The 41,704-nt window shown below is 70.5% G+C and carries 37 protein-coding genes and 1 pseudogene; 24 read left to right on the forward strand and 14 right to left on the reverse strand.

What is annotated here, in order from left to right:
- The 3 genes from HNQ01_RS07960 to HNQ01_RS07970 form a co-directional block, all read right to left on the reverse strand.
- Window positions 1–266 (reverse strand): Flp family type IVb pilin (locus HNQ01_RS07960; protein WP_173804827.1); only part of this gene is annotated, 266 nt, incomplete at its 3' end.
- 111 nt (window positions 267–377) lie between these two features.
- A complete protein-coding gene (locus tag HNQ01_RS07965; protein ID WP_173804828.1) occupies window positions 378–1,130 on the reverse strand; it encodes a response regulator in 753 nt (250 codons plus the stop codon).
- Window positions 1,108–2,808 carry a sensor histidine kinase gene (locus tag HNQ01_RS07970; RefSeq protein ID WP_173804829.1) on the reverse strand — a complete coding sequence of 567 codons (1,701 nt, stop codon included), beginning with the start codon at window positions 2,806–2,808 and terminating at the stop codon, window positions 1,108–1,110. The genes HNQ01_RS07965 and HNQ01_RS07970 overlap by 23 nt, the downstream gene beginning before the upstream one ends.
- Window positions 2,809–3,262: 454 nt before the next feature.
- On the opposite strand from HNQ01_RS07970, the gene urtA reads away from it, so the two are divergent.
- The 7 genes from urtA (at window position 3,263) to HNQ01_RS08005 (ending at window position 10,684) form a co-directional block, all read left to right on the forward strand.
- Window positions 3,263–4,540 (forward strand): urea ABC transporter substrate-binding protein, encoded by a 1,278-nt coding sequence (gene urtA / locus HNQ01_RS07975; protein WP_173804830.1) that lies wholly within the window; start codon window positions 3,263–3,265, stop codon window positions 4,538–4,540.
- A 94-nt stretch (window positions 4,541–4,634) separates the two neighbouring features.
- Complete coding sequence (gene urtB, locus HNQ01_RS07980) at window positions 4,635–6,218, forward strand: urea ABC transporter permease subunit UrtB (RefSeq protein ID WP_173804831.1); 1,584 nt, start codon at window positions 4,635–4,637, stop codon at window positions 6,216–6,218.
- A gap of 11 nt (window positions 6,219–6,229) precedes the next feature.
- A complete protein-coding gene (urtC, locus tag HNQ01_RS07985) occupies window positions 6,230–7,366 on the forward strand; it encodes an urea ABC transporter permease subunit UrtC (protein ID WP_286180581.1) in 1,137 nt (378 codons plus the stop codon).
- Window positions 7,363–8,241 (forward strand): urea ABC transporter ATP-binding protein UrtD, encoded by an 879-nt coding sequence (urtD, locus tag HNQ01_RS07990; RefSeq protein WP_173804833.1) that lies wholly within the window; start codon window positions 7,363–7,365, stop codon window positions 8,239–8,241. Before urtC ends, urtD begins: the two co-directional genes overlap by 4 nt.
- A gap of 31 nt (window positions 8,242–8,272) precedes the next feature.
- Entirely contained in the window at window positions 8,273–8,965 is a 693-nt protein-coding gene (urtE, locus tag HNQ01_RS07995; protein ID WP_173804834.1) for an urea ABC transporter ATP-binding subunit UrtE, read from the forward strand.
- A gap of 72 nt (window positions 8,966–9,037) precedes the next feature.
- Window positions 9,038–9,385: a hypothetical protein gene (locus tag HNQ01_RS08000; RefSeq protein ID WP_173804835.1), complete on the forward strand. Its 348-nt coding sequence runs from the start codon at window positions 9,038–9,040 to the stop codon at window positions 9,383–9,385.
- Between the two features lie 21 nt (window positions 9,386–9,406).
- On the forward strand, window positions 9,407–10,684 hold the full coding sequence (locus HNQ01_RS08005) for a BaiN/RdsA family NAD(P)/FAD-dependent oxidoreductase (RefSeq protein ID WP_173804836.1): 1,278 nt from the start codon (window positions 9,407–9,409) through the stop codon (window positions 10,682–10,684).
- A gap of 272 nt (window positions 10,685–10,956) precedes the next feature.
- Here the strand turns inward: HNQ01_RS08005 and dnaE are convergent, their stop codons facing one another.
- A complete protein-coding gene (gene dnaE, locus HNQ01_RS08010; RefSeq protein ID WP_173804837.1) occupies window positions 10,957–14,550 on the reverse strand; it encodes a DNA polymerase III subunit alpha in 3,594 nt (1,197 codons plus the stop codon).
- 237 nt (window positions 14,551–14,787) lie between these two features.
- On the opposite strand from dnaE, the gene HNQ01_RS08015 reads away from it, so the two are divergent.
- From HNQ01_RS08015 to HNQ01_RS08030, 4 genes are all read left to right on the forward strand, one after another.
- Complete coding sequence (locus tag HNQ01_RS08015; protein ID WP_173804838.1) at window positions 14,788–17,724, forward strand: tubulin-like doman-containing protein; 2,937 nt, start codon at window positions 14,788–14,790, stop codon at window positions 17,722–17,724.
- Window positions 17,721–19,379, forward strand: coding sequence for an OmpA family protein (locus HNQ01_RS08020; protein WP_173804839.1), 1,659 nt, complete (start codon window positions 17,721–17,723; stop codon window positions 19,377–19,379). The genes HNQ01_RS08015 and HNQ01_RS08020 overlap by 4 nt, the downstream gene beginning before the upstream one ends.
- 210 nt (window positions 19,380–19,589) lie before the next feature.
- Window positions 19,590–21,035, forward strand: coding sequence for an MBOAT family O-acyltransferase (locus HNQ01_RS08025; protein ID WP_173804840.1), 1,446 nt, complete (start codon window positions 19,590–19,592; stop codon window positions 21,033–21,035).
- A gap of 18 nt (window positions 21,036–21,053) precedes the next feature.
- Window positions 21,054–22,220, forward strand: a complete 1,167-nt coding sequence (locus HNQ01_RS08030) for an SGNH/GDSL hydrolase family protein (RefSeq protein WP_173804841.1) — start codon at window positions 21,054–21,056, stop codon at window positions 22,218–22,220.
- On the opposite strand, the gene HNQ01_RS08035 is transcribed toward HNQ01_RS08030, so the two are convergent.
- From HNQ01_RS08035 to HNQ01_RS08045, 3 genes are all read right to left on the reverse strand, one after another.
- Entirely contained in the window at window positions 22,204–22,923 is a 720-nt protein-coding gene (locus HNQ01_RS08035) for a DUF599 domain-containing protein (RefSeq protein ID WP_173804842.1), read from the reverse strand. The two genes, HNQ01_RS08030 and HNQ01_RS08035, sit on opposite strands and share 17 nt — an antisense overlap.
- 53 nt (window positions 22,924–22,976) lie before the next feature.
- Entirely contained in the window at window positions 22,977–23,537 is a 561-nt protein-coding gene (locus HNQ01_RS08040; protein WP_173804843.1) for a flavodoxin family protein, read from the reverse strand.
- A gap of 73 nt (window positions 23,538–23,610) precedes the next feature.
- Complete coding sequence (locus HNQ01_RS08045) at window positions 23,611–24,324, reverse strand: pirin family protein (RefSeq protein WP_173804844.1); 714 nt, start codon at window positions 24,322–24,324, stop codon at window positions 23,611–23,613.
- 112 nt (window positions 24,325–24,436) lie between these two features.
- On the opposite strand from HNQ01_RS08045, the gene HNQ01_RS08050 reads away from it, so the two are divergent.
- The 3 genes from HNQ01_RS08050 (at window position 24,437) to HNQ01_RS08060 (ending at window position 26,763) form a co-directional block, all read left to right on the forward strand.
- Complete coding sequence (locus HNQ01_RS08050; RefSeq protein WP_173804845.1) at window positions 24,437–25,405, forward strand: LysR substrate-binding domain-containing protein; 969 nt, start codon at window positions 24,437–24,439, stop codon at window positions 25,403–25,405.
- The gene (gene gluQRS / locus HNQ01_RS08055; protein ID WP_173804846.1) at window positions 25,402–26,322 is read left to right on the forward strand and encodes a tRNA glutamyl-Q(34) synthetase GluQRS; all 921 of its coding nucleotides are present in this window, start codon (window positions 25,402–25,404) and stop codon (window positions 26,320–26,322) included. The genes HNQ01_RS08050 and gluQRS overlap by 4 nt, the downstream gene beginning before the upstream one ends.
- 84 nt (window positions 26,323–26,406) lie before the next feature.
- On the forward strand, window positions 26,407–26,763 hold the full coding sequence (locus tag HNQ01_RS08060) for an FKBP-type peptidyl-prolyl cis-trans isomerase (protein ID WP_173804847.1): 357 nt from the start codon (window positions 26,407–26,409) through the stop codon (window positions 26,761–26,763).
- 96 nt (window positions 26,764–26,859) lie between these two features.
- On the opposite strand, the gene HNQ01_RS08065 is transcribed toward HNQ01_RS08060, so the two are convergent.
- The 5 genes from HNQ01_RS08065 to HNQ01_RS08085 form a co-directional block, all read right to left on the reverse strand.
- Window positions 26,860–27,201, reverse strand: a complete 342-nt coding sequence (locus tag HNQ01_RS08065) for a hypothetical protein (protein WP_173804848.1) — start codon at window positions 27,199–27,201, stop codon at window positions 26,860–26,862.
- Complete coding sequence (locus HNQ01_RS08070; RefSeq protein WP_173804849.1) at window positions 27,191–27,655, reverse strand: type II toxin-antitoxin system HicB family antitoxin; 465 nt, start codon at window positions 27,653–27,655, stop codon at window positions 27,191–27,193. The genes HNQ01_RS08065 and HNQ01_RS08070 overlap by 11 nt, the downstream gene beginning before the upstream one ends.
- 30 nt (window positions 27,656–27,685) lie before the next feature.
- Entirely contained in the window at window positions 27,686–27,940 is a 255-nt protein-coding gene (locus HNQ01_RS08075; protein ID WP_173804850.1) for a type II toxin-antitoxin system HicA family toxin, read from the reverse strand.
- Between the two features lie 60 nt (window positions 27,941–28,000).
- Complete coding sequence (locus HNQ01_RS08080; RefSeq protein WP_173804851.1) at window positions 28,001–31,618, reverse strand: class I SAM-dependent DNA methyltransferase; 3,618 nt, start codon at window positions 31,616–31,618, stop codon at window positions 28,001–28,003.
- A gap of 232 nt (window positions 31,619–31,850) precedes the next feature.
- Window positions 31,851–32,408 carry a protein phosphatase CheZ gene (locus HNQ01_RS08085; RefSeq protein ID WP_173804852.1) on the reverse strand — a complete coding sequence of 186 codons (558 nt, stop codon included), beginning with the start codon at window positions 32,406–32,408 and terminating at the stop codon, window positions 31,851–31,853.
- 312 nt (window positions 32,409–32,720) lie between these two features.
- Between HNQ01_RS08085 and HNQ01_RS08090 the strand changes: the two genes are divergently transcribed.
- On the forward strand, window positions 32,721–33,956 hold the full coding sequence (locus HNQ01_RS08090; RefSeq protein ID WP_173804853.1) for a glycosyltransferase: 1,236 nt from the start codon (window positions 32,721–32,723) through the stop codon (window positions 33,954–33,956).
- Between the two features lie 38 nt (window positions 33,957–33,994).
- On the opposite strand, the gene HNQ01_RS08095 is transcribed toward HNQ01_RS08090, so the two are convergent.
- Both HNQ01_RS08095 and HNQ01_RS08100 read right to left on the reverse strand, forming a co-directional pair.
- Window positions 33,995–34,213, reverse strand: a complete 219-nt coding sequence (locus tag HNQ01_RS08095) for an anti-sigma factor family protein (protein ID WP_286180582.1) — start codon at window positions 34,211–34,213, stop codon at window positions 33,995–33,997.
- Between the two features lie 34 nt (window positions 34,214–34,247).
- Window positions 34,248–34,817, reverse strand: a complete 570-nt coding sequence (locus HNQ01_RS08100) for a sigma-70 family RNA polymerase sigma factor (RefSeq protein ID WP_173804854.1) — start codon at window positions 34,815–34,817, stop codon at window positions 34,248–34,250.
- Window positions 34,818–34,920: 103 nt separating this feature from the next.
- On the opposite strand from HNQ01_RS08100, the gene HNQ01_RS08105 reads away from it, so the two are divergent.
- From HNQ01_RS08105 to HNQ01_RS08145, 9 genes and pseudogenes are all read left to right on the forward strand, one after another.
- Entirely contained in the window at window positions 34,921–35,202 is a 282-nt protein-coding gene (locus tag HNQ01_RS08105) for a BufA1 family periplasmic bufferin-type metallophore (RefSeq protein ID WP_173804855.1), read from the forward strand.
- 25 nt (window positions 35,203–35,227) lie between these two features.
- Entirely contained in the window at window positions 35,228–36,142 is a 915-nt protein-coding gene (locus HNQ01_RS08110) for an MbnB/TglH/ChrH family RiPP precursor modification enzyme (protein WP_173804856.1), read from the forward strand.
- Window positions 36,139–37,014, forward strand: coding sequence for an HvfC/BufC N-terminal domain-containing protein (locus tag HNQ01_RS08115; RefSeq protein ID WP_173804857.1), 876 nt, complete (start codon window positions 36,139–36,141; stop codon window positions 37,012–37,014). Before HNQ01_RS08110 ends, HNQ01_RS08115 begins: the two co-directional genes overlap by 4 nt.
- Window positions 37,001–37,474 carry a DoxX family protein gene (locus HNQ01_RS08120; RefSeq protein WP_173804858.1) on the forward strand — a complete coding sequence of 158 codons (474 nt, stop codon included), beginning with the start codon at window positions 37,001–37,003 and terminating at the stop codon, window positions 37,472–37,474. The genes HNQ01_RS08115 and HNQ01_RS08120 overlap by 14 nt, the downstream gene beginning before the upstream one ends.
- A 421-nt stretch (window positions 37,475–37,895) precedes the next feature.
- A pseudogene (locus HNQ01_RS08125) lies at window positions 37,896–38,327 on the forward strand (preprotein translocase); the annotation flags it as partial.
- 68 nt (window positions 38,328–38,395) lie between these two features.
- Window positions 38,396–39,340, forward strand: a complete 945-nt coding sequence (locus HNQ01_RS08130; protein ID WP_217427444.1) for a hypothetical protein — start codon at window positions 38,396–38,398, stop codon at window positions 39,338–39,340.
- 90 nt (window positions 39,341–39,430) lie between these two features.
- Window positions 39,431–39,709: a hypothetical protein gene (locus HNQ01_RS08135; protein WP_286180583.1), complete on the forward strand. Its 279-nt coding sequence runs from the start codon at window positions 39,431–39,433 to the stop codon at window positions 39,707–39,709.
- The gene (locus HNQ01_RS08140; RefSeq protein ID WP_173804861.1) at window positions 39,706–40,095 is read left to right on the forward strand and encodes a hypothetical protein; all 390 of its coding nucleotides are present in this window, start codon (window positions 39,706–39,708) and stop codon (window positions 40,093–40,095) included. The genes HNQ01_RS08135 and HNQ01_RS08140 overlap by 4 nt, the downstream gene beginning before the upstream one ends.
- Window positions 40,096–40,165: 70 nt before the next feature.
- Window positions 40,166–41,704 (forward strand): PriCT-2 domain-containing protein (locus tag HNQ01_RS08145; RefSeq protein ID WP_173804862.1); only part of this gene is annotated, 1,539 nt, incomplete at its 3' end.

Raw genomic sequence — 41,704 nt, forward strand, 5'->3', positions numbered from 1 at the left:
GGCACCGGTTCCGGGGCAGGAGCGGGCGCTGGCTCGGGCGCTGGCGTGGGTGTCGGGGCCGGGCTGTTGCCCAGGGCCGCCTGCAGCTGTGCCGACACGCGCGTGTAGAGCTGTGCCACCGACTGGCCGGAGGCCGTCAGCGCGGTTGCGGTCGCGGCGGCCACCAGGGCGCCCATCAGGGCGTATTCGATGGCCGTCACGCCCGACTCCTCGTCGAGCAGGCGGCGTCGGCCGGGCGTGGGCGGCGGTGGGGGAGGGGTCAGCATGGGAGGGTTCCTGGCGTCACGGGCGGAATCTTCCTGATCGTCCGGGGCGTTTCGTGCCGATGAATCCCCGGTTGCTCCTGGGCGGCGGGGGAGTCTCCTCCCGGTCGCCGTTCAGCCTCGGCCCGCGGGGCCCGGCTCGTCCCGGTCCAGTCCGTTCCGCGTCGCGAACACATGCAGCTCCAGCCGGCCGCGCAGATGCAGCTTGCTGTAGATCGTCGTCAGGTGGTTGCGCAGCGTGTGTTCGCTCATGCCGAGCTCGTCGGCGACCGCCATCTGCTTGCGTCCGACGCCGCGGGTCATCGCGGTGATCACCTGGCGCTCGCGCGGCGTCAGCTGCGCGATCGCGTGCTGCTCGGGGCTCTGCGGCGCCACCGGCGGCCGGCCGGTCAGCTGCCCGAGCACCTCGCCGAGCATGCCGCGCTCCAGCCAGACCTCGCCGCGGTGCACCTTCTCGATCGCCAGCAGCACCGTCTCCGGCGCCTGCGACTTGTGCACCAGGCCGCGGGCCCCGTGCAGCACCGCCTCGCGGTGCTTCACCGGGCTGTCCTCGCCGGTCAGCACGAGCACATGGCCGCGACAGCGCTGCAGCAGCTCGCCCAGCGTCTCGCAGGCGTCCTCGCCGCCCAGGTCCATGTCCATCAGCACCAGATCGGCCGACGGCAGCGCGGGATGCTCCAGCAGCGCCTTGCGCGTCGTCGCCGTGCCGATGACCTGCATGCGCGGCGCGGTGCCTTCGATCAGCCGTTCGAGGCCCCACAGCGTGACCCGGTGATCCTCGGCGATCAGCACCCGGATCGGCGCATCGGCCGCCCGGGTCGCGGCCGGCTGCACAAGGGGATCTTCAGTCAGCGTGGTGGCGGGCATGCATGTCTCCTGTGGGAACGAGGATCGTCATTTCGGTGTCCATGCCCACGGTCTCGATGCGCAGCGAGCCGCCGAGGTCCTGGACACGCTCCCGGATCGAGCCGGGGTCGAAGGGGGGCGCCGGCCGGCCGCTGCGCGTGCCGGCATCGTCGCGGAGGGTCAGCTCCAGGGCCTGCGGCCCGGGAACGAGCCGGATGTGGACCGCGCGGGCAGTGCTGTGCTTGCGCAGGTTGTTGACCACCTCGCTGATCAGATGGAACAGCGCGACCGCCCGGGGGCGCGGCAGGGCCAGCGAGGGCGGGCATTCCAGCGTGATCTCCAGCCCGAACAGCTCGGCATGGCGCAGCGCCTGGCGGCGCAGCGCGGGCAGCAGCAGGTCCTGCTCGCCGGTCTCGCCGGCCCGCAGGGTCGAGACCACGCCGCGCAGCGTGTCGAGTTCGCTGCCGACCAGATCCGACAGTGCCTCGAGGTCGACCTGCAGGCCGGCATCGGTGCTGCCGCGTCGCACCAGGCCGTCGAGCGCGAACTTCAGCCCGAGATAGGGCTGGATCGCGCTGTCGTGCAGATCGCGGCCGATGCGGCTGCGTTCCTGGGCCGCCAGTTCCCGCTCGAGCCGGTCGGTCAGCTCGGCGCGCGCCAGCAGCTCCAGCAGCGTCGGCGCGATCGCGGCCGTCAGCGCCCGGGTGCTGCCGGCGGCATCGGGCCGGTCCCGGCCGATCAGCACATGCACATGCGCGGGCGTGTGGCCGCGCATCGGCACCACGTCCAGATGCCGGCACTGCAGCAGCGCCCGCAGCGCCTCGAGGTCCGGCCGCGTGCCGATCCCGTCGTCGCGGCGGTCGCTGGAGACCGGGCCTTCCGGGGCCGGCACGAGCCGCTGGCGCAGCTCGTGCGCGACCGCGGCCGTCGCGCGGAAGTCGCCTTCGCCCTCGGTGGACAGCCAGGCGATGTCGCCGTCGGGCGAGGGCGCGAGGATCACGACCAGCGGCACACCGCCATGCAGGCGCAGCCGCCGCGCGGCCTGCTCCAGCGTCGCCTCGATGCCGCGGCGCGGGTCGATCGACTGCTGCATGTCCTGCTCGAGCAGCCGGTGCCGCTGCAGCCGCACCAGCGGGGTCGACAGGACCGCCGTAGCCGTGCACAGCGCCACCATGCCCAGGGCCGCCAGATCACCGCCTGCCGGCCCGGCGGCGGGCACCAGCAGCATGCCCAGCGTCGCGCTCAGGCCCAGCAGCAGGCCGTGGAGCAGGCCGCACTCCAGCATGACCCGCAGCATCGGCACCACCATCAGCAGCGCCAGCAGCGGCTGGCTGGGTCGCAGCTGCATCAGCATGACCAGGATCCAGAGCATGTCGATCCAGCCCTCGCGCAGCGGGCGCAAGGTGTCGCCGCCGGGCGCGGTCCGCGTGCGCCAGAGCAGCAGCGCGGCCCACAGCACATAGCCCGGCAGCAGCCCGTTCGCCAGCGGCGCATTCCACGACAGGACCGGCTGCAGCAGCAGCGTGCACATCAGCGCCATCGCCAGCCGCAGACCGGCGGCCAGCCGCAGCGCCTGCGCGGGCAGCGCCATGCCGTCCGGCAGGCGGGGCCGGGCGATGGCTGCACGCTTTTCCTGGGAATGCGGCTGCTGCTGGGGGTTCGGCTCGGCGTCGAATCCCGGTACGGCTGGGATATTCAATTCAAGCTCTCGGACAGGCGGGCACGGCATGGAGCCAGTCTCCTGACGGCACTGAAAGCTCCGGGCGGCTCGCCATCGTGCCTTCGTCGACGGCCTTATCGGTGCTTGAGCCGGTCAGTGGATGCATTTCTTCCAGATCGGAAGGTTTTCGGTCGGTTCGGGGAGGTCTTTGTGGCGTAAATCACCCTTCTGATGGAAATGTAAGGACTTTCCTAGGAGGGCGGCTGCATAGGACGGTGGTGAAGATTTCCACCGGAAAATGAATATGCAGAAAAAGTGCGATATTCGTCGCCGATCGCGGATGTACCGGCAGGGGTGTCGCCGCTGGGGCGCATGCGCGCTCTACGCCATCCGGCGTATTTCACGAATCGGCCGCGACTTCGACACTGGCTCCATTCCAACGCTGTCAACGCAACCCGTCAGCCTCACAGCCTCTTCCCGGAGTCAACCTGTCATGCAAGCTTCCCGTCGCTCCTTTGCCGCCAAGCTCAGCGCCGTCGCCCTGGGCGTCGCCGTGACCACGCTGCCGATGCTGGCCCAGGCCGCCGACACCATCAAGGTCGGCATCCTGCACAGCCTGTCGGGCACGATGGCCATCTCGGAGACGGTCCTGAAGGACGTCGCGCTGATGACGATCGACGAGATCAACGCCAAGGGCGGCGTGCTGGGCAAGAAGCTCGAGCCGGTCGTCGTCGATCCGGCCTCGAACTGGCCGCTGTTCGCCGAGAAGGCCAAGCAGCTGATCGACCAGGACAAGGTCGCCGTCGTCTTCGGCTGCTGGACCTCGGTGTCGCGCAAGTCGGTGCTGCCGGTCTTCGAAGAGAAGAACTCGCTGCTGTTCTACCCGGTGCAGTACGAGGGCGAAGAGCTGTCGAAGAACGTGTTCTACACGGGCGCCGCGCCGAACCAGCAGGCCATTCCCGCGGTGGAATACCTGATGAGCAAGGACGGTGGCTCGGCCAAGCGCTTCGTGCTGCTGGGCACCGACTACGTCTACCCGCGCACCACGAACAAGATCCTGCGCGCCTTCCTGAAGTCGAAGGGCGTGGCCGAGTCGGACATCATGGAGGAGTACACCCCCTTCGGCCATTCCGACTACCAGTCGATCATCGCCAAGATCAAGAAGTTCTCCAGCGAAGGCAAGAAGACGGCGGTGGTCTCGACCATCAACGGCGACTCGAACGTGCCCTTCTACAAGGAACTGGGCAACCAGGGCCTGAAGGCGACCGACGTGCCGGTGGTGGCCTTCTCGGTGGGTGAGGAAGAGCTGCGCGGCGTCGACACCAAGCCGCTGGTCGGCCATCTGGCGGCGTGGAACTACTTCATGTCGATCAAGAACCCGACCAACGCGGCGTTCATCAAGCAGTGGAGCGACTACGCCAAGGCCAAGGGCATCGCCGGCCACAAGGACAAGCCGCTGACCAACGACCCGATGGAGGCCACCTACATCGGCATGCACATGTGGGCGCAGGCGGTCGAGAAGGCCAAGTCCACCGACACCGACAAGGTCATCGCCGCGATGGCCGGCCAGACCTTCAAGGCGCCGGGCGGCTTCACCAGCACGATGGACAAGGAAAACCACCACCTGCACAAGCCGGTCTTCATCGGCGAAGTGAAGGCCGACGGCCAGTTCAACGTGGTCTGGAAGACCCCGGGCCCGGTGGTCGCCGATCCGTGGAGCGACTACATCCCCGAGAACAAGGGCAAGAAGAACGTGCCCGAGAAGAAGTGAGCGTGCGGCGGGCCTGAACGGCCCGCGCCGGTCGCCTTCCTGACGGCCCTCGTCGCGGCTTGCCGTGCCGAGGGCCTCGACACGAGATCCTGCCGTGAAATTCCTGCGAATCCTGACCCTCGCGCTGGCCGGCTGCCTGCCCGTCGCCCATGCGCTCACGCCCGAGCAGGCCGCCGCGATCGCCAGCGGCGAGACCGATGCGCGCATCGAGGCGCTCAACCAGGCCGCCGCCGCGGGCGACGCCCAGCTGCCCGGCTTCGTGCGCGCGCTGCTCGACGGCGAGGTCAAGGTGCTCGACGGGCGGGTGTTCCAGATGCAGGGCGACAAGGTGGTCGTCGCCGGCACCGCGCAGGCGGTCAAGCTGCCGGAGGCGGCCGAGGATGTCGTCAACAACAACCGCATGCGTGGCGCGCTCGAAGCCGCGCTGGGCGCGCTCAAGCTGGTCTCGCCCGACGCGAAGGTGCGCGCCGAGGCGGTCGAGGAACTGCGCAAGCAGGCGCTCGACGAGGCGCAGCTGCCGCTGATCGAGAAGGCCTGGGCCGCCGAGAGCGATGCCGCGCTGAAGGCGCGGCTGGAAGTGATGCGCGCGACGATCCTGATCTCGTCGTCCGATGCCGCCAGGCGCTTGGCTGCGGCGCAGGCTCTGTCCGCCAGCAGTGAGCCGGCCGTGAAGAGCCTGCTGCAGGAGCGCCTGGCGCCTGGTGCCGAGACGGACCCGGCGGTGCGCGGCGCGCTGATGACGGCGCTCGCCGCGGTCGAGGGCAAGCTGGCCTGGGGCGAGCGCCTGGGCGTGCTGTTCACCGGCGCCAGCCTGGGCTCGATCCTGCTGCTGGTGGCGCTCGGCCTGGCGATCACCTATGGCCTGATGGGCGTGATCAACATGGCGCACGGCGAGCTGATGATGATCGGCGCCTACGCCACCTTCGTCGTGCAGAACCTGTTCCGCCAGTACCTGCCCGGGGCCTTCGACTGGTACATCGTGCTGGCGATTCCGGTGTCCTTCCTGGTGTCGGCGCTGGTGGGCGCGGCGCTGGAGCGCTCGGTGATCCGCTGGCTCTACGGCCGCCCGCTGGAAACCCTGCTGGCCACCTGGGGCATCTCGCTGGTGCTGATGCAGGGCGTGCGCAGCCTGTTCGGTGCGCAGAACGTCGCGGTCGAGAACCCGGCGTGGCTCTCGGGCGGCGTGCAGGTGCTGTCGAACCTGATCCTGCCCTACAACCGGCTGGCCATCATCGCCTTCGCCTTCCTGGTGCTGGGCGGCGTGACGCTGATGATCAACAGGACGCGCCTGGGCCTGTTCGTGCGCGGTGTCACCCAGAACCGCCGCATGGCCGCCTGCGTGGGCATCCCGACCGCGCGCATCGACACCTATGCCTTCAGCCTGGGCGCGGGCATCGCCGGGCTGGCGGGCTGTGCGCTCAGCCAGGTCGGCAACGTCGGGCCCGACCTGGGCCAGGGCTACATCGTCGACGCCTTCATGGTGGTGGTCACCGGCGGCGTCGGCCAGCTTGCCGGCACGGTCTACGCCGCGCTGGGCCTGGGCGTGCTCAACAAGTTCCTCGAGGGCTTCGCCGGCGCGGTGCTGGCCAAGATCATGGTGCTGGTGTGCATCGTGGTCTTCATCCAGAAGCGTCCGCAGGGCCTGTTTGCCATGAAGGGCCGGAGTGCCGAAGCATGAGTGCCGTTCCGATGACGTCTTCCTCCTCGATGAGCTCTTCCCGGCTGACGCCGCGTCGCGGCCTGCTGCTCGGCCCGGCCGGCTGGTCCGCGGTGATGGGCGCCGTGCTGGTCGTGGCGGTGCTGGTGCCGGTGCTGAACCTGATGGTGCCGGCCGGCAGCGCGCTGCACCTGAGCGACTACGCCGTCGCGCTGGTCGGCAAGATCATGTGCTACGCCATCTGCGCGCTGGCGATGGACCTGATCTGGGGCTACACCGGCATCCTGAGCCTCGGCCACGGCCTGTTCTTCGCGCTCGGCGGCTACGGCATGGGCATGTACCTGATGCGCCAGATCGGCCGCGACGGCAACTACAAGAGCGATCTGCCCGACTTCATGGTCTTCCTGGACTGGAAGGAACTGCCCTGGGCCTGGACCTTCTCGGACAGCTTCCTGTTCCAGATGGCGATGGTGGTGCTGGTGCCGGGGCTGCTGGCGCTGGTCTTCGGCTTCTTCGCCTTCCGCAGCCGCATCAAGGGCGTGTACTTCTCGATCATCACGCAGGCGATGACCTTCGCGGCGATGCTGCTGTTCTTCCGCAACGAGACCGGCTTCGGCGGCAACAACGGCTTCACCGACTTCAAGCGCATCCTGGGCATTCCGATCGCGCACCAGTCGACCCGGGTGACGCTGTTCGTGCTGACCGGCCTGACGCTGATCGGCTGCTATCTGATGGCGCGCTGGATCGTCAACAGCAAGTTCGGCCGCGTGCTGCAGGCGATCCGCGACGCCGAGAGCCGCGTGATGTTCACCGGCTACGACCCGCTGGCCTACAAGCTGGCGATCTGGACGCTGTCGGCGGTGATGTGCGCGGTGGCCGGTGCGCTCTACGTGCCGCAGGTCGGCATCATCAATCCCGGCGAGATGAGCGCCGCGGCCTCGATCGAGATCGCGATCTGGGCGGCGGTGGGCGGGCGCGCGACGCTGATCGGCCCGATCCTGGGCGCCTTCTTCGTCAACGGCGCCAAGAGCTGGTTCACCCAGGTCTTCCCGGAGTTCTGGCTGTATTTCCTCGGCGCGCTGTTCATCGCGGTGACGCTGTTCCTGCCGCAGGGCATCGTCGGCCTGTTCGACAAGTTCTCGTCCAAGAAGAAGGAGACCCGCGCATGACGCCCGACCTGATGGAATCGATGCGCGAGGTGCGCGAGCGCCACGAGGCGCGCGCCCAGCAGGCCGGTGCCTCCGGCGGCGACGCGTCCTTCGGCCGCCTGCTGCACGCCGGCCAGCCCGACTTCACGCAGGGCGTGGCGCTCTACCTGGACGACATCACCGTCAGCTTCGACGGCTTCCGGGCGCTGAACAAGCTCAGCCTGGCGATCAACGTCGGCGAGCTGCGCTGCATCATCGGCCCGAACGGCGCCGGCAAGACGACGATGATGGACGTCATCACCGGCAAGACGCGGCCGGATGCCGGCAAGGCCTCGTTCGGCTCCACCATCGACCTGCTGCGCCTGCGCGAGAACGAGATCGCGCAGATCGGCATCGGCCGCAAGTTCCAGAAGCCCACCGTCTACGAGCAGCTCAGCGTGTTCGAGAACCTGGAGCTGGCGCTGCGCGCCGACCGGCGGGCGCGCGCCAGCCTCTTCCACCGCCTCTCGGGCGAGCAGCTCGACCGCATCGGCGAGATCCTGACGCTCATCCACCTCAGGGGCGAGGCGCAGCGCACCGCAGGTCTCTTGAGCCACGGCCAGAAGCAGTGGCTGGAGATCGGCATGCTGCTGATGCAGGATCCCAAGCTGCTGCTGCTCGACGAGCCGGTGGCCGGCATGACCGACGAGGAGACCGAGCGCACCGCCGAGCTCTTCCTGAGCCTGGAGGGCCGGCACTCGCTGGTGGTGGTCGAGCACGACATGAAGTTCGTCGACCAGCTCACCGAGGGGCGCAAGACCGTCACCGTGCTGCACGAGGGCAGCGTGCTGGCCGAGGGCCGGCTCAGCGAGGTGCAGGCCAACGAGAAGGTGGTCGAGGTCTACCTCGGCCGCTGAAGACCCTCGACGACGCAAGGAAAGAGACGAGATGCTGAAGGTTTCCGGTCTGCACCAGTATTACGGCGGCTCGCACATCCTGCGCGGGCTGGATTTCGAGGCCCGGCTCGGCGAGGTGACGGTCGTGCTCGGCCGCAACGGCGTGGGCAAGACCACGCTGCTGAAGAGCCTGATGGGCGTGGTGCCGATCCGCAGCGGCGCCGTCACGCTCGACGGCGCCGACATCTCGAAGGACACCTCCTACGACCGGGTGCGCAAGGGAATGGGCTATGTGCCGCAGGGCCGCGAGATCTTCGGCCGCCTCACGGTCGAGGAGAACCTGCGCATGGGCCTGGCGAGCCGGCCGGCGCGCACGCCGATTCCCGCCGAGCTGTTCGAGCTGTTTCCGATCCTGAAGCAGTTCATGCACCGTCGCGGCGGCGACCTCTCGGGCGGCCAGCAGCAGCAGCTTGCCATCGCCCGCGCGCTGGCGCCGGGGCCGAAGCTGCTCATCCTCGACGAGCCGACCGAGGGCATCCAGCCCAGCATCATCAAGGACATCGGCCGCGTCATCCGCATGCTGGCCGACCGCGGCGACATGGCCATCGTGCTGGTCGAGCAGTTCTACGACTTCGCCGCCGAGCTGGCCGACCAGTACCTGGTGATGGAGCGCGGCGAGATCATCCAGCGCGGCCGCGGCAAGGACATGGAGGCCGAGGGGGTGCGGCAGCTGATGGCGATCTGAGCTGGCGGGATGACACGTAACCAGTTATTTTCAAGCTTGTATCTTCATTTCTGAATGTGAAACGATTCAGGGATGAAAATAAAATCTAAATCCTTGTGGCTAGTGATAGGAAGTGTGCTGCTGACAGGCTGTGCGACGCAGAGGGAGGTCTGCCAGCCCAAGATCGATGCAGCTCGGCTGAGCGTCGATCAGGAGTGGCGTGCCGATGCGAAACAGCGCAATGAACAGATCTCGAGCAGCATCCATGCGACATGCGCGGTTGGTGGTGCTGTTCTACCTCTCGGTAAGGTGGTCAAGGCTGGATGCACTGCCGTTGGAAAGCAGCTGGCATCGACCTTCAAGCCGAACGCGCTGGATCCCGACGAAATCAACGAGCGCGTGAAAGCCAAGGTCGCTCCCGAGTGTCGAGCCTATCTTTGACCTGGCACTAGACTGTGCAGGATGTCCTTTCCTGCTTTTTCCCTGAAAGTCGCCGTCGTCGGCGGCGGTCCCGCCGGCCTGATGGCCGCCGATGTGCTGCTCGCCGCCGGCGCGCAGGTCGAGCTTTTTGACGCCATGCCCTCGGTCGGGCGCAAGTTCCTGCTCGCCGGCAAGGGCGGGCTCAACATCACCCATGCCGAGCCAGAGGCCGCCTTTCGAGGCCGCTACCGCGAGCGCGCCGCCGAAGTCGGTCGCTGGCTGGACGACTTCGGCCCCGAGGCGCTGCGCGCCTGGGTGCATGCGCAGGGCATTCCGACCTTCGTCGGCAGCTCCGGCAAGGTCTTTCCCGAGGGCATGAAGGCCGCGCCGCTGCTGCGCGCCTGGCTGTACCGGCTGCGCGCGGCCGGGCTGGTGCTGCATGCGCGCCACCGCTGGACCGGGCGGATCGACGCGGTGCCGGGTGGCGGCTGGACGCTGGGCTTCGACACGCCGCAGGGGCCGCGGGCGAGCACGCACGATGCGGTCGTGCTGGCGCTGGGCGGCGCGAGCTGGGCGCGGCTGGGCTCGGACGGCGCCTGGCAGCCGTGGCTGGCCGGGCAGGGCGTCGACGTGGCGCCGCTGGTGCCGGCCAACTGCGGCTTCGACATCGCCTGGAGCGACTTCCTGCGCGAGCGCCATGCCGGCACGCCGCTGAAGAACGTGCGCCTGAAGTTCACCGACCGCACCGGCCAGGTCTTCGACCGCCTGGGCGAGGCGGTGCTGGGCGCCGGCGGGCTGGAGGGCAATCTCGTCTACGCCGCCAGCGCGCTGCTGCGCGACGAGATCGCCGCCTGCGGCCACGCCGACATCGCGCTCGATCTGCTGCCGGCCAAGGACGAGGCGACGCTGGCCGCCGCGCTGGCCAGGGGCCGCGGCGCGCGTTCGATGATCAACCACCTGAAGGAGCAGGCCGGCATCCACGGCGTGCGCGCGGCGCTGCTGCGCGAGGGGCTGGATGCGGCGCAGTGGACCGCGCTGTGCGCCGATCCGGCGGCGCTGGCCGCGCGCATCAAGGCGCTGCCGCTGCGCCTGATCGCCGCGCGCCCGATCGACGAGGCGATCAGCAGCGCCGGCGGCGTGCGCTTCGAGGCGATGGACGCGCGGCAGATGCTCGCGGCGCTGCCGGGCGTGTTCTGCGCCGGCGAGATGATCGACTGGGAGGCCCCGACCGGCGGCTATCTGCTGACGGCCTGCCTGGCCAGCGGGCGCGCGGCGGGACAGGGGGCGCTGGACTGGCACGCGCACCGGCCGCGGGGCTGAACGAGGGCAGAAAAAAAGACGCCTCCTTGCGGAGGCGTCCTTGCCGGTCCCGCTCGGGGCGACCGGGCTCTTCATGCGCTCATCAGTCATCAGGTCTGACGATCATGCCGGTTGAGTAGGCCGGCATGCAGGGACTCGTCAACCTGGGATGAAGGTTAGCAGCGTGAATCTCTGACGCCGAGACCGATTTTCCGGATCGATCTCCCGAAGATGCGGGGCGAGCGTGAATATCCGACGCCCCGGCCGCACGGGCGCTTCGCCGGCCCTTCAGTTCAGCCGGCGCTGTCCTCGGTGTAGACGAGCTGGGCCTGCGCGCCGCACTGCGCCGCCCACTGCGCCAGCGCCTCGTCGCTGGGCCAGAAGCGCGAGCGCTCGCCCAGGTCGATGTCGCCCACCGCCTGCTCGCGCACGATGCGCAGGCGCACCGGCACGCCGCGCGTCAGCGTCTCGCCGTAGTCGGTGTCTTCCTGCTTCGGTGGATGCGCGGCCAGCACCGCGTCGAGCGACGGCAGCGTGCGCCCGACCACCACGCGCAGGAAGCGCGCATGGCGGCAGCGCGCCTCGGCCAGGTCCGAGATCTGCTGCACGTTGAAGCGCAGGCCGCCGCTGAAGCGGTCGGGCTGGACCTTGCCGGTCAGGATCAGCAGCTCGTCGTCCTTGAGCCGCTCGGCGTTGGCGTTGAGCAGCTCCTCGGCCACCACCGCTTCGATCGCGCCGCTCCTGTCGTCGAGCTTGAAGATCGCCGCGCGGCCGCGCTGGCCGTTGACGACGCGCAGGTCGGCGACGATGCCCGCCACCGTCTGCGGCTCGCGGCTGTCCTGCAGGTCGGCGATCTCGCGGCGCACGAACTGGCGCACCTCCGGGCCGCTCTGGTCGAACAGATGGCCCGAGAGGTAGTAGCCGATGGCGACCTTCTCGTGCGACAGGCGCGTCTTCACGTCCCAGGGCTCGACGGCCGGGTAGTCGGGCTCGCGGGTCGAGCTGCCGTGCGCGTCCGCCTCGTCGCCGAAGTCGAACAGGCCGCCCTGGTCGGCGTGCGCGGCCTGGTTGTCGGCGTACTCGAAGGCCAGCGTCACGCTGGCCAGCAGCTGCGCGCGCCCGTCCAGGCCGAGCGGATGCAGCCTGTCGAAGGCGCCGGCCTTGATCAGCGCCTCGACGACGCGCTTGTTGATGCTCTTCCTGTCGACGCGGTGCGCGAAGTCGAAGATCGAGCGGAAGGGGCCGCCCTCGGCGCGCGCGCGCAGGATGGCCTCGATCGCGCCCTGGCCGGTGCCCTTGATGGCGCCCAGGCCGTAGCGGATGAGCTTGTCGCCGGCCTTGCCCGGCGCCGGCTCGAAGCGGTAGACGCCGACGTTGACGTCCGGCGCCTCGAAGGCGATGCCGAAGTGCTTGGTGGCGTCGTCGCGCAGGATCTTGAGCTTGTCGGTGTCGTCGAGCTCGATGGTCATGTTCGCCGCGTAGAACTCGGCGGTGTGATGGACCTTGATCCAGCCGGTGTGATAGGCCAGGAGCGAATAGGCGGCGGCGTGCGACTTGTTGAAGCCGTAGCCGGCGAACTTCTCCATCAGGTCGAAGACCTCGTCGGCCTTGTCCTGGTCGATGCCCTTCTTCGCGGCGCCCTCGCGGAACAGCAGGCGGTGCTGCGCCATCTCCTCGGGCTTCTTCTTGCCCATCGCGCGGCGCAGCATGTCGGCGCCGCCGAGGCTGTAGCCGCCCAGCACCTGGGCGGTCTGCATCACCTGCTCCTGGTAGACCATGATGCCGTAGGTCTCGGCCAGCACCGGCTCCACCAGCGGGTGCGGGTACTCGACCACCTCGCGGCCGTGCTTGCGCGCGACGAAGCTGGGGATCAGGTCCATCGGGCCCGGGCGGTACAGGGCGTTGAGCGCGATCAGGTCTTCCAGCCGGCTCGGCTTGGCGTCGCGCAGCATGCGCTGCATGCCGCCCGATTCGAACTGGAACACCGCCTCGGTCAGGCCGTCGGAGAAGAGCTTGTAGACCCGTGCGTCGTCGAGCGGAATGGTCTCGAAGGCGAAGTCCTTGCGGTGCGCATGGCGCGCGACGATGAACTCCTTGGCCAGCTCCAGGATGGTCAGCGTGGCCAGACCCAGGAAGTCGAACTTCACCAGGCCGATGGCCTCGACGTCGTCCTTGTCGTACTGGCTGACCGCCGAGTCGCTGCCGGGCTGCTGGTACTGCGGGCAGAAGTCGGTGATCTTGCCCGGCGCGATCAGCACGCCGCCGGCGTGCATGCCGATGTTGCGCACCATGCCCTCGACGCGGGTGGCCAGCTTCAGCAGCTCGGCCACTTCCTCGTCGTTCTTCTCGCGCTCCTCGATCTCCGGCGCCTCGTGGCGGGCGTAGATCAGCTTGGACTTGGCCGGGTCGAAGTTGGCCGGCAGCGGCGCCAGCGTCACCGTCTTGCCCGGCGGCGCCGGGATCAGCTTGGCGATGGAATCCACATGGCCGTAGCCCATGCCCAGCACGCGGCCGATGTCGCGCAGCGCCGCCTTGGCCGCCATCGTGCCGAAGGTGGCGATCTGGCTGACGGCCGGGCGGCCGTAGCGGTCCTTGACGTAGTCGATGACGCGGTCGCGGTTGCCCTGGCAGAAGTCGATGTCGAAGTCGGGCATCGAGACCCGCTCCGGGTTCAGGAAGCGCTCGAACAGCAGGTTGTACTGCAGCGGGTCCAGGTCGGTGATCGACAGCACGTAGGCCACCAGCGAGCCCGCGCCCGAGCCCCGGCCCGGGCCCACCGGGCAGCCGTTGGCCTTGGCCCAGCGGATGAAGTCCGACACGATCAGGAAGTAGCCGGGGAAGCCCATCTTGAGGATGGTCGTCAGCTCGAACTCCAGCCGCTCGACGTAGCGCGGGCGCTCGGCGTCGCGCCTGGCCGGGTCGGGGAAGAGCAGCTTCAGGCGATCCTCCAGGCCCTCGACGGAGAGCTGGCGGAAGTAGTCGGCCATCGGCATCGACGTGCCGTCGGCCAGCAGCGGCGTGGGGAAGTTGGGCAGCTGCGGCTTGCCCAGCACCAGCGTGAGGCTGCAGCGTCGGGCGATCTCGACGGTGTTGTCGATCGCGCTCGGGATGTCGGCGAAGAGCGCGGCCATCTCGGCCTGCGTCTTGAAATGCTGGTCGCGGCTGAAGCGGCGCACGCGCTTGGGGTTGGCCAGCGTGTCGCCGTCGGCCACGCAGACGCGCGCCTCGTGCGCGTCGAAGTCGTCGGGCTCCAGGAACTGGATCGGGTGCGTGGCGACGACCGGCAGGCCCAGCTTCGCCGCCAGCGGCACGGTGGCGCGCACGCTGGCCTCGTGGCCGGCCAGCTGCGCGCGCTGCAGCTCGAGGTAGAAGCGGCCGGGGAAGACCGCCGCCAGCCGCTGCGCGACGTCGCGGGCGCGCGCCGTGTCGCCCACTGCCAGCGCCTGGCCGACCGCGCCCATCAGGCCGCCGGAGAGCGCGATCAGCCCGCCGCCCAGCTCCTCCAGCCACGCCCACTTCACCCAGGCCTGGTTGCCGCGCTGCACGTTGGTGATCCACGCGCGCGACAGGATCTCCGACAGGTTCAGATAGCCCTGGCGGTCCTGCACCAGCAGCAGCAGCCGGGTGGCCGGACGCACCTCGCCGGCCACCGCCGGGCCGTCGGGCTCGAGCCAGACGTCGACGCCGATGATCGGCTGCACGCCCTTCTTGCGCGCGGCGTTGTAGAACTTGATGCCGCCGAACAGGTTGGAGAGGTCGGTGATGGCCATCGCGACCTGGCCGTCCTGGGCGGCCGCATCGACCGCGTCGTCGATCCGCAGCGTGCCGTCGACCACGGAAAACTCGGTGTGGGAGCGCAGATGGACGAAGTTCTTCGGGGCATTCATCGCGGGATTGTAGGCAGCAGCTGTTGCAACTCGTGTCAGATGTCGTGATCTCTGCAACTTCAGGTGCCGGACTGGAAGTGGAAATAACGCAAAATGCCAGCGGATTACCCCGCATTTCCGGGGGCAGACGGGGCGATCCGGCGGTGGGGGGCCGGCGGTTTGCCGGGACCATATCGACCGGCCGGGCGGCAGCGTTGCCGCTTCCGGCGTGACGACATTGCTGGATACGACGCTGACATGAATCATCTGTATCTCGGGCTCGGGGGGGCCGGTGTCCGGGTATGGCAGGCCCTGGGCCGGCGGCTGGCATGCCGGCCGGACACGGCCGGCCGCAAGGCGGTGCTCGAGCCGCTGCTGATCGACACCGATGCGAGGGAACTGCGCGACGAGGCGCCCGGCTGGCGCCTGCTGGGAGGCACGCTGGCGCCGCCGCCCGCCCAGCGGCTGCTGCTCGACGCCGACGCGGAGGCGCTGCACACGCTGCTGCGCGCGCGCACCGACCTGCGCGACTGCATCGCCGCCGACGCGGCCGACTGGGAGGCAAGGCTGACCGATCTGGGCGCCTTCGATGCGCCGCTGTCGCAGGTCGCGGCGCGGCTGCCCGGCTGGCCCTCCCGCCGCCTGGGCCGGCTGCTGCTGGCGCAGGGCCAGGGCCGGGTGCGCATCGCGCTCGACGCGGTGGCGCAGTCGCTGCAGGCGCGCCACGCCCATCCGTCGCTGACCATCCATCTGGTGGCGCAGCTCGGCGGCGCCACCGGCGCCGGCCTGCTGATGGACCTGCTGACGCTGCTGCGCCGCCATCCGCCGGCGCCGCGCTGCAGCGTGCACCTGCATGCGCTGCTGCCCGAGGCCGACACCGCCGGCGGCCGGCCCGCGCCGCTGGCCGAGGTGCAGGCCTACGCGGTGCTGCGCGAGCTGCAGGCGGCCGCGCGCGAGGGCCTGTTCGAGCTGTGCCTGCTGTCGGGCCAGACCGACGAGCGCGGCCTGCAGCCGCTCGACGCCGCCAGCCGCGAGCGCCAGCTGGCCGACTGGATCTTCCATCGCGTCAGCGGCGAGCCGGAATGGGTCGTGCCGCCGCGCGCCGGCGCCGGCGGGGTGCGTCCCGGCGAGTTCGTCGCCTTCGGCCTGGCCGAGCGCGGCGCCGACCGCGTCGAGCTGCGCACCCACCTGTGCCACGAGCTGATGCTGCGCCTGCTGGCGCAGCTGCGCTACAACCACTGGCGCCCGGGCCTGGGCTTCGTGACGCATCCGCGGCCGGTGCCTGCCGAGCCGATGGCCGAGCTGCTCGCCGCCTGGGGCCTGTCCGATGCGCATCTGCAGCTGGCCGCACCGCTGCCGGAGATCGACGGCGAGACCCCGCCGGGTGCGCCGATCGAGGCGGAGTGGCGTGCGCTCGAGCTGCACTACCGCGAGCTGATCGGGCTGGTCGCGCCGGCGCGGCGCGCCCCCGAGCTGCGCCGCCTGTTCGAGCAGGGCCTGGAGGAGCGCTTCCGCGGCCAGGGCGTCGAGGCGGCCTTCGACCTGCCCGACCATGCGCTGCGGCGCCGTGCGGTGGTCGTGCGCCAGCGCGTCGAATCGGCGCTGTGGGACGACTGGCGCGACGGCCGGCGCTCGCTGCACGAGTGCGGCCAGCTGCTCGCCGCGGTGCTGGCCGACCTGTCCGACCGCATCGAGCCGCTGCGCCAGGAGCAGCATGTGCTCGAGACGCAGGCCGCGCTGCTGTGGCAGCAGATCGAGAGCGCCGAGCAGGCCGCCGCGGTGCGTCCGGGCATGCTCGCGCGGCTGCGCGGCCAGGCCGCGCCGGTCGACCTCGAGGCGCTGATCGAGCCGCTGCGCGAGTACGTGCTGGCGCGCACCCGCTCGGCTGCCGTCACGCTGACGCTGCGCCTGATCGCCGAGATCGAGGCTCAGCTGACGACGCTGCAGGGCATGGTCGACGGCGGCGAGATGGCGCTGGCCGCGCTGGTCGAGGAGACCGATGCCGCCGCCGCGGCCGCGCTGCCGCCGGTCCGCCACGAGGCGGGCGCCTCGCGGCTCGAGACGCGCGAGCAGCTCGCGCACTGGCGCAACCAGCTCATCACCCGCGAGACGATGCAGCGCGAGCACCTGCGGGTGCTGCGCGCCGGCCTGTTCGGGCGGCTGGGCGAGCAGGCCAGCTTCCGCATCTTCGCGCAGCGCCTGGGCGAGGCGGCGACCTGCGACGCGCTGCTCGCCGCGTGCGCGCAGCGGCTGCAGCCCGCGTCGCTGCAGCCGGTGGTCTCGGCGGCCTGGGATGCGTGGATGATGGGCCTGCATGCCGAGCCCGAGCGGCTTGCGCGCGAGCAGGCCGCGCTGCGGGCGCAGGCCGCGGTCTCGATGGTCTGGTCGGCCGACGACCTGCCGCGGGTGCCTGTGCTGGAGTGCCTGCGCGTGCCGGCGGCGCCGTCGCCGGCCGAGTCCGCGCCGGTGGCCGGCGACGGCGCCGAGGCGGGCGAGGCGGACGAGGGCGAAGTGCTCACCCGGGCCGCGCCGTCGCTGCGCATGCCCGACCTGGCTCAGCTGCTGCGCCGCCCCGACGGCGGCACGCTGGTGCTGCAGCACCGCGCCGAGGGCGAGGGCGCGATGGTGCTGCTGCGCCTGGTGCGCGGCCTGCCGCTGCAGGCGCTGCGACCGGTGCAGGCGCTGCACCGCCTGCACGAGGCGCACCGGCTGCAGGCCGGGCGCGCGGCGCTGTGGCTGCAGCTCGACGCGACGGCCGATCTGCCCGAGCTGCTGGCGGTCGACGTGCAGGCGCAGCAGGCGCGGGCGCGCACCGTGGTGCTGCTGGCCGAGGCGCTGGGCCTGCTGCGCCACGAGCCCGAGCCGCTGACCGGCACGCCGGTGCTGGTGCATGTGCGCCTCGACGAGGACGGCTTCGAGCTGGACCGCGTCCGCCTGGGCCGCGATCCGCTCGAGGCGGTCGACCAGGCCCGCGAGCGGGTGCTGCACGACCTGTTCGACGAGGTCTGCGCCGCGCTGCAGTCCGGCCATCACGCCGATGCCGGTGCGCTCGCGCGGCTGCGCGACACGATGCGCGAGCGCATCGAGACGCTGCGCCGGCAGTCGCCGCCGGCGCAGTGGGACACCATCAGCCGGCAATGGAACGAGGCCGCCCGAGAGGCCATGAAGCTGATCCGTCAGGAGGGGACCCGATGAGCCGGGCTGTCTGCACCAATCTTCCCGCGGCCTGCAGCAAGGCGGCCGCGCGCACGCCGCTGCCGATGTCCGGGCCTGAGGACCGCTGCCCGGAATGCGGCGCCGCGCTGCTGCCGATCGATGCGGCCGTCAGCGCCTCGCCGGCCGGGGCTGCGCGCTGGATCGTGCCGGCGAGCGGAGTCGCGCTTGCCGCGCTGGCCGGGCTGCTGATGTGGCGCGGCCACGAGAGCCGGACGGTGCCGCCGGCGCCCGGCCCCGGCGCGGTCACCGCCGAGGCCGTCGTGCCCGCGGCCCCGGCACCGGTCACGCCGGCCGTGACTCAGGCCGCCGCCACGCTCGAGTCCCATCCGCCGGGCGCCGGCCAGCCGGCGGTGCTGACGCTGTCCGGCGCCGGCCTGATCGGCCTGCCGCAGGCGGCCGCGCTGGTCGAGGGCTTCGTGAAGGCCGAGGGCCTGGGCGAGGTGCTGCGTCCTTCCGCCGAGGCCTCGGGCGCTGGCGCGGGCCCCTTGCTCGTGCGCCAGCCTTCCGGTGCGCGGCTGGAGCTGCGTCTCGCGGCGGCCGAGGCCGGCCCCGAGGCCGCCGGCCTGCGCCGCGTCTCGCTGCTGGGCGGCGATGTCGCGACCGGCGATGTCACGCTCGGCCTGGACGCGCTGGCCGTGGTGGTGCATCCGGAGAGCCCGCTGCAGTCGATCACGCTGGCGCAGCTGCGCCAGCGGCTGGGCGGTCGCAAGGGGCGCGGGCCCGAATCGATGCACCTGCCGGCCGAGGCCTCGCTGCAGGCTCTGGTCGCGCGCCAGCTGCTCGACGGCGCGGCGCTGCCTGAAGGGGTGGCACGCCACGCCGATGCGGCGGCCCTGGTCGCCGCGGTGCTGGCCGATCCGGCCGCGATCGGGCTGGTGCCGCTGTCCGCGGTCGGCTCCGCGCGGGTGCTGGCGGTGGCGGATGCCACCGGGTCGACCTGGCTGCCGACGCCGGAGACGCTGGCGGCCGAGCGTTATCCGCTGACCCATCGCCTGGTCATTCGCCTGCCCGAGGGTGCCGACAGCCGGCTGCAGCGTCTGGCGCAGTACCTGGCGGGGCCGACGGCGCAGTCGCGCCTGGCCGCGCAGGTGCGTGTGCCGGCGGCGCCGCTGCTGGTGGAGTCCGAGCGCATCGAGCCGGTCGAGATCGGCGCTGCGGTGAAGATGCCGCGCGACTACGCCGCGCTGACCCGGCCGGCTCGTCTGCTGACCGGTCGCATCGACTTCGGATCTGGCGAGGATGCGCTGGACGAGGCGGCACGCGCCGAGGTCGCGCGGCTCGGCCGGGCCCTGTCGGGCGGACAGGTGCCTCCGGGCGGCTCGGTCATCGTCGTCGCGCTGGCCAACGATCCGGGCAGCTTCTGCGCCAACCGCGCGCTGTCGGAGCGCCGGGCGACGCAGGTCGCGCAGGTGCTGCGCGACGCCGGCGTGCCGGTGGCGGTCGTGCGTGGCGTCGGGCGCCTCGCGGCGGCCGGGGCTGCCGCCAGTCCGGCCGCGTCGCTGGAGCGCCGCGCCGAGATCTGGGTCAGCGACACGCCGGTGCGGCAGCCCGCGCCTTTCCGCTGCGTCTCCGGTACCGGGGCCTCGGGCCCCGAGTCGGCGCCTGTGGCGCCCGCCGCAGCCTCCGGGGCGTGAAATCGGTGGCGCCCTCGTGGCGCCTATCCCCTGATGAGGGGGTTCTTTCCCGTCCTGATCTGACTATGCTGTTTGCATAGTTTTTGCACTTGTTGCAATTCGGCGGGGATCGGCGCCCGGCAGGGCGCCGCATGCAGTGAAGACGGGCACGGTGGCTTGCCGCCACCGGATCCCGCGGATCTCCGCCATCGTCCAGGGGGGATCCGTCACATGCTCTTCAACTCGGCAGAGTTCATCCTGCTGTTCCTGCCGCTGGTGCTCGTGGTCTACCACGCGCTGCCGCACCGCGGACAGAATGTCTTCCTCGTCATCGCCAGCTGCGTGTTCTACGCGAGCTGGGACTGGCGCTTCCTGCTGCCGCTGCTGTTCACCACCGGGGTCGACTACCAGATCTCGCTGAAGCTGGCCGAGTCGGTGCGCCGCGGCGAGCCCCAGGCGGTGCGCAGGCGCTGGATGCAGCTGAGCATCGCGCTGAACCTGGGTCTGCTGGCCTTCTTCAAGTACGCCAACTTCTTCGCCCAGTCGGCGGTCGACGCCGGCCGGCTGCTCGGGCTGGACTGGTCGCTGCCGGTGATGGAGATCGTGCTGCCGGTGGCGATCTCGTTCTACACCTTCCAGGCGATGTCCTACACCATCGACGTCTACCGCGGCGAGCTGCATCCCTGCGACTCGTTCTGGGACTTCTTCCTGGCGGTGCTGTATTTCCCGCATCTGGTGGCCGGTCCGATCCAGCGCGCCTCGACGCTGCTGCCGCAGGTGATCCGCCCGCGCACGATGCAGCGCGACGTGGTGATCGAGGGCCTGCACCTGATGCTGTGGGGCTACTTCAAGAAGGTCTACATCGCCGACAACCTGACGCCCTGGGTCGACGCGGCCTTCCGCACCGGCGTCACGCCCGACACCGCGACGGTGGCGACCGGCGTGCTGGCCTTCACCTTCCAGATCTACTGCGACTTCTCGGGCTACACCGACATCGCGCGCGGCGTGGCGCGGCTGATGGGCTTCGAGTTCGCGCTGAACTTCCGCCTGCCGTACTTCGCGACCAACCCGTCGGACTTCTGGCGGCGCTGGCACATCAGCCTGTCGAGCTGGCTGGCCGACTACCTGTACAAGCCGCTGGGCGGCAACCGCGGCTCGCGCTGGATGACCTGCCGCAACCTGATGATCACGATGCTGCTGGGCGGCCTGTGGCACGGCGCGGCGTGGAACTTCGTGCTCTGGGGCTTCTACCACGGCCTGATCCTGGTGCTGCACCGCCTGGCGCAGCCGGCGCTCGAGCGCATCGGCCGCCGCTTCGAGGCGCTGCCGGGCGTGTGGCTGACGATCCGCATCGCGGCGATGTTCCTGATGACCTGCTACGGCTGGCTGCTGTTCCGCGCCACCTCGCTGGAGCAGATCGGCGCGATGACGCATCTGCTGCTGGTGCCGCAGGGCGGCTTCGACTGGGCGCCGCTGGGCGAGGTGATGAAGCTGGTCGCGCCGCTGCTGCTGGTGCAGTGGGTGCAGTGGCGCACCGGCGACCTGTACTTCACCCGCCAGCTCTGGAGCGGCCGCGGCGCGGGCGCGCCGCTGCGGGTGGCCGGCTACGCGGTCATGGCCTACCTGTGCCTGTTCCTGGGCGGCCAGCCGCAGTCCTTCGCCTACTTCCAGTTCTGATCCGTCCCGGAGCCCGCCATGATGAAGACCCTGTTCCGTCGCCGGCCGGTCCGCTGGGCCGCCTACACGCTGCTGGCGCTGCTGACGCTCGAATGCTGCTCGCGCCTGGAGGACCGCATTCGGCAGCAGGCGCCGCTGGACCGGCCGCACACCATCGATTCCGTCTTCCATGACGGGCCGGACGGCCGCCACGGCCGGCCGGGCGCGCACTTCGCCAAGTGGTCGATGAACTCGCTGGGCTACCGCAGCCCCGAGCCGCGGCCCGACAGCAGCGTGCGCGTGCTGACCTTCGGCGCGTCGGAGACCTTCGGCCTGTACGAGAGCGCCGGGCAGGAGTACCCGCGCCAGCTCGAGCGCGAGCTGCAGCGCCGCGGCCTCGAGCGCGCCGAGGTGATCAACGTCGCGCTGCCGGGCATGCGCATCGGCCACGCCGACTACCTGCGCGAGGCGATCGCGCGGCTGCGGCCGCAGTGGGTGCTGCTCTACCCGTCGCCGGCGAACTACATCGGCGCCGAGGCCCCGCTGTGCCACGAGGGCGCCATCGCGCGGCCGGTGCGCATGACGCCGCCGCCGGAGCAGTTCGAGCCGCCGCCGCCGCGCGCGCACCTGCGCCTGGCCGGCAAGGTCGAGCAGGTCGTCAAGCCGCTGCTGCCGCTGAGGATGACGGTGGCGATGAAGCGCCTGTCGATCCGCCGTGCCGAGGCCGGCGGCGAGGTCATGGACCGTCTGCCCGAGCCGATGATGGGCCATTTCCTGGCCGACCTGTCCTGCACCGCGCGGGTGGTCGAGTCGATGGGCGCGCGGCCGCTGCTGGTGACGCACGCGACCGTCTTCGGCCCCGGCTTCGAGCGCGGCGACGGGCTGATGCTGACGAACTGGCGCTCCTTCTATCCGGAGCTGCGCGAGGACGGCTTCCTCGACATGGAGCGCCGTGCCGCCGAGGGCGTGCGGGCGCTGGCGCGCACGCGCCAGCTGCCGCTGGCCGATGCCTCGGCGCAGCTGCCCGGCGGGACGGAGAACTTCGCCGACTTCGTGCACTTCACCGACGCCGGTGCGGCGCAGATGGCCCGGCTGGTGGCCGACACGCTGCTGCAGGCCGGCGGCCCGCAGGCGACGCGGCCGCAGCTGACCGCGGCGGTCGGGCCGCTGCCCGGCCTGCCCGATCCGCTCACACGGGTTCGTTGAGCAGCTTCACCACCTCGGAGTGGAACTCGCGGCGGTAGAGCACCCAGATCACCGCCGCCGTGCCCACGACCATCGCCAGCGGCGACAGGAACCACAGCACCGCCGCGAAGCTCATGTAGACCGCGCGCAGCCCGTCGTTGAAGGTCTCGGCGCCCAGCGCCATCACGCGGCCGGCCCGGCTGGCGTAGCGCTGGCGCAGCTGTGCGTCGCTGGCGTTCTCGAAGTCGCGGTGCGAGGGCGCCGCGCCGATCAGCAGCGCGCCGAAGCTGTACTGGCGCATCGACCAGGTGAAGCGGAAGAAGGCGTGCACGAAGATGCCGGTCAGCACCAGCAGCTTCAGGTCGAGCACCAGCATCGAGGTGCGTGCGGCGAAGGGCAGGTCGTGCACCATCTCGGCCGTCTTGTCGGTGGAGCCGATCGCGGCGACCAGGCCGCCGATGATGAAGATGGTGGTCGAGGCGAAGAAGCTCGGGCTCGAGGCCATGCTCTGCGACACCGCCGCATCGACGATGCGGTTGTCGCGGAAGGTGGTCTGCAGCATCCAGTCCTGGCGGATGCGGTTGGTGCTGGCCAGCACCGAGGGTCGGCGCACCGCACGCGCCTTGGCGAACTTCACGTAGCCGATCCAGCCGGCAAAGAACACCCCCAGCGCCAGCCAGTCGGCCAGCGGCAGCACCTGAATCACTCGCAGCAGGAAGTCCATGCCGCGACTGTAGCGGCTGGCGCCGCCCCGGGTGGCCGCCGCCGGCCGGCCGATCAGGCCAGACGGGCCGCGACGGCCGCCACGCGGGCGCCGAAGGCGCGCGCGGTGGCCAGGTCGCCCGGCACCATCTCGTCGACGCTGGCGTCCGACGGGGTGGCGGTCATCAGGCCGGCGGACATGCCCAGGTTGTTCAGGTCGTCGCGGGTCGAGGCCTTGGTGTTGGCGGGCATCATGCCGGCGCCCACCCACAGCATGCCGTGCTGCATCGCCAGCGTGGTCAGGTAGGACATCGTGGTGTGCTTGTCGCCGTACAGCGAGGCCGAGTTGGTGAAGCCCGCGGCCAGCTTGTCCTGCCACTTGCGGGTGAACCAGGCCTTGCTCGAGGCGTCGGCGAACTTCTTGAACTGCCAGCTCACCATGCCCATGTAGGTCGGCGAGCCGAACACGATGGCATCGGCGGCGTCGAGCTGCTCCCAGCCGCCCTCGGGCAGGTTGCCCTCGGCGTCGATGGCCAGCAGGCTCGCGCCCGCGCCGGCACCCTCGGCGACGGCGGCGGCGACCTTGGCGGTGTGGCCGTAGCCGCTGTGATGGACGATGACGATCTTCTTGCTCATGGCAGGGTTCCTCTCGGTGGAAGGTGAACGGGGGAGGGAGAACGTGAACGGGGACGGGATCGGGGCGCGCGCGTCAGGGCTGGAGCTCGAACACCAGCACCTCGGCGTCCTCGCCGTCGTGCAGCGCCAGCGCGCTCTCGTCGCTGATGGCCAGCGCGTCGCCGGCGCGCATCGGCTGGCCGGCGACCGTCAGCCGGCCGCGCGCCAGATGCACATAGGCCTTGCGGGACGGATCGAGCTTCAGCTCGGCGCGCTCGGCCGGGCCGTCGAAGCGGCCGATGTGCAGCCGCACGTCGGCGTTGAGCACGACGGCTGCCTGCGCGGCCTCGGCGCTGCCGACCGGGGCGCCGACCAGGTGCAGCCGGCCGCGCAGCTCGGCGTCGTCGATCGTGTGCTGGTCGTAGCTCGGCGGCAGTCCGGCCTGGCTGGGCAGCATCCAGATCTGCAGCAGGTGCGCGACCTCGATGCCGTGGTTCATCTCGCTGTGGCGCACGCCGGTGCCGGCGCTCATGCGCTGGGCCTCGCCGGGGCGGATGGTCGCGCCGTTGCCCAGGCTGTCGCGGTGGCTGAGCTCGCCGCCGAGCATCCAGGTGAAGATCTCCATGTCGCGGTGGCCGTGCATGCCGAAGCCGCGGTGGCCGGCGACCCAGTCCTCGTTGATGACGCGCAGATTTCCCCAGCCCATGCGGTTCGGGTCGAAGTAGTCGGCGAAGGAGAAGCTGTGATAGCTCTCCAGCCAGCCGTGGTGGGCGTGGCCGCGTTCGGCGGAGGGGCGGAGCTGGATCATGGCGGACTCTCTTTCTGAGCCGTCATGGTGGACCGTCCTCCGCCGCGGCAGGTGGCATGGCGATGATGGCATCATTCAAATTGATTGAATTGAACTTCCGGGAGCCCTCCCCATGCCCGACCGCCGCCGCGCCCTGACGCCCGACGCCCTCGAGATGATGGACACCATCGCCCGCACCGGCAGCTTCGCCGCGGCCGCACGCGAGCTCGGCAAGGTGCCCTCGGCGCTGACCTACGGCGTGCGCCAGCTCGAGGAGTCGCTCGACGTGCTGCTGTTCGACCGCAGCTCGCGCCAGGCGCAGCTCACCGCCGCGGGCGAGGAGCTGCTGCGCGAGGGCCGGCGGCTGCTGCAGCAGATCGACGCGGTGGCCAACCGGGTGCAGCGGGTGGCCACCGGCTGGGAGACGACGCTGGCGATCGCGGTCGACACCATCATCGCGCCGCGCGCGATCTTCGACCTGACCGCCGCGTTCTACGCGCTGAACTGCTCCGATGGGCCGCAGGCCGGGCCGCCGCCGACGCGGCTGCGCATCCGCAGCGAGGTGCTGGCCGGCACGCAGGAGGCGCTGCTGAGCGGGCAGTGCGATCTGGCCATCGGCGTGCAGCCGCTGCCGCAGCAGGCCGAGCGGCTGCACTGCGCGCCGCTGGGCACGATCGAGATGCTGCTGGCGGTCGCGCCGCACCATCCGCTGGCGGGCATCGACCGGCCGGTCTCGCAGGAAGAGATCGCGCACCACCGCGTCGTCGCGATCGCCGACACCGCGCAGCGCATGGACCGGCGCACCAGCGGCATCAGTCCCGGCCAGGACGTGCTGACCGTGCCCTCGCTGGCGGCCAAGCTGGAGGCGCAGATCCGCGGCCTGGGCTGCGGCCGGCTGCCCGAGCCGCTGCTGCGCGCGCATGTCGAGGCCGGCCGGCTGGTGGTGCTGCAGGTGGAGGGGCCGCCGACGCAGGTCGAGCTGCACTACGCCTGGCGCGGCGGCCCGGGCCAGGGCCGGGCGCTGGGCTGGTGGCTGGAGCAGCTCGGCAGCGAGGTCACGCGCCGGGCGCTGCTGGAGCAGCACGCGGGGCTGATCCTGTGAGCGCACGCCCCGATCCGCCCTATGTCGGCCGCTTCGCGCCGTCGCCGACCGGCTGGCTGCATGCCGGCTCGATGGTCGCGGCGCTGGCCTCGTGGCTGGACGCGCGCGCGCACGGCGGGCGCTGGCTGGTGCGCATCGAGGATGTCGACGGCCCGCGCTGCATCGCCGGCGCCGAGGACGCGATCCTGCGCCAGCTCGCCGACTGCGGCCTGCATCCGGACGCGCCGCCCGTGCGCCAGTCCGATCGCGGCGCGCTGTACGCGCAGGCGCTGGAGCGGCTGCACGCGGCCGGCCGGGCCTATGGCTGCCGCTGCACCCGGCGCGAGATCGCGCAGGCGCTGCAGGCGCGTGGCCTGGGCCGCGAGCGCCACGGCGATCTGGTCTATCCCGGCACCTGCCGGCCCGGCGGGCCGCAGCCGGTGCCCTGGCCCGAGGCGAGGGCGGTGCGGCTGCTGACCTGCGCGGCCGACGGCAGCGACACCGTCATCGACTGGACGGACCGCCGGCTCGGGGCCCAGCGCCAGAACGTCAGCCGGGAGGTCGGCGACTTCGTGCTGCGCCGCGCCGACGGGCTGTGGGCCTACCAGCTCGCGGTGGTGGTCGACGATGCGGCGCAGGGCGTGACCGACATCGTCCGCGGCGAGGATCTGGCCGACAACACGCCGCGCCAGATCCTGCTGCGCCGCCATCTCGGCCTGCCGCAGCCGCGCCATCTGCACACGCCGCTGGTGCTGGCTGCCGACGGCCAGAAGCTCTCGAAGCAGAACGGCGCCGCGCCGGTCGACACCGGCCGGCCGGCCGAGGCGCTCGCCGCGGCCGCACGGGCGCTCGGTCTGGACCTGGCCGAGGGCCTGAGCGCCGACGCGGTGCGCGCCGAGGCACTTCGGCAGTGGTCCCGGAGGCTGGAGCAGGAGTGATGCGGATGCGGCCGGCCGCGGCTGGTGGCATCATCGCGGCCTTTTCTATCAGTTCTCCCCTTCACACAAGAAAGGCCGATCTCCATGATCACCACCGCTTCGGGTCTGCAGTACGAAGACACCGTCGAAGGCAGCGGCGAGCTTGCCGTCGCCGGACGCCAGGTCAGCGTCCACTACACCGGCTGGCTGCACGATCCGGCGCAGCCGAACGGCCGCGGCCGCAAGTTCGACTCCAGCAAGGACCGCGGCCAGCCCTTCCGCTTCGGCCTGGGCGCCGGCATGGTCATCCAGGGCTGGGACGAGGGCGTGCAGGGCATGAAGGTCGGCGGCACCCGCGTGCTGGTGATCCCGCCCAACCTGGGCTATGGCGCCCGCGGCGCCGGCGGCGTCATCCCGCCGAACGCGACGCTGGTGTTCGAGGTGGATTTCCTCGGGTACTGATCGGCCGGTGCTTTGCGACGGGTCGGGCTTGCCCGTCCGTCTGGACGCATGAATGACAAGCGCCCCGTCGTCGCGGGGCGCTTGTCATTCGGGCGCTTACGTCGTTGGTTTCCGCCGTGTCTTTGGCGGTACAGGCGCGGGGGGGCGGCTTGGATTGATCTGTGCGGCATCCACGCTGTTGGGGCCGGCCGTCGGCACCTTGATCAGTCCGACACCGGTCAGGCCGACCATCAGTCCTGGGGACAGCTCGTTCAAGGAGGGGCCGACCGGACCTGTTCCGATGCTGAAATGCGTCATCAGGTCATACAGGCCGTCGTGAAGGTCAAGGTGGTGCACGAGCAACTCGGTCAGTTGCCGGATGCTCAGCGAGGGTTCCATGGGCACAGGCTGCTCGGGTGCACCGCCTGTTGCGGTGGCGATGGGCGTGTCAGTGGGCATGGTGGACTCCCAGCGATTGCCAGGTGGGCGTGACGGCCACCGAGGTCGTCACGGTGCGGGTGGACTCCGGGGATTCGTCGAACGTCACGCGCACGTTGTGGCTGTGCCGGACCTCTTGGCCCGGGTTGACATAGGCCTCAAGCGCACGGCCGACCACCTCGTTGAGCGAGACGCCATCGCGGCAGGCGCGCACGGACGCGGCGCGGTGCAGCGCCGGGGTGATGCGCACGTTGAACTGGCCCTTGAGGGGCTTCTGCGCTTCCTTGCCGACCAGCTCGCAGGTCTCGATGTAGTCGTCGACGGCCGCCTCGAATTCCTGCTGGAGGGCGGCAGGTGACTCAGCCTCGTAGGTCACCAGGTCGTCGATGAAGAGGATGCGACCGCGGCAGACCTGGCGCTCCATGTCCATGTCGGCGGTGCCTTCGTAGCCTTTGTAGGGACGGGTCGTGGCCATGTGGATTCTCCTTGGGCAATCAGCAGTCGATCAGATGTGGCCGTGAGTCCGGAGGTGCTCGACGACATCGGCCACGCATCCCTTGTCCACCGTCGGGGCCGGATGGGGTTCGTGGCAGATGATCAGCGCCTTGGTCTTCGGATTGAAGAACTTGCGCCGCGAGCCGCTGTTCGTGAGCATCTGGTAGCCCAGATGTTCCAGCACACCCTTGAGTTCCTGCCACTTGATGTCGGACGGTGTGGGCTTGGCACACAGTCGATCCAGCGCTTTCTGTTGCCTTGACATGTGATTTTAGGCGTTTGATGGGCAGTGTAACTGGAAAGTAGTCACATCCTCAGCATCTGTTCAGGCGCCCCCGCGCCACGCGCCGGCCCCGTCTCGGCTGGCCCGGCCCAGCACGGCCAGCGTCTCCAGGATCTGCGGCAGGCGCTTCTTCCAGGGGCCGCGGCCGGTGAAGCGTGCGGCCAGCGCGTCGAGGTCGAGCGGCTGGGCGCTGGTGGCCAGGGTGTCGGCGACCGCGCGCATCTGCTCGGGCAGGTCGGCCGGCCAGGGCTGGCGGGTGGCCGGGGCGGCGGTGGCGGTGGCGGTGGCGGTGGCCGCGGGGGCGCTGTCCTCGTCGGTGTCGGGGGCTGCGGCGTCGGCAGGAGTTGCGGCGCTGCCGCCGACCAGCTCGATGTCGGCCTGGGTCGCGGGGGTGGCCGGGGCGGCGTGGCGCCGGGCCGGATCCTGGAACTCGGGGCGCAGCCAGCGGATGGTGCCGCGGGCTTCCTCGGCGGCGCGGCGGGTGTTGAGATCGACCAGGCGCTCCAGCAGCCGCTCGGTCCAGGCCTGTCGCGCCTCGTCGTCCGACCAGGGCACGGGGCCGAGGTCCTGCCAGCCGTAGGCCTCCAGCACGGCGGCGTCGAGGTCGTCGTGCAGGGTGCGCAGCACGCCGACCAGCGCCTGTTCGTGCAGCGCCTTGTCCTTGGCGTTCAGCGGCTCCTCGCGGCGCAGCTTGTCCAGCACGTTGTACATGCCGGTGAGCGTCACGGACTCGTGGGCGGCCTGGCGGGCCTTGCGGTGCGCGTCGATCTGCTCGGCCAGCGTGCGGATGCGCTCGGCCACCGGGGCAGTCAGGCCGGTGTCGTCGGCGGGGAAAGGGAACGTCTCGAAGCAGCGCGTCTTGTTGTAGCGCGGGTCGTTGCCTACGCCGAGACGCCCGCCAGCCGCCAGTGCCCAGTCGACATGTGTCTGACTGGACAGTATTCCGAGGTTGAGTGCGTCCGCCGTGCTGAAAGTGACCAGCGTGCTGTCTGGTGCGATGGTTTGGGGGATGAAGGCGAATGCCCGATGTTTTGCTGTTTCGACGGTGGCGATATAGCGCGGCAGACCTTGGACGGCCTGTCTGAACTGCTGCCGAGGGTGTCCGATGACCCACCACAGCTTCTGGAAAGTGGCATTCCGGTTCTGATCGCGCTCGGGCTTTGCCCGCGTCAGCAGGTGCTGATAAGCGGCAGGAAAACGCGCCCGAACCTCGTCCGACTCAAGTCCGAAGAAGTCGATGACCCACACGCCACGCGGCCGCGAAGTGAAGTCGCGTCCGTTCAGATACGGCCGGATGTGTTTGTCCAACCCGCTGACCGATCCCAGTCCCAGCCCGCGGGCCGTGGTCTCGTCGATCTGGAAGGCTGCGCCGATGGTCTTCATGCCGACCGAGCACAGGTCGAGGTTGGCACGCAGCGGTCGCGCGCCCGCGACATCGGCGCCGACGCGCAGATCCGCCCCGATCCGGCCGGCGCGCTCGCTCAGCCGCTCGACCAGATCCTCGCCGTCGCCGGTCTCGTCACGTTCGGCCAGCACCTCGCGCAGCATGCCGGGGCGGTCGCTCCGTTCGGCCACGGTCATGGCGATGCGCACGGCCGCGCCGTCGCCGCTGTCCACCCATGGATGATCGGGAATCGCCATGACCAGGGACAGCGCATTCTCGCCGCTCAGGTGCGGCTCGACGGCGCGGCGGACATACGCCTGCCGCAGGCTGTTCGAGGTGATCAGGCCGAAACGCTGCACCTCTCCCGCACGGGTCAGCAGGGCGGCCTTGTGCCACCAGCGCACGACGAAATCGGTGGACTCGGGAATGTCCGGCCAGACCGACTGCAGCGCGTCGACATAACCGTCACCCAGCGCGTGACGCATCCGCTTCGAGCCGATGAACGGCGGATTGCCCACGATGAAATCCGCCTGCGGCCACTGCGCCTGACGCGGATTCAGGTAGCGCCATTCCGGGACACGCGCGGTGTCGTCGGGCACCTTTTCTCCCGTCACCGGATGCACCTTGGTCGTCTTGCCATCCCAGCGCGTGATCGGCCTCCCATCCGCATCCGTCGCCAGCTCCTGCCGGTCATAGGCCAGCACCGCATCCCGGCACGCGATGTTGCCGTAGTCATGCACCACCGGCTCGGCGACGCTCTTCTCGCCGCCGGTGCGGATCTGCCACTGCAGCCAGCCGATCCACAGCACCAGCTCGGCCAGCGCCGCCGCGCGCGGGTTCAGCTCGATGCCGAGCATCTGGCGCAGCGTCACCGTGCCGCCCTCCATCCCGAGCTGCCCCTGTGTCGACTCGCCCAGCGCCTCCAGCCGGTCGAGCACCTCGCCCTCCAGCCGCTTCAGGTGCTCCAGCGTCACGTACAGGAAATTGCCGCTGCCGCAGGCCGGATCGAGCACCCGCACATGGCACAGCCGGTGATGGAAGCGCCGCAGCTCGGCGCGCGCCTCGGCCAGCTTGTCCTCGCGCTTCCTGCCGTCGAGCGCGTCGGCCTCGCCCGCCAGCACCAGCGCCGCGCCCAGCGCGTGCTGCCACTCGGCGCGCAGCGGCTCGATCACCGTCGGCATCACCAGCCGCTCCACATACGCCCGCGGCGTGTAGTGCGCCCCCAGCGCGTGGCGCTCGCCCGGATCGAGCGCGCGCTCCAGCAGCGTGCCGAAGATCGCCGGCTCCACCTCGCGCCAGTTCGCCTGTGCCGCGCGCAGCAGGCCGTCGATCTGCGCGGTCGTCAGCGGCAGCACATAGCCCGGCTGCCCGGCGCCCTTGAACAGCTTGCCGTTGAAGCGCATCAGGTCCTGCGCCAGCACCGGGCTGAAGCCGCCACTGTCCATCGTCGCCCACAGCGCCTGCAGCATCTTGCCCAGCCGCGGCGGCTCGTCACGCCAGCGCGTCAGCAGCCCGACGAAGGCGCCCCGCCCGTCGTCGTCGCGCGGCAGCAGCCCGACATCCTCCGCGAACATCGAGAACAGGCAGCGCGTCAGGAAGGCGGCGACCTGCTCGGCCGGATGCCCGGCCTGCTCCAGGCTGCGCGCCAGCTCCGCCAGCTCGGCCGACACCGCCCGCGTCACCCGCGCGCTGACGCGCGACGGGTCGAGCGACATCGGATCGAGCCACAGCGCGCGCAGCCGCTCGCGGATCTCCGGGCGGTGCAGGTCGTCGAGCCGGATGCGGTGCGTGCGCACGTCGGGGTAGGGCGTGTAGGCACCGCCCGAGCGGCTGAACTCGGCGTACAGCTCGATGACATGGCCGACATCGACCACCGCGATGAAGGGCGGGCGCCCCTCGGCGGCGGGCAGCGCACGCACATAGCCCTCGGCCTGCGACAGCGCCTGCAGCAGCGCGTTGTCGAAGCTCTTGCGCGTGCGCCCGGTCGTGGCCGCCTGCGCGCCCGGATCGAGCTTCTTCGACTCCAGCACGAAGCAGCCGCGGCGATAGCAGTCGATGCGCCGCGCACTGCTCGTGCCGTCGCCATGCATCAGCGTCAGCGGGCGCTCGAACATGTAGTCCTGCTCGGCGGTCGCGTGCGGGCGCGGCACGCCGAGCAGCTCGCACAGCTCGATGGTGAAGCTCTGTGCCGTCGACAGCTCCGAGGCGGTCGAGCCGCGCCAGCGGGTGACGAAGGCCTCGATGTCGGTCGCGGGCAGAGCGGTGCTGCTGTTCATTCTGTCTCCCTGATGATCATGTCGGTCGGCTGCCTGCCAGCGATCGACAGCGCGGGGATCATAGGGAGCGTGGATCCAGGGAGGCTTCGTGCTGACCGGCCATCGATACAGCCGGTTTCAGTTTGTGGCCTTCAGCGCCTCGGACCGTGAAAAAACAGACGCCAGCCACCCCGAAGGGTGACTGGCGCAAAGGTCGGAGACGACAGGAGAAAACGGTACGGGAGAGGGCGCCTCAGAAGCCGAGCGAGGCGAGCAGGTCGTCCACGTCGTCCTGCTTCATCGCCTTGTCGGGGGTCTGCGGTCCCTCGAGCTTGGCCGGAGTCTCGATCTTCGGCGCCGGCGTGTGATGCACCAGCAGCTCCAGCAGCTGCTTCTCGGTGCGCGAGATGATCTTGATGACCTTGTTGATCACCTGGCCGGACAGGTCCTGGAAGTCCTGCGCCATCATGATGTCGTTGAGCGCGTCCTGCTGGAGGCTGGCCACCTCGACCGAGCGCTCGGCGAAGGCCTTGAGCTGGTCGGGCGGCGGATCGGCCGCCAGCAGCGCGCGCCCTTCCTCCAGCAGCGAGCTGCATTCGGGCTTGGCCATGTCGACCAGCGTCAGCACGCGGTCGGCCGCCTGCTCGGTCATCGCGCCGACATAGGCGAGCCGCTCGCGGGCGTCCGGGATTTCCTGGGTGACCTCGTGAAGCACGGCGTCGTATCCCAGGGTCTGCAGGGCATCGTGAAGCTGTCTGACGATGCCGCCGAGTTGCTGGCGGGTGTCGTCGGGCATCAGGTTCTGGCTCATTCGGAATCGACTCCTCGTGTGCACGTCTGAGGTGCGGCCTGGCGTGGCGCGAGGCTGCGGGCGTGGTTGCGCCGGGCCGGCATGGGCAGGTTGTCGGACGGCAGGGCGGGCAACTTGAGCGACAGCATCGTGACGGGCCGCAGTCGGGGGGGATCCGTGTCGGATGCCACCGATCGGGGACCTTCGGCACGTCATGGCGCGCCAAAGGTACCGAGGGTGCCCCGCACAATGCCCGCGCCGGACGAGGCGCGGGCTGCATGACATTTCGCCCGCCCTCCTGCGGTCTGTCTGGATCAAAAGAGGGGGAAATCGATGCGTTTTCTTTTCCTGCACCCGGTCTTTCCGGGGCAGTTCCACAGGATCATGGCCGCGCTGGCCCGCGATCCGGCCCACGAGGTGGTGCATTGCTCGCGCGAGTCGGCGCAGGCCGGCATCCCGGGCGTGAAGCGGGTGCGCTACAAGGTGCCCGACGCGCCGGGCGAGGGCGCGGCCACGCATGCCTTCGCGCTGCGCACCGAGCAGGCGGTGCGCCACGGCCTGGCGGTGCTCGAGGCGGTCCGCGCGCTCCAGGGCCAGGGCTTCGTGCCCGACCTGATCTGCGGCTACGCCGGCTGGGGCCCGACGCTGTTCATGAAGGACATCCACCCGAAGGTGCCGCTGCTGGGCTACTTCGAGTGGTTCATGAACCCGACCGGCTCGGAGTACAACTTCGACCCGGCCCATCCGCTGGCCTTCGAGGCACAGCTGGCGCTGCGCACCAGCAACGCGCCGATGCTGCTGGACCTGCAGGCCTGCGACCGCGGCGTCACGCCGACGTTCTGGCAGAAGCGACAGTTCCCGGCCGGGCTGCGCGATCGGCTCGACGTGCTGCACGACGGCGTCGACACCGCGCGCTTCTGCCCGGCGCCGGAGCCTGCCGGCCTGAGCCTGCCCGGGCTGGAACTGCCGCCCGGCACCGAGATCGTGACCTATGCGACCCGCGGCATGGAGCCCTTCCGCGGCTTTCCGGAGTTCATGCGCGCGCTGCCCCTGCTGCAGCGGCGCCGTCCGCACTGCCATGCCGTCATTCTCGGCACCGAGGAGGTCTACTACTCGCGCGCGCCGCAGGGCGCCCGCAGCTACAAGGAGCTGCTGCTGCGCGAGCTTGACGGACAGATCGACCTGTCCCGGGTGCATTTCGCCGGCTGGTGCGGCGACGAGGCCTACCGCGCGACGCTGCGGGCCGCGTCCGCGCATGTCTACCTGAGCTACCCCTACGTGCTGTCGTGGTCGCTGCTGGAGGCGATGGCCAGCGGCTGCGCCGTCGTCGGTTCGCGCACCGCACCGGTCGAGGAGGTGATCGCGGACGGCGAGAACGGCTGGCTGGTGGATTTCCTCGACCATGAGGCCCTGGCCGACCGGATCGAGCAGGTGCTGTGCGGCGGCGCCGAAGTCGCCCGGGTGCGCGCCGAGGCGCGCCGCACGGTGCTCGAGCGCTATGACCTGGCCCGGCTGCTGCCGCGCCATCTGGCGATGATGGGCCGGCTGGCGGGGCGCTCGCTCGTCTGAGGGCGGCACGGCGCGACGTGACCCTCGACCGGGGCGGATCAGTCCTGCCGCCCGCTCTCCTCGGGTTCAGCATGGCGGCGCCAGCTGCCCATGGCCTCGCGCATCAGCTCGACCTGCCGGCCGAAGCGGGCGCAGCCGGTGCACATCCGCCAGTGCAGCCGAACCCGGGCACGCTCGAGCGGCTGGAGCTGGCGATCCTCGCCCTCGAGCACCAGGCGGGTGGTTTCCTTGCAGTCGGGCAGCAGCATCTTGCGCATGGGGGAGGTCCGTCAGGAAAGAGGGAAGGGGCGCTCAGCGCCCGGCCGCTGGCGCGAACCAGTGGATCTGCAGGCACTCGCGCAGCCGCAGCCGCGCGCGGTGCAGCAGCACGAACAGATGGGTCGCGCTGACGCCGGTTTCCTTGCAGATCTCCTCGGTGTCGAGCTCCAGCCACTCGCGCATCATGAAGATGCGGCCCTGCTGGCCGGGCAGGCGCTCGATGCAGGCGTCGAGCACCGCCAGGAACTGGCGTTGCTGCAGCGCCGGCCCGGGCTGGCCCCAGTCTGCGGGCATCTCTCGCCAGTGGCCGTCCGGGCGGAAGAGCAGCTCGTCGAGATCCTGCGACTCGTCCGCCGCGTCGTGTGCCGGCAGGGCGAACTCGCGGCGATGGCGGCGGATCTGGTCGATGACCTTGTGCTTGAGGATGCCCACCAGCCAGGTCTTGAGCTGCGATCCGCCCCTGAAGGCCTGCGGCCGCTCCAGCGCCGCCAGCACCGTCTCGGACACAGCATCCTCCGCCCAGGCGTCCTGGCGCAGCTGGTGACGGGCATAGCGCAGCAGCTCGGGGCGCAGGGCCTGGACCTGGGTGGCGAAGTCGCTCATCGAAGGGGCGCCGAAAAAAAGATGCGCGCAGTGTAAGGACCGTCGGGCCTGACGCGACAGAGCAGGGTCGATCTCGACATTCCACCCTTCCAAGGAGTCCTTCATGAGCATCACCACCCGCCTGATCCTGTCGTCCGCCCTGGCCTCCGTGATGGCCGCCGGCCTGGTCGCACCCGCCGCGGCGCAGTCCAAGGAAAAGTGCTTCGGCATTGCCCAGGCCGGTCAGAACGACTGCGCCAATCTCTCCGGCACCCATTCCTGCGCCGGGCAGAGCAAGGTCGACAACGGGGCCGACGAATGGAAGTATGTCGCCAAGGGTACCTGCAAGGACCTCAAGGGCATGACCGCCGACGAGGCTCGGGCCGCGATGGCGATGAAGAAGTAAGTCGTCCCGCGCTGCCTGCTGCACCATGCGACCGCCTGCCTTCGCCCCTGCGCTTGTCCCGGCTGCCGGCATCGGCCTGCGTGCCCCGCATCTTGCCGAGGTGCGTGCGCGTCAGCCTGAGCTCGGCTTTCTCGAAGTCCACAGCGAGAATTTCTTCGCCGAGGGTGGCGCGGCGCGTGCCGCGCTGCTGGGCCTGCGCGCCGAGCATGCGATCAGCCTGCACGGCGTCGGGCTGTCGCTGGGCAGCGCCACCGGGCTGGACACCGAGCATCTGGAGTGCCTGGCCGCGCTGGTGGCGGCGGTCGAGCCGGTGCGGGTGTCGGACCACGCCAGCTTCGCCCGGGTCGATCCGGGGTGTGGCCGGCCGGTCTGGCATGGCGCGGACCTGCTGCCGGTGGCCTTCACGCCGGGATCGCTGGCGGTGATGGTCGCCAATGTGCAGCGGGTGCAGGAGCGGCTCGGCCGGCGGCTGCTGGTCGAGAACCTGAGCGCCAGTCTGGCCTGGGCCGACGACACGATGGCCGAGGCCGACTTTCTTGCGGAACTCGCGCGGCGCAGTGGCTGCGGCCTGCTGCTCGATGTCAACAATCTGGTGGTCAACGCGCTGAACGCGCAGCCGGCGGGCACGCCGGCTGCAGCGGCCGATGCCGAGGCCGGCCGGCGTGCCTGCGCCTGGATCGACCGCCTGGCCGCCGCCGCCCCGGCCGGTGCAGTCGGCGAGATCCACCTGGCCGGCTACACGGTGGCCGGCGACGGCCTGGTCGTCGACGATCACGGCAGCCGCGTGCATGCGCCGGTCTGGCCGGTCTATCGCCATGCGGTCCGGCGCTTCGGTGCGGTGCCGACGCTGATCGAATGGGACACCGATCTGCCTGCGCTCGATGTGCTGCTCGACGAGGCGGCGTGTGCGCAGGCCGCGATGAGCGAGGTGCTGGCATGAACCGGCTGGCCGACGACGAGGCGATCCGCCACGAGCAGCTGCGTCAGCAGCTGCTGATGGACGCACTGCGCCGGCGTGATGGGCAAGGCGTGGCCGGCTGGCTGCGGCCGCTGGCGCGCGCGAGCGTCGCACGCGGGCTGGTCGCCTATGCCGCCAATGCGGACGAGCATGCCGCGCGGGCACTGGCGGCTCGCTATCCGACGGTGCAGGCGCTGCTCGGTGCCGACACCTTCGCGCAGGTCGCGGCGCGCCACTGGCGCGAGGCACCGCCGTCCTGCGCCGATCTGGCGTGCTGGGGCGAGCGGCTGCCGGCGGCGCTGGCCGATGACGAGCGGCTGGCCGATCTGCCGTATCTGGCCGAGGTCGCCCGGCTGGATGACGCGGTGGCGCAGGCCGCGGCGGCGGCCGACGCCGACGTGCCCCGGCCCGATACGCTGCTGCGTCTGGCCGACACCGACGCGCAGCAGCTGGTGCTGCGTGCCGCACCTGGGCTGGCGCTGCTGGAGGGGGGGCATCCTGCCGGCTCGATCTGGCGTGCGCACCATGAGCCGGCGGAGCGCGACCGGACCGAGGCCTTTGCCGAGGCCCGCGCGGCGCTGGCCGAAGGCCGTGGCGAGACGGTGGTCGTCTGGCGCCAGGGCTGGGCGGTGCGGGTGGCGGGCGCGATGCCGGAGGTGGCCTGTTTCATCCGGCGGGCGCTGCTCGAGGCCCGGCCGCTGGCCGAGGCGCTGGAAGGCGCCGGCGAGACCTTCGACTTCGTCGCCTGGCTGGCGCCGGCAGTGAGGGATGGCCTGGTGCTGCGGCTCGACGCGTGCCGTGGCGGATCTGCCGAACTTTCGAACCGATGGAGTGATCGAGATGATCCGACCTGATGCCTTGTTGCCCGCGCCGCTGCGGCGCGCCCATGCGGCCTTCGTCAGGCTGGCCGAGGCGCTTCAGCCGCTGGCGCAGCTTGCTGCGCGGCTGTTCGTCGCGCAGGCGTTCTTTCTGGCCGGCCTGACCAAGCTGCGCGACTGGGAGACGACACTGCTGCTGTTCACCGAGGAATACCGGGTGCCGCTGCTCTCGCCCTCGGTCGCTGCGGTGCTGGGCACGACCGGCGAGGTGCTGCTGCCGGGGCTGCTGGTGCTTGGGCTGGGCGGTCGGGTGGCGGCGCTGGGGCTGTCGGTGGTGAATGTCGTGGCGGTGCTGAGCGTGCCGGAGATGCCCGAGCCGGCCTTCATGCTGCATGTGTTCTGGGGCAGCCTGCTGGCCGGGCTGGTGCTGTGGGGGCCGGGGCGCTGGTCGGCGGACGCCAGGCTGGCCTGCGCCCGCTCTCGGGGCCGAGGGTGAAGCACCAAGAAAAAAGCCCAAGTGAATCAATCACTTGGGCTTCTGTCTGGCGGAGAAGGAGGGATTCGAACCCTCGATACGGGGGTACCGTATACCGGATTTCGAGTCCGGTCAGGATGGCCTTCAAGGGGGTTCATCGCTGTTGACTTTGACGGCGTTCACCATAGGAATCAACAACTTAGGCGGCTATCTCTGTTGAGGGGTGTTCATCGGTATGCAAGAATTGCTCTTACATCGGCCGTTACATCGGCTGAGGATGTAAGAGGGGTGCATGGCGAAGGTTTCGTTCACGGCGGGCAGGGTGTCGGGCTTCAAGTGCCCGGCCGGCAAGACTCAGGCGTTCCTGTGGGACGCGAACACGCCCGGCCTTGGCTTGCGCGCCACGCCGGCTGGCCGCCCCGCCTACGTGTTCCAGAGCGTGTTTCAGGGCAAGACCATCCGCGACAAGGTGGAGGGCGAGCGGGTCATCCCGCTGACGCCGCATGTCTGGCGCCTTCTGGCCGCACTGCCGCGCCGTGGTGCCTTCGTCTTCGCGGGTGAGCGGGGGGACATCATGGCCCGGCCGCACCGCTTCCACGACGCCGCGTGCAGCGTGGCCGGCCTGGAGGGGTTGACGCTCCACGGGCTGCGCCGGAGCTTCAAGAGCCTGAGCGAGTGGCAGGACATCCCGGCCGGAGTCGTGGCGCAGTTGATGGGCCACAAGCCAAGCGCGACCGCGGAGCGGCACTACACCGTCCGGCCGCTTGACCTGCTGCGGGTCCATCACGAGCGCCTGGAGGCGTGGATTCTGGAGCAGGCCGGCTTGCCGGTGCCCAGCGCCAGCGAGGAGCCTGCCCGCCTGCGCGCAGTCTGAGTTTCTGCCACGGATAGGCCGGCCAGCCGAAGAGCGGGACACCTTCACCCGCCTGCCGTGGCACCCCGATGAAGGGCACCGGAAGGGGTGCGATGGCTCAAGAGATGATACGCGCGCTGCTGGCCGACAAGGAACGGCGCAGGCAGGAGGAGATTCGTGCTCAGGCTGAAGAGGCAGCACACGAAGCGAGGTTGGTGGCTATGGTGAGGCTGGTCAGCGACCTTGAAAAGCTTGTCATCAATCTAGGCTCTGGCTTGGCCGCTCGCTCCACTGAGCCGCCGAAGGCCGACGGCTTGACGTTCGGTCGTGACGTTCTCGATTCCATCGTCCGCGACGACATGGGGTTGCTTTGTTGTGGTCAAGATTCGAGCCCGCTGGTCATTCGTCAAGATGGGATTTACTTGAATGGCGAGGCCGCCAACGAATTGGGTGGTCCTTGGCACCACCCGCACGGAAAAGCAAAGCCGGTCTTGCCGTTCCCGTTCACGTTGGAGCAGTTCCGCAGCTTCTGCCAATGGCACCTGGTGTTCGAGTGGGAAGCCATCGAGGCGCCATTCATGAACGACGACGGAACATTGGATGAGCGCGCGTTGGGCGAACTGGAGGGCCGCAACCAGGTGGCGGCGCGGCTCGTTCGCCTCATCCTGACAAAGGACGCTTCTGCACAAGGCGCCGCCGATGAGATGCCCGGCATCAGCGGCACACCAGCGGAGTCATCCTTGCCTCAGCATGCCGTCGAACCGCTCGCAGCAGCATCCAGCGCGAGCCCTGCGGCTGCGGGGCTTCCTGAGGCCGTGCCGGAGCGCAACGCAAGACGGCTGCGCGAGTTCGAGGAGCTGGGCGGGGAGGCGCAGGTGTCCGGCGGCGTGGCTACCCTTGTCGGTAGGCGCGGAGCCCTGCAAGAACTGGTAGACCGCGAACGAGCGGCAGGCCGGCCGCGCAGCGACCGCAGTGACATCAGCAAAGCGTTGAAGGCAGAAGCCCTGCGCCGTCACAAATTCCAGTCCGGCTGAAATGGGGACTCCCCGGATGAATTGGGGAGGTTGACCGAGGAGGCTCCCCAATCAACAAATTAAGCATCGTTCCAAAACGGAAAGCGAACGATGCACATCGAAACTACCGCCGCACTGGCTCCGAAGAAGACCCTGGGCCGCCGCCCTCGCACCACGCCGCGCACCTTCACGCCGCTGGCGCTGGAAACCCGGACTCACGTTGACACCGAGACGGCCGCGCATCACCTGAGCCTGTCCATGCAGACCCTGCGCTGCTGGGCGATGCGCGAGAACGGCCGCATCCGCCCGCACCGCATCCCGGGCCGCCTGGGTCTGCTGTGGCCTGTGGCCGATATCCGCCGCCTGCTGGGCGTGGAGGGCGTGCAATGAAGAAGCGCCCGACCCCCCCGAAGGGAAAGCCGAGCGCCGAGGCAGGCCGCAAGGATACCGCACCCGAGAACCAAGGCGACCTGTTCGGCGCCATTCCTGAGCCGCTGCGCACGCTGCCGCCTGCGGGCACGCAGCCGCGCCGAGTCCTGGCGCTGCTGGCCGAAGGCGAGCGCCCCGACCATGCCGATTGGTACCACGAGACCGGCTCATGGCGCTTGGCTGCGCACGTTGGCCGGCTGGTGCATGAATTCGGCTGGCCGGTGCAATCGACTGAGGTGTTGGCGCCGAGCCGGGCGTGCCCTGGCCGGACCATTGCCCGTTATTGGCTCAAGCAGGACGACGTGCAGCGCGCCCGCGTGGCGCTGCGCTGGGAGGGCCAGCCGTGAGCGCCCGCCTGTCCTGTGCGCTGCTGCGCGCTGCTGGCGCTGTGGCGGCCCTGGCCGGGGTGCTGACGTGATGGTCGGCGCCTACACGGTTGACGAGGCGCGCGATGCGCTGCGGTACTGCGACCCGCACCAGCCGCGCCATGAGTGGGTGCGACTGCTGGCCGCAGCGAAGGACGCCGGCCTGAGCTTCGAGGACGTGCGCGACTGGTCGGCGACCGCGCCGAACTTCAAGAACGACCGCGACGTGTCCGCCGCCTGGCGCAGCATCAGCCCCGGCCCCGTCAAGGCCGGCACTCTGTTCCACGAGGCCCGCGCCGCCGGCTGGCAGCCCCGCCAGCGCGACGAAAGCGCCCGGCCTGCCCCGCGTGCCGTCAGGCCTGCCGCGCGCGCTGTGGAGCCTACCAAGCCGCCGCCGCGCTGGTCGGCTGCCGAGGTATGGGAGGAGGCAGAGCCGGCGACTGCGGCGCATCCCTACATCGCACGCAAGAACGGGTCGCCCGAAGGGCTGCGGGTCTGCACGCTGCCGGTGCGCATCGGTGGCGCGGACATGGCCGGCGCGCTGCTGGTGCCGGTCCGCGGCCCGGCCGGCGAACTGGTGAGCCTACAGTTCATCCCGGCCGACGGTCCGAAGATGAACCTTCCGGGGCACCCGATGAAGGGCGCCCACATCGTCGGCGAGCTGCTGCCGGCCGGGCCGGTCTACGTGGTCGAGGGCATCGGGCAGGCGTGGGCGTGCTGGCAGGCGACCGGCCGGGCCGCCGTGGTGTCGTTCGGCTGGGGCCGGGTGCGCGCCGTGGCTGCTGACCTGCTGGCCGGCAACCCGGGGTTGCGCCTGGTGCTGGTCCCTGACTCCGGCAAGGAAGGCGAGGCCCGCGACATCGCTGCCGAGCTGGGCTGTCTGGTGGCGCCCATGCCGGAAGGCTTGCCGGCGAACTTCGATGCCAACGACTACGCCACCGAGCACGGCACCGACGACCTGGCCGAGCTGCTGGATAGTGCAGAGGCCCCGACGCTGCCCGAGCCTGCGCCGGCCCCGTCAGGCCCGCTGACAGAGCGCCCCGCAGCCGACTGGCTCGACGCCCGTGACGGCACCGAGGACACCCGGGCGCTGACCGAGCACGGGAACGCGCTGCGCCTGTTCGATGCCTACGGCGACCGCCTGCGGCACCTGCCTGACCGGAAATCCTGGCTGCTGTGGGATGGTGGCCGCTGGGTGCTGTCCGATGGCGGCGCCGTGCGTGCGCTGGCCGCGCAACTGCCGGATGCCATCTACCGCGAAGGCGCCCGCCACAGCCGGGACGGCCAGCACTTCGCCCGCTGGGCGCGCAAGAGCCAAGAGGCCCGCACCATCGGGGCCGCAGTGCAGATGCTGGGTGACATGCCGCCGGTACGGCTGCATGCGGATGACCTGGACGCCGACCCGATGCTGTGCGGTCTGGACGGTGGCCGGAAGGTGCTCGACCTGCGCACGGGCCGCGTTCGCCCGGCTGTGCAGGCCGACCACATCACCCGTTCCCTGCGCGTGGCCGACATCGGCGAGGCATCGAGGGCGACACGCTGGCAGCAGTTCATCCGCGAGGTGACCTGCGAGGACGCCGAGCTGGCCGAC

This window comes from Sphaerotilus uruguayifluvii (assembly GCF_013294065.1).
Taxonomy (GTDB): domain Bacteria; phylum Pseudomonadota; class Gammaproteobacteria; order Burkholderiales; family Burkholderiaceae_C; genus Sphaerotilus; species Sphaerotilus uruguayifluvii.

What these genes read in the sequence shown, in the direction of transcription:
- HNQ01_RS08045 (WP_173804844.1), bottom strand. Translation starts at nt 24,324, where the DNA reads ATGATCCAGCTCCGCCCCTCCGCCGAACGCGGCCACGCCCACCACGGC.
- HNQ01_RS08020 (WP_173804839.1), top strand. Translation starts at nt 17,721, where the DNA reads ATGAGCCGGGCTGTCTGCACCAATCTTCCCGCGGCCTGCAGCAAGGCG.
- HNQ01_RS08085 (WP_173804852.1), bottom strand. Translation starts at nt 32,408, where the DNA reads ATGAGCCAGAACCTGATGCCCGACGACACCCGCCAGCAACTCGGCGGC.
- HNQ01_RS08000 (WP_173804835.1), top strand. Translation starts at nt 9,038, where the DNA reads ATGAAAATAAAATCTAAATCCTTGTGGCTAGTGATAGGAAGTGTGCTG.
- HNQ01_RS08050 (WP_173804845.1), top strand. Translation starts at nt 24,437, where the DNA reads ATGCCCGACCGCCGCCGCGCCCTGACGCCCGACGCCCTCGAGATGATG.
- HNQ01_RS08080 (WP_173804851.1), bottom strand. Translation starts at nt 31,618, where the DNA reads ATGAACAGCAGCACCGCTCTGCCCGCGACCGACATCGAGGCCTTCGTC.
- HNQ01_RS08025 (WP_173804840.1), top strand. Translation starts at nt 19,590, where the DNA reads ATGCTCTTCAACTCGGCAGAGTTCATCCTGCTGTTCCTGCCGCTGGTG.
- HNQ01_RS08005 (WP_173804836.1), top strand. Translation starts at nt 9,407, where the DNA reads ATGTCCTTTCCTGCTTTTTCCCTGAAAGTCGCCGTCGTCGGCGGCGGT.
- HNQ01_RS08035 (WP_173804842.1), bottom strand. Translation starts at nt 22,923, where the DNA reads ATGGACTTCCTGCTGCGAGTGATTCAGGTGCTGCCGCTGGCCGACTGG.
- HNQ01_RS08130 (WP_217427444.1), top strand. Translation starts at nt 38,396, where the DNA reads ATGAAGGGCACCGGAAGGGGTGCGATGGCTCAAGAGATGATACGCGCG.
- HNQ01_RS08110 (WP_173804856.1), top strand. Translation starts at nt 35,228, where the DNA reads ATGCGACCGCCTGCCTTCGCCCCTGCGCTTGTCCCGGCTGCCGGCATC.
- HNQ01_RS07965 (WP_173804828.1), bottom strand. Translation starts at nt 1,130, where the DNA reads ATGCCCGCCACCACGCTGACTGAAGATCCCCTTGTGCAGCCGGCCGCG.
- HNQ01_RS08120 (WP_173804858.1), top strand. Translation starts at nt 37,001, where the DNA reads ATGATCCGACCTGATGCCTTGTTGCCCGCGCCGCTGCGGCGCGCCCAT.
- HNQ01_RS08095 (WP_286180582.1), bottom strand. Translation starts at nt 34,213, where the DNA reads ATGCGCAAGATGCTGCTGCCCGACTGCAAGGAAACCACCCGCCTGGTG.
- HNQ01_RS08140 (WP_173804861.1), top strand. Translation starts at nt 39,706, where the DNA reads ATGAAGAAGCGCCCGACCCCCCCGAAGGGAAAGCCGAGCGCCGAGGCA.
- urtE (WP_173804834.1), top strand. Translation starts at nt 8,273, where the DNA reads ATGCTGAAGGTTTCCGGTCTGCACCAGTATTACGGCGGCTCGCACATC.
- HNQ01_RS08015 (WP_173804838.1), top strand. Translation starts at nt 14,788, where the DNA reads ATGAATCATCTGTATCTCGGGCTCGGGGGGGCCGGTGTCCGGGTATGG.
- HNQ01_RS08105 (WP_173804855.1), top strand. Translation starts at nt 34,921, where the DNA reads ATGAGCATCACCACCCGCCTGATCCTGTCGTCCGCCCTGGCCTCCGTG.
- HNQ01_RS08100 (WP_173804854.1), bottom strand. Translation starts at nt 34,817, where the DNA reads ATGAGCGACTTCGCCACCCAGGTCCAGGCCCTGCGCCCCGAGCTGCTG.
- dnaE (WP_173804837.1), bottom strand. Translation starts at nt 14,550, where the DNA reads ATGAATGCCCCGAAGAACTTCGTCCATCTGCGCTCCCACACCGAGTTT.
- urtC (WP_286180581.1), top strand. Translation starts at nt 6,230, where the DNA reads ATGACGTCTTCCTCCTCGATGAGCTCTTCCCGGCTGACGCCGCGTCGC.
- HNQ01_RS08040 (WP_173804843.1), bottom strand. Translation starts at nt 23,537, where the DNA reads ATGAGCAAGAAGATCGTCATCGTCCATCACAGCGGCTACGGCCACACC.
- HNQ01_RS08090 (WP_173804853.1), top strand. Translation starts at nt 32,721, where the DNA reads ATGCGTTTTCTTTTCCTGCACCCGGTCTTTCCGGGGCAGTTCCACAGG.
- urtA (WP_173804830.1), top strand. Translation starts at nt 3,263, where the DNA reads ATGCAAGCTTCCCGTCGCTCCTTTGCCGCCAAGCTCAGCGCCGTCGCC.
- HNQ01_RS08075 (WP_173804850.1), bottom strand. Translation starts at nt 27,940, where the DNA reads ATGTCAAGGCAACAGAAAGCGCTGGATCGACTGTGTGCCAAGCCCACA.
- HNQ01_RS08135 (WP_286180583.1), top strand. Translation starts at nt 39,431, where the DNA reads ATGCACATCGAAACTACCGCCGCACTGGCTCCGAAGAAGACCCTGGGC.
- HNQ01_RS08115 (WP_173804857.1), top strand. Translation starts at nt 36,139, where the DNA reads ATGAACCGGCTGGCCGACGACGAGGCGATCCGCCACGAGCAGCTGCGT.
- HNQ01_RS08065 (WP_173804848.1), bottom strand. Translation starts at nt 27,201, where the DNA reads ATGCCCACTGACACGCCCATCGCCACCGCAACAGGCGGTGCACCCGAG.
- HNQ01_RS08030 (WP_173804841.1), top strand. Translation starts at nt 21,054, where the DNA reads ATGATGAAGACCCTGTTCCGTCGCCGGCCGGTCCGCTGGGCCGCCTAC.
- urtD (WP_173804833.1), top strand. Translation starts at nt 7,363, where the DNA reads ATGACGCCCGACCTGATGGAATCGATGCGCGAGGTGCGCGAGCGCCAC.
- HNQ01_RS08070 (WP_173804849.1), bottom strand. Translation starts at nt 27,655, where the DNA reads ATGGCCACGACCCGTCCCTACAAAGGCTACGAAGGCACCGCCGACATG.
- HNQ01_RS08060 (WP_173804847.1), top strand. Translation starts at nt 26,407, where the DNA reads ATGATCACCACCGCTTCGGGTCTGCAGTACGAAGACACCGTCGAAGGC.